Annotated in this window: 50 protein-coding genes and 1 pseudogene (1 of these 51 only partly in view); 26 read left to right on the plus strand and 25 right to left on the minus strand. The window is 63.9% G+C overall.

Annotation, left to right across the window (positions count from 1 at the left end; genetic code table 11):
- Nucleotides 1–246: the beginning of an ABC transporter permease gene (locus OLW90_RS11275; RefSeq protein WP_319650196.1), read on the minus strand. Its footprint begins 807 nt before the window's first position; 246 of the gene's 1,053 nt are visible here — the first part of the coding sequence; the start codon lies at nt 244–246; its stop codon lies off the left edge, out of view.
- A 157-nt stretch (nt 247–403) separates the two neighbouring features.
- Between OLW90_RS11275 and OLW90_RS11280 the strand changes: the two genes are divergently transcribed.
- From OLW90_RS11280 to OLW90_RS11290, 3 genes are read left to right on the plus strand one after another with little or no spacing between them, the layout of a single operon-like run.
- Nucleotides 404–1,852 carry a sensor histidine kinase gene (locus OLW90_RS11280; protein ID WP_319650197.1) on the plus strand — a complete coding sequence of 483 codons (1,449 nt, stop codon included), beginning with the start codon at nt 404–406 and terminating at the stop codon, nt 1,850–1,852.
- Complete coding sequence (locus OLW90_RS11285; RefSeq protein WP_319650198.1) at nt 1,849–2,454, plus strand: response regulator transcription factor; 606 nt, start codon at nt 1,849–1,851, stop codon at nt 2,452–2,454. Before OLW90_RS11280 ends, OLW90_RS11285 begins: the two co-directional genes overlap by 4 nt.
- Before the next feature lie 19 nt (nt 2,455–2,473).
- A complete protein-coding gene (locus OLW90_RS11290) occupies nt 2,474–2,800 on the plus strand; it encodes a hypothetical protein (RefSeq protein WP_319650199.1) in 327 nt (108 codons plus the stop codon).
- On the opposite strand, the gene OLW90_RS11295 is transcribed toward OLW90_RS11290, so the two are convergent.
- From OLW90_RS11295 to OLW90_RS11315, 5 genes are all read right to left on the minus strand, one after another.
- Nucleotides 2,797–3,501: a response regulator gene (locus tag OLW90_RS11295; protein ID WP_413464533.1), complete on the minus strand. Its 705-nt coding sequence runs from the start codon at nt 3,499–3,501 to the stop codon at nt 2,797–2,799. The two genes, OLW90_RS11290 and OLW90_RS11295, sit on opposite strands and share 4 nt — an antisense overlap.
- Complete coding sequence (locus OLW90_RS11300; RefSeq protein ID WP_319650201.1) at nt 3,489–3,695, minus strand: hypothetical protein; 207 nt, start codon at nt 3,693–3,695, stop codon at nt 3,489–3,491. The genes OLW90_RS11295 and OLW90_RS11300 overlap by 13 nt, the downstream gene beginning before the upstream one ends.
- A 172-nt stretch (nt 3,696–3,867) precedes the next feature.
- Complete coding sequence (locus OLW90_RS11305; RefSeq protein ID WP_319650202.1) at nt 3,868–4,986, minus strand: sensor histidine kinase; 1,119 nt, start codon at nt 4,984–4,986, stop codon at nt 3,868–3,870.
- Between the two features lie 282 nt (nt 4,987–5,268).
- Nucleotides 5,269–6,069 carry an alpha/beta hydrolase gene (locus OLW90_RS11310; RefSeq protein ID WP_319650203.1) on the minus strand — a complete coding sequence of 267 codons (801 nt, stop codon included), beginning with the start codon at nt 6,067–6,069 and terminating at the stop codon, nt 5,269–5,271.
- Nucleotides 6,069–6,560, minus strand: a complete 492-nt coding sequence (locus OLW90_RS11315; protein WP_319650204.1) for a hypothetical protein — start codon at nt 6,558–6,560, stop codon at nt 6,069–6,071. Before OLW90_RS11315 ends, OLW90_RS11310 begins: the two co-directional genes overlap by 1 nt.
- Before the next feature lie 123 nt (nt 6,561–6,683).
- Here OLW90_RS11315 and OLW90_RS11320 point away from each other — a divergent pair, with 123 nt between their 5' ends.
- Together OLW90_RS11320 and OLW90_RS11325 are read left to right on the plus strand one after the other, a co-directional pair.
- Nucleotides 6,684–6,869, plus strand: a complete 186-nt coding sequence (locus OLW90_RS11320) for a hypothetical protein (protein WP_319650205.1) — start codon at nt 6,684–6,686, stop codon at nt 6,867–6,869.
- A gap of 33 nt (nt 6,870–6,902) precedes the next feature.
- Nucleotides 6,903–7,229 (plus strand): TetR-like C-terminal domain-containing protein, encoded by a 327-nt coding sequence (locus OLW90_RS11325; protein WP_319650206.1) that lies wholly within the window; start codon nt 6,903–6,905, stop codon nt 7,227–7,229.
- Between the two features lie 49 nt (nt 7,230–7,278).
- Here the strand turns inward: OLW90_RS11325 and OLW90_RS11330 are convergent, their stop codons facing one another.
- Entirely contained in the window at nt 7,279–7,593 is a 315-nt protein-coding gene (locus tag OLW90_RS11330) for a hypothetical protein (RefSeq protein WP_319650207.1), read from the minus strand.
- A gap of 399 nt (nt 7,594–7,992) precedes the next feature.
- Between OLW90_RS11330 and OLW90_RS11335 the strand changes: the two genes are divergently transcribed.
- Complete coding sequence (locus OLW90_RS11335; protein ID WP_319650208.1) at nt 7,993–9,630, plus strand: NAD(P)H-hydrate dehydratase; 1,638 nt, start codon at nt 7,993–7,995, stop codon at nt 9,628–9,630.
- Here OLW90_RS11335 and OLW90_RS11340 read toward each other — a convergent pair.
- A complete protein-coding gene (locus tag OLW90_RS11340; protein ID WP_319650210.1) occupies nt 9,600–10,046 on the minus strand; it encodes a VanZ family protein in 447 nt (148 codons plus the stop codon). The genes OLW90_RS11335 and OLW90_RS11340 overlap by 31 nt on opposite strands.
- A 150-nt stretch (nt 10,047–10,196) precedes the next feature.
- Between OLW90_RS11340 and OLW90_RS11345 the strand changes: the two genes are divergently transcribed.
- Both OLW90_RS11345 and OLW90_RS11350 read left to right on the plus strand, forming a co-directional pair.
- Nucleotides 10,197–10,364, plus strand: a complete 168-nt coding sequence (locus OLW90_RS11345; RefSeq protein WP_319650211.1) for a hypothetical protein — start codon at nt 10,197–10,199, stop codon at nt 10,362–10,364.
- A gap of 105 nt (nt 10,365–10,469) precedes the next feature.
- A complete protein-coding gene (locus tag OLW90_RS11350; protein WP_319650212.1) occupies nt 10,470–10,667 on the plus strand; it encodes a hypothetical protein in 198 nt (65 codons plus the stop codon).
- Nucleotides 10,668–10,680: 13 nt separating this feature from the next.
- Here the strand turns inward: OLW90_RS11350 and leuS are convergent, their stop codons facing one another.
- Nucleotides 10,681–13,551, minus strand: coding sequence for a leucine--tRNA ligase (leuS, locus tag OLW90_RS11355; protein WP_319650213.1), 2,871 nt, complete (start codon nt 13,549–13,551; stop codon nt 10,681–10,683).
- 249 nt (nt 13,552–13,800) lie between these two features.
- Here leuS and OLW90_RS11360 point away from each other — a divergent pair, with 249 nt between their 5' ends.
- Nucleotides 13,801–15,162, plus strand: a complete 1,362-nt coding sequence (locus tag OLW90_RS11360) for an MFS transporter (protein WP_319650214.1) — start codon at nt 13,801–13,803, stop codon at nt 15,160–15,162.
- A 115-nt stretch (nt 15,163–15,277) separates the two neighbouring features.
- Here OLW90_RS11360 and OLW90_RS11365 read toward each other — a convergent pair whose 3' ends face one another.
- From OLW90_RS11365 to OLW90_RS11380, 4 genes are all read right to left on the minus strand, one after another.
- On the minus strand, nt 15,278–16,564 hold the full coding sequence (locus OLW90_RS11365) for a dicarboxylate/amino acid:cation symporter (RefSeq protein WP_319650215.1): 1,287 nt from the start codon (nt 16,562–16,564) through the stop codon (nt 15,278–15,280).
- 248 nt (nt 16,565–16,812) lie between these two features.
- Entirely contained in the window at nt 16,813–17,703 is an 891-nt protein-coding gene (locus OLW90_RS11370; RefSeq protein WP_319650216.1) for a PRC and DUF2382 domain-containing protein, read from the minus strand.
- A gap of 466 nt (nt 17,704–18,169) precedes the next feature.
- Nucleotides 18,170–18,760 (minus strand): NAD(P)H-dependent oxidoreductase, encoded by a 591-nt coding sequence (locus OLW90_RS11375; protein ID WP_319650217.1) that lies wholly within the window; start codon nt 18,758–18,760, stop codon nt 18,170–18,172.
- 109 nt (nt 18,761–18,869) lie between these two features.
- Nucleotides 18,870–20,354 (minus strand): dihydroxyacetone kinase subunit DhaK, encoded by a 1,485-nt coding sequence (locus OLW90_RS11380; protein ID WP_319650218.1) that lies wholly within the window; start codon nt 20,352–20,354, stop codon nt 18,870–18,872.
- A gap of 85 nt (nt 20,355–20,439) precedes the next feature.
- Between OLW90_RS11380 and OLW90_RS11385 the strand changes: the two genes are divergently transcribed.
- The 10 genes and pseudogenes from OLW90_RS11385 (at nt 20,440) to OLW90_RS11430 (ending at nt 30,029) form a co-directional block, all read left to right on the plus strand.
- Complete coding sequence (locus OLW90_RS11385; protein WP_319650219.1) at nt 20,440–20,856, plus strand: SdpI family protein; 417 nt, start codon at nt 20,440–20,442, stop codon at nt 20,854–20,856.
- Between the two features lie 216 nt (nt 20,857–21,072).
- Nucleotides 21,073–22,725 (plus strand): anthranilate synthase component 1, encoded by a 1,653-nt coding sequence (locus OLW90_RS11390; protein WP_319650220.1) that lies wholly within the window; start codon nt 21,073–21,075, stop codon nt 22,723–22,725.
- Nucleotides 22,722–23,366, plus strand: coding sequence for an anthranilate synthase component II (locus OLW90_RS11395; RefSeq protein ID WP_319650221.1), 645 nt, complete (start codon nt 22,722–22,724; stop codon nt 23,364–23,366). Before OLW90_RS11390 ends, OLW90_RS11395 begins: the two co-directional genes overlap by 4 nt.
- Nucleotides 23,363–24,391: an anthranilate phosphoribosyltransferase gene (trpD, locus tag OLW90_RS11400; RefSeq protein ID WP_319650223.1), complete on the plus strand. Its 1,029-nt coding sequence runs from the start codon at nt 23,363–23,365 to the stop codon at nt 24,389–24,391. Before OLW90_RS11395 ends, trpD begins: the two co-directional genes overlap by 4 nt.
- The gene (gene trpCF / locus OLW90_RS11405) at nt 24,381–25,976 is read left to right on the plus strand and encodes a bifunctional indole-3-glycerol-phosphate synthase TrpC/phosphoribosylanthranilate isomerase TrpF (RefSeq protein ID WP_319650224.1); all 1,596 of its coding nucleotides are present in this window, start codon (nt 24,381–24,383) and stop codon (nt 25,974–25,976) included. Before trpD ends, trpCF begins: the two co-directional genes overlap by 11 nt.
- 307 nt (nt 25,977–26,283) lie before the next feature.
- Nucleotides 26,284–27,318: pseudogene (trpB, locus tag OLW90_RS11410) on the plus strand (tryptophan synthase subunit beta); the annotation flags it as partial.
- Complete coding sequence (gene trpA, locus OLW90_RS11415) at nt 27,315–28,196, plus strand: tryptophan synthase subunit alpha (protein WP_319650226.1); 882 nt, start codon at nt 27,315–27,317, stop codon at nt 28,194–28,196. The pseudogene trpB and the gene trpA, both read left to right, overlap by 4 nt.
- Before the next feature lie 62 nt (nt 28,197–28,258).
- On the plus strand, nt 28,259–28,642 hold the full coding sequence (locus OLW90_RS11420; protein ID WP_319650227.1) for a Rieske (2Fe-2S) protein: 384 nt from the start codon (nt 28,259–28,261) through the stop codon (nt 28,640–28,642).
- A gap of 20 nt (nt 28,643–28,662) precedes the next feature.
- Nucleotides 28,663–29,658: a bile acid:sodium symporter family protein gene (locus OLW90_RS11425; RefSeq protein WP_319650228.1), complete on the plus strand. Its 996-nt coding sequence runs from the start codon at nt 28,663–28,665 to the stop codon at nt 29,656–29,658.
- A gap of 53 nt (nt 29,659–29,711) precedes the next feature.
- Entirely contained in the window at nt 29,712–30,029 is a 318-nt protein-coding gene (locus tag OLW90_RS11430; protein ID WP_319650229.1) for a hypothetical protein, read from the plus strand.
- Between the two features lie 124 nt (nt 30,030–30,153).
- Here OLW90_RS11430 and OLW90_RS11435 read toward each other — a convergent pair whose 3' ends face one another.
- From OLW90_RS11435 to OLW90_RS11450, 4 genes are all read right to left on the minus strand, one after another.
- Nucleotides 30,154–30,501, minus strand: a complete 348-nt coding sequence (locus OLW90_RS11435) for a branched-chain amino acid transporter permease (RefSeq protein ID WP_319650230.1) — start codon at nt 30,499–30,501, stop codon at nt 30,154–30,156.
- Nucleotides 30,498–31,241, minus strand: coding sequence for an AzlC family ABC transporter permease (locus tag OLW90_RS11440; protein ID WP_413464514.1), 744 nt, complete (start codon nt 31,239–31,241; stop codon nt 30,498–30,500). Before OLW90_RS11440 ends, OLW90_RS11435 begins: the two co-directional genes overlap by 4 nt.
- A 68-nt stretch (nt 31,242–31,309) precedes the next feature.
- Nucleotides 31,310–31,918: a YqgE/AlgH family protein gene (locus tag OLW90_RS11445; RefSeq protein WP_319650233.1), complete on the minus strand. Its 609-nt coding sequence runs from the start codon at nt 31,916–31,918 to the stop codon at nt 31,310–31,312.
- A 102-nt stretch (nt 31,919–32,020) separates the two neighbouring features.
- Nucleotides 32,021–33,574 (minus strand): CCA tRNA nucleotidyltransferase, encoded by a 1,554-nt coding sequence (locus OLW90_RS11450; protein WP_413464534.1) that lies wholly within the window; start codon nt 33,572–33,574, stop codon nt 32,021–32,023.
- A 95-nt stretch (nt 33,575–33,669) separates the two neighbouring features.
- Between OLW90_RS11450 and OLW90_RS11455 the strand changes: the two genes are divergently transcribed.
- From OLW90_RS11455 to OLW90_RS11485, 7 genes are all read left to right on the plus strand, one after another.
- Nucleotides 33,670–34,713, plus strand: coding sequence for an NUDIX hydrolase (locus OLW90_RS11455; RefSeq protein WP_319650234.1), 1,044 nt, complete (start codon nt 33,670–33,672; stop codon nt 34,711–34,713).
- A complete protein-coding gene (locus OLW90_RS11460; protein WP_319650235.1) occupies nt 34,710–37,352 on the plus strand; it encodes a hypothetical protein in 2,643 nt (880 codons plus the stop codon). The genes OLW90_RS11455 and OLW90_RS11460 overlap by 4 nt, the downstream gene beginning before the upstream one ends.
- A gap of 113 nt (nt 37,353–37,465) precedes the next feature.
- Entirely contained in the window at nt 37,466–41,215 is a 3,750-nt protein-coding gene (gene murJ, locus OLW90_RS11465; protein ID WP_413464476.1) for a murein biosynthesis integral membrane protein MurJ, read from the plus strand.
- A 129-nt stretch (nt 41,216–41,344) separates the two neighbouring features.
- Entirely contained in the window at nt 41,345–41,872 is a 528-nt protein-coding gene (locus OLW90_RS11470; RefSeq protein WP_319650236.1) for a sigma-70 family RNA polymerase sigma factor, read from the plus strand.
- Nucleotides 41,873–41,962: 90 nt separating this feature from the next.
- The gene (trxB, locus tag OLW90_RS11475; protein WP_319650237.1) at nt 41,963–42,904 is read left to right on the plus strand and encodes a thioredoxin-disulfide reductase; all 942 of its coding nucleotides are present in this window, start codon (nt 41,963–41,965) and stop codon (nt 42,902–42,904) included.
- 41 nt (nt 42,905–42,945) lie between these two features.
- Complete coding sequence (trxA, locus tag OLW90_RS11480; RefSeq protein WP_319650238.1) at nt 42,946–43,269, plus strand: thioredoxin; 324 nt, start codon at nt 42,946–42,948, stop codon at nt 43,267–43,269.
- A gap of 48 nt (nt 43,270–43,317) precedes the next feature.
- A complete protein-coding gene (locus OLW90_RS11485; protein ID WP_319650239.1) occupies nt 43,318–44,511 on the plus strand; it encodes an N-acetylmuramoyl-L-alanine amidase in 1,194 nt (397 codons plus the stop codon).
- Nucleotides 44,512–44,538: 27 nt separating this feature from the next.
- Here OLW90_RS11485 and OLW90_RS11490 read toward each other — a convergent pair whose 3' ends face one another.
- The 8 genes from OLW90_RS11490 to rpmH all read right to left on the minus strand — a co-directional run bounded on the left by OLW90_RS11490 (nt 44,539) and on the right by rpmH (nt 50,427).
- Nucleotides 44,539–45,150 carry a hypothetical protein gene (locus OLW90_RS11490; protein ID WP_319650240.1) on the minus strand — a complete coding sequence of 204 codons (612 nt, stop codon included), beginning with the start codon at nt 45,148–45,150 and terminating at the stop codon, nt 44,539–44,541.
- 38 nt (nt 45,151–45,188) lie between these two features.
- Nucleotides 45,189–46,286, minus strand: a complete 1,098-nt coding sequence (locus OLW90_RS11495; RefSeq protein ID WP_319650241.1) for a ParB/RepB/Spo0J family partition protein — start codon at nt 46,284–46,286, stop codon at nt 45,189–45,191.
- 3 nt (nt 46,287–46,289) lie between these two features.
- Nucleotides 46,290–47,297: a ParA family protein gene (locus tag OLW90_RS11500; RefSeq protein ID WP_319650242.1), complete on the minus strand. Its 1,008-nt coding sequence runs from the start codon at nt 47,295–47,297 to the stop codon at nt 46,290–46,292.
- 87 nt (nt 47,298–47,384) lie between these two features.
- Nucleotides 47,385–48,041, minus strand: a complete 657-nt coding sequence (gene rsmG / locus OLW90_RS11505) for a 16S rRNA (guanine(527)-N(7))-methyltransferase RsmG (protein WP_319650243.1) — start codon at nt 48,039–48,041, stop codon at nt 47,385–47,387.
- A gap of 559 nt (nt 48,042–48,600) precedes the next feature.
- On the minus strand, nt 48,601–49,554 hold the full coding sequence (yidC, locus tag OLW90_RS11510; RefSeq protein ID WP_319650244.1) for a membrane protein insertase YidC: 954 nt from the start codon (nt 49,552–49,554) through the stop codon (nt 48,601–48,603).
- A 61-nt stretch (nt 49,555–49,615) separates the two neighbouring features.
- Nucleotides 49,616–49,843, minus strand: coding sequence for a membrane protein insertion efficiency factor YidD (gene yidD, locus OLW90_RS11515; protein WP_319650245.1), 228 nt, complete (start codon nt 49,841–49,843; stop codon nt 49,616–49,618).
- A 64-nt stretch (nt 49,844–49,907) separates the two neighbouring features.
- Nucleotides 49,908–50,273: a ribonuclease P protein component gene (rnpA, locus tag OLW90_RS11520; protein ID WP_319650246.1), complete on the minus strand. Its 366-nt coding sequence runs from the start codon at nt 50,271–50,273 to the stop codon at nt 49,908–49,910.
- 10 nt (nt 50,274–50,283) lie between these two features.
- Nucleotides 50,284–50,427 (minus strand): 50S ribosomal protein L34, encoded by a 144-nt coding sequence (gene rpmH, locus OLW90_RS11525; RefSeq protein WP_082422206.1) that lies wholly within the window; start codon nt 50,425–50,427, stop codon nt 50,284–50,286.
- Nucleotides 50,428–51,302 lie beyond the last annotated feature (875 nt).

Consider the following 51,302-nt stretch of genomic DNA (forward strand, 5'->3'; position numbering starts at 1 on the left):
CACCGTCTCCTCCGGCACGCGGGACTCCACGAAGTCCACCTCCGGGGTCTCACCCGGCACAGCCTGCGCCCCGCTGAACACGTAGCGCTGCGGGTCCAGGGCCTCCAGGGCGGAGGTGTTCTGCTTACCCAGGCCACCCGTGAGGCCGGTGAGCATGACCAGCAACAACACGATGAGCGCCACCACGATTCCCAGGAGGCTAAAGCGCCCCCAGGAACGTCGAATATCCCGCAACGCAAGAAACATGAGTCGATCCTTTCCAATGTGCTTTCTGCCGCTTTTCGTATCTCTGCTCTTTATCCTGCGTGGCGCACCCCCACCCGCACATCGGCTAGCGGCCAGATTCTGGTATCGGCCATTCGGCCGATGTCGCCTCGCCCCCGCGCCCTCTAGGCTGGCGGCCGTGTCTCCCCACTCCGGCCCCGAACGCCCCGCTCCCGATGGGCGCCCCGCTCCCGATCCTTTGCAGCCCGCCCCGGCGCACACGGCCCACGATTCCTCCGCCCTCGACCAAATCCTGGGCGCCATGCGGGTGGGCCTGCACGTGCTCTTTGCCTTCCTGCTCCTCTTCGGGGCCGTCGCCACGCTCGGCGGGCTCGGCAGACTCGGCGGACTGGGCCCCGCCACCGAACGCAGCGGGGCGGCGCTCATGCTGGCGCTGTGCACCACCCTCGCGGCCACCTACCTGGCGGGCACCCTCTGGGAAAAGCGCTTCACCCAGCGCCACACCCCGCGCGATCCCTCGCCCTACCGCCTGCCCTGGCTGGGGCTGGTGCTCGCCCAATGGCTCGGCCTGCTGCTGCTCAGCCATCACTTCCTCTGGCTGCTCTTCCCCCTCGCCTTCCTCATCTGGCATCTCGTACCCACCGACGCCTGGGGCTTTGCCGTGGTGCTGCTCACCTGGGGGCTCGGCGTGAGCCTTCCCCTCGCGCTACCCCGCGCGGGCGGACCGCTGCTGAGCACCGCGCCGGAGTGGGGGCTCGGCGGGGTGCTCGGGCCCTTCCTCGGCGTGGCCTTTGCCTCCGCCTGTTACTTTGCCTACCGCGCCCTGCACCGGGAGGCCGCCCACCACCGCCGCGTGGCCGAGGAACTCGCCGCCACCCAGGAACAACTGCTGTTCGCCGAGAACCAGGCCGGGCGCCTGGCGGAACGCGAGCGGCTTAGCCGCGAGATTCACGACACGCTCGCCCAGGGCTTCAACTCCATCGTGCTGTTTTCCCGCGCCTGCGAGAAAAACCTCCGGGCGGTGGGTGCGGGTACTGGGAGTACTGTCGCTGGGGGTGCTGGAAGTAGAGGGGGCGCTGGAAGTGGGAGGAGCGCTGCCGCTGATGGCGCGCAGGACGCCGCCCGGCTCGACGCTGCTCGGCTCGCTACCGCCCGCGAGCAACTGCGCACCATCGAGGCCGTGGCCACGGAAAACCTCACCGAGGCTCGCCAACTCGTGGCCGGAGGCGCACCCCAAACCCGCAACCTCTCCCGGGCGCTCACCGACCTCGGCGCGCGCCTCACCCAGCGCCACGGCCTGCCCGTGGAGATTATCGCCCCCGAACACACCACCCAGGCCCTGCCGGTGGAGGTGGCCTCGGCGCTGCTGCGCGTGGCCCAGGAGGCGCTGACCAACACCGTGCGCCACGCCCACGCCACCCAGGCGCGCGTGACGCTGAGCGCCTGGGACAAGGACCTCACCCTGGACATCTTCGACGACGGCACCGGCTTCGATCCCACCGCTACCCAGGGATACGGCCTGCCCGGCATCCGCTCCCGCCTCCGCGAGATCGGGGGCACGCTCACCATCGACTCCTCCCCGCACGGCACGGTGGTCACCGCGCGGGTACCGTGGGAGCAATCATGATACGGGTCATGCTTATCGACGATCACCCAGTGGTGCGCGCCGGGCTGCGCGCCATCCTGGACAGCTTCGAGGACATCACCGTGGTGGCCGAGGGAGCCAGCGGGCCCAACCCCGCCGAGATCCCCGAGGACGTAGACGTGCTGGTGATGGACATCCAGATGCCCAGCGTGGACGGAATCCAAGCCACCCGCGCCCTGCGCGAGGCGGGCGGGCCTCCCGTGCTGATCCTGACCACTTACGACGCCCAGGCGGACATCGTGGCCGCCCTCTCCGCCGGGGCCCTGGGCTACCTGCTCAAAGACGCCCCCGAGGAGGAACTCCACCGCGCCGTGGTGGCCACCGCGCAGGGCAAACGCACGCTCTCCCCGGAGGTGGCCACCGCCCTGGCCGAGCGCGTGGGCAGGCCCCAGGAGGCGCTCTCCGCGCGGGAAACCGAGATCCTGCGGGCCCTGGCCACGGGGGCCACTAATCAGCAATTAGCGCGCTCGCTTTTTATTTCCCTGGGCACCGTGAAAACGCATCTGCTGCACATCTATCAGAAACTAGGCGTGGATAACCGCACGGCCGCCATTGCTAAGGCGCGGGAGGAGAGATTGATTTAGGGCGCGTATCATTTTTGCCATGCTTAATCCGCGCAATTTCCGTTACGCAGACGCACTCGGAGCCGGAGCCTTAACTTATGCCTCCGTGATGATTCAATCGGACGGGTGGCGGGACTTTCTGCACGACCCCCTTTATCCCATTATGTATGGCGCATGGTTCCTCATCGCCCTGTTCTTCTCCCTGCGCCGAGGATTCCGGGAAAAATCGCTTTCCCGCGTATTGATCTTCTACGCGGTGACGCTGCTGATCTTCTTCACCCTGCTCAACGGCGTGGGAAGAATCCTCATCACCGCGATCTCCCTGGTGAACCTGCTGAATCTCGCGTTCCCCCGGCGCACCCCCTAAGAGGAGGGGTGCTGCCCCCAGTGGGTGCGCATGGCCGCCACCACCAGGCTCAATCGGGAGTTCACGCCGAAGTGATTAATGAGCTGGGAGACGTGCTTTTTCACCGTGGACTCCGCATACGTGGTCGTAGCCGCGATCTCGGCGTTAGAAAGGCCGTCGCACAGCAAGGAAAGCACACACTGCTCGCCGGGGGAGAGCACGATCTCCTCCTTTTTCTCCTGCGCGTTGTGCTGGGCCAACTCCCTGGCGGGAATGTAATCCACCAGCCGGGAGAGGCACTGCGGGGAGACGGAGGTGCCGCCATTCATGGCGTCACGCACCGAGGAAATGATCTCCTGCGGACGAGCGGACTTAATGATGTAGCCCGCCGCGCCCCCGGTGAGGGTTTTCAGCATGGTCTCATCGGTATCAAAGCCCGTCATAGCCACAAACACGGGAGGGTTGGGCAATTTGCGCGTCTCCTGAAGCAGCGCAATGCCATCCATCTCCGGCATGTGAATATCGGTGAGCACCAGGTCGATCTCATAATCGTCCAGGGCCTTGAGCGCCGATACCCCGTTGGCCGCCTCCGCTACCACATGAATATCAGCGGTGGTGTTGAAATAGGTGCGCAGGGAGGACAGCACCAACGGGTCATCATCTACCAAAAGCAGGCGGATATTTCCGCCCCGTTCCGCGTAAATAGGACTCACGAGCACCACGGGAGGGTCGGGTTCTTACGGCAGCTAAATACCGAAGCCGCGGAATCCTTGACCGCGTGCGCGGCGATGGTTGCGGTGGTGTTCTTCTGCGCAGTGGGGGCCTGAGCGGCCTGAGCCGCCGGGGATACCGCCAGCAGGCCAGCGGTGGCAGCCACGGCACAGGCCGCGCTGCGCAAACGACGTGATCGGTTCATGGGACTGCACCAGCCTTTCTAGGCATGACGTGTAATTTTGGTCAGGGCCATATTATATGATCTCGGCCTACCCTGCGGAAGTGGGGCCGATCCTGGAGAGACAAAGGTCACTCGCGTGGCGGCCCGCCGCGACATAAGCACCGGATATACGGCTAAAAGACTCGCCCCATGCCTAGAACTTGATGGAAAGCGTCCAGGTTTTTCCATCGCTATGGGTAAATAGTTTGCCACCCATACTTGCCACGGAACGGCGCATCATTCGCATACCCAGGCCGGAAGAAAGCACCGAGGAGGAAAGCCTGCCCCGACGCTCCTTCTCCCCAGCAATCTGATTGCTCATTCGGATGTGCAGGCCGCCATCGCTGCCCTCCAGGTGCAGGAGCACCTCGGAGCCGGGGGTGGCGTACTTGATCGCGTTCGTGGCCCCCTCCAGGAGCACCTTGTGCAGAATCTCCAAGGTGGGGTTGGTGATCTGCACGTCCTCGCTCTCATCCACCACCGTCACGCTCAGATTGTGGTTCCGCATCTTGGCCGTAATCTCTTTGACCGTCTCCACCAGAGTGGGAGCCGAGGGCTTCTCCTGCCGATCCTGCGGGGCATTGAGCAGACTGAGCAGGGAACGCACCTGGGACATCGTGATGCGCGCGTCCTCCGCGATTCCGGACAATTCCCCGTGCAGGGTGCTTCCCTCCTTTTCCTGCATGGCCAAGACCTCCGAGCGCATGACGATTGAGGTCAGGGAGGCCGCCACGGAATCGTGCAGCGTGCTGGCCAATTCCTCGCGTCGCTTGCGGTACTCATCGCGCCACTGCTCAGCCAGCTCGATTTTCTGGCGCACCTTGCGGCCCAGCGTCCACCCGGCAAAGGCCGTCACCGCCATGAAACCCTCCCAAATGAGGATCGCGGAAAAATCGGCCTCGATGGTCTTGGAATTACGATCAATCAACCCCAGAATGCCCACGGCCACGCCGGTGAACAGCACCAGGCGCAACTTGCCGTGATAGCCCACCAGGCCCATGACCACGGCGCACAGAAAGACGTTAGAGGGCAAAAAGAGGTGCGCGAAAAAGATGGTCAGGGTGAACATGAGGACAAAGGTGAGCGTTCCCAGCAGGGGATAGCGCACGATCAGCGCCACGCTGGTGGTGAGGATCGCCGCCCACAGGGCGCTCTCCGCATTGACCTCCCAGGGATCGCTCACCCACAGCGAAAAGACCACCCAGCCCATCGCGCAGAGCACCACCCAGCCCTCGCGCGGAACGCGACGCATCCTTTGGGCGAGATTCTCCATCACCACATCACTCTCATTTCCGTGGGCTCACTTCCGTGAGGCAACCGACGCACGGTACCGGTATCAGGTGCCGATGCCCAGAGCAATTGGGGCCGAGGCAGCGACCGGCAGGGGAACTCACAGCATAGCCGACGAAAGAACGAGGTTCACGGGGGAAGCGGGTGGATTCTCGCCCTGGTGAGGAGATAGTGGGAGAAGGGACTCCATAGTAATTCTCCACCAGATAAAATGAGTTTTTAGCTGGTGGGGAATTATATTTATCAGATTATCAGCGTCCCAAAATTAGCCAATACGATTTTCCATGAAAGAAAGTTGGGCCTGGTGCACCTGGTTTGCAAAATGATCTTCAACGTTCAACTCGAATACATGTATAAGAGTAGACTCCGAACGATCAAAGAGCAGCAACTCAGCCTCTACACCCATATCAACAAGCCTTTTATTGAACTCAATAGCCTGTGAGGTAAAAGAGCCAAAGTTTCCATCGCTCGAAAATGTTGGCGGGAAATCCTTGTTAATATTCTCATACATGGAGGCCTGGGAGACATCTGAGCTATCTTCAATATTTACTACATCAAAGTAGGAGCGGAAACAGGCACCGAATAGCCAATCCGTGAGGAAGAATCCGGTATCGTCCCCTGTGGCAGGGTCAAACAATGCACCCACCGCAATATATCCCAACGGCTTCATGTCATTATTTATATTTGCCGGTTTAAAATCAAATTCCGAGGCATAATCCGGGTTGGTCAGTAACGCCGAAAGTTGAGCCGTGGCATGTCCGCCGGCGGAATCGCCACTTAGAAATATCTTGTTAGGATCAATTCCATACTCATCCGCATTATCAAACACATAGGCAAGGGCATTGTTTACCTGCTCCAGACCGCCCGGATAACGCATGTCTGGGCTCAGCTCATAATTAACATTTACTACATTATATCCCTCTGAAACAAAACGATAAAGGTAATCCTCACGATTCGATTTATCATCGAGCACATAGCCTCCGCCATGCACATAGAAGAGGGTGGCCTTTGAATCCGGGGCGGTATAAATATCCAGCAGATTATCCTTGCGGTCAGGATTATACACTAGATTCTTATAATACACAGTGCCATCATCGTTTTCTCTAGGCTCGGCTCAGTGGAATGCTGCCCCTGCAATGAACGGGCAAGCACATCAGGGAAAAAGGCGGTGTAGCTTAATCCGCCAACCAAAATAGAAGAAAGACCCAAACCAACGATCCCAACCCCAGCAAGAATCTTCTTTCCTCGCTTCGGAGATTCCTTGATCGTTCGACCAGCCCCTTGGAAGAGAAGAGCCAAGAAACTTAAACTAGTTATCACGGCAGCCGCCATGATAACCGAGTAGCGATCCGTGAACACCGCCAATACGGTAACCGCAAGGCTAGATAGGACCAGGATCAACGACAGTTCTTTTCTCTGCCCCCGATACTCTATAACGAACCTCAGAACCAACAAAGCCACCAGAGCAAAACCCAAAACTGGATAACTTTGGAAAAATAAGAAACTTGCTGCCGCTAACAGGAATATGAGCAAGTCAAAGATTTTGGCAAATCTCATCGCGCACCTTTACAATCGATCTGGACAGGATCACTCTAGCAGTAAAGGTCGCCACAACCCCTACTAGAGGGAACGGCTGGAACAAAAACTTGAAAATTGTGACATCAGAATGAAGGTATCCCTATGCCCAGCATCGAACACCTAACTAGATCCAATGAAGAAAACCGCCGCTTTGCCAGGGAAAATATTGAAACCGCGATGCTGCAACTCCTGCGAGATCATGACCCAGCAGATATTAGCATCAGCGACATAATACGTCGATCGGGAACTTCTAGAAATTCTTTCTACCGCAACTATGGCACCAAATAAGCACTGCTGAAAGAAATAATCGCCAAGGGACTTATGGCCGTTAAAGCGGAGATAACTCCGCTATTTGAGACAGATCAGGAAAAGTTTTTCCTGAAATTCTTTCAACACTTATGCGAGAATCAAGAACCCTACCGAGTACTATTCAAGAGGGGTCTCGGACCATTAGTAGAAGATTTCTTCTATGGAAATCAGGAAGATGCAGGAGCCGAACGCAGCCCATACCAATATTATCGTAACCAAGCATTTTCCGCTCTCATGATGAAGATTTGCTTCATCTGGATCATGCAAGGATGCAAGGAAACTCCCGAACAGATTACTCAAACCACTTTGAAAATTGCCCAGAATTTCATACAAGAATAGCCGTGCGCCCAAGGATCAAGAATCTAGTCCGCTACGTCCCATTGCTGCATTATTCTAAAACCGAACTTGCCTTCTCTTTATCCAACAATTCTACAGCAACAGAGACGGTCATTATCATCCCGGGAAACGATTCCAAAATAACGATCGCAGCCACGCCTACCAACACCATAGCGGCATATATGAAGAGGGCCGACTTATGATCCCATCGCCGTTCCACCTTGGAGGAAAGGATGACAGCCAATAATAGATCGAGGAAAAGGACGGACGCTAAAAGATATAACATGGGGGTACTCCCCATGAAAATGGCCACCGCGATCAACGCAGAGATATAAAAAGATGCCACCGCCAGTTTCTTGCTCATCATTGCGCCACCTCCCCCATGGACGGAGTCTCGTGCAACCAAGAGGTCACCCTATCAAGGAAGAAACGCCCCCACCATTAGAAAACTCCGGCCTCGGTGCCCGTTTCCATGCACCTCGACCGGAGTTTTCTACACTGCACGACCCTGTTGGACGCACTCACTGTGGTTTCCCGTTCGATCAAGTTCCGAGAACCTCTCCGGCGGCTCCCGTTGTTTGACCTAAGCACAGGGTAACCTTAGATCTGATCCCGGATCAACCCTTTGGTGGAAAATAATTCGCTCTATTTTCATATCCGCAGGTCACAGCCTTATAGAACAGGAAAGGTTACCCTCATATGGGGGTAGGCTTACCTAAACATTACCTACCACCCGAGTGCTCCAAGCCGAGTAATATCCCTCACTATGAGCCGCCTATACCCGGTAGAGTGCGTCCGCCGCGCCGAAGCCACGCTTCTGGCCGCGGAAAGCGAGCCTGATCAACTCATGCGCGAGGCCGCCAAGCATGTGGCCACCACGGCTGTGTCCATGCTCGAACGCACCGGTTCCTCCCACCGCCACGGCTCCCATCACAGCGATTCCACTGGTTCCCGCGTGCTGCTCCTGGTGGGCACGGGCGGCAATGGGGGAGATGCCCTCTATGCTGGCGTGCTGCTACTTAAACGCGGAATACGGGTGGAAGCCCTCACTCTTGGTTCCCGCACTCACGAGGGCGCCACCAGGGCATTCCGGAAGGCGGGCGGCACCTTTCTCATGCAGGACCCCGCCCGCGTAGGCGAGGAATTGACCTGGACGTATCACCTGGTGATCGACGGCATCGTGGGGCTGAGCGGCCGCGCCGGTCTACCCGATACCGCCGCCCGGTTTGCCGATGCTCTCCTCCACTCGGGCGTTCCCGTGCTGGCTATCGACACCCCCTCGGGCCTCCCCGCCGATACCGGCAGCGCACCCGGGGGCTTCATCACCGCGCACGTCACCCTCACCTTTGGCGGCCTGCGTGGTGTCCACGCCGCGCACACCGCCTGCGGCCAGGTTCTCTGCGCGGATCTTTCCCTGGGGAAGGGGCCAAGCCTGGAGCAGGCCCTGGAGGAAACGGCAGAAGGCGCCCATGCCCCCTTCCTCTACCGTGCCGTGCCGCCAACCCATCCGCTTGACCCGGAGCCTGGAACCATTCACCCACTGCGTCCCATTCCGCTCATCGGTGGGGAACTAGAGCCCGCAGGCACGGACGATAAATACAGTTCCGGGGTGGTGGGAATCCTCGCCGGTGGGAGCGTCTACCCGGGGGCGGGCCTGCTCACCACCGGCGCCGCCGTGCGCGCCACCCCCTCGATGGTGCGCTACATCGGCGGCGAGTATCGCTCGGTGGTCACGGCCCTCCCGGAGGTTGTGGGCACCGCCAGCCTCGCGGAGGCAGGTCGGGTACAGGCATGGGTGATCGGCCCCGGGCGCGGCACCGACGAAGAGGCTGAGACGGAGTTAGCCGCCATTTTGCGACGCCCCGAGCCCGTACTCTGCGACGCCGATTCCCTCACCCTGCTCGCCCGAAGCAAAGAACTGCGGGAGTTGCTCCGGGAGCGTACCCCCGGAAGCACCGTGCTCACCCCCCACGCGGGGGAGTTCGCCCGCCTCCGCGAGGGCATGGGGCTAACCGAGCGCACGGATACCGCCACGCCACCGTGGATTCAGGCCCAGGAGATGGCGCGGGAACTCGGGGCGGTGGTGGTGCTCAAGGGGCGCTTTACTAGCGTTGCGCGCGGTGATGTGACCATCATCATTGATGCCGGCCATTCCTGGGCCGCCACACCCGGCTCGGGAGATGTGCTCTCCGGTCTGCTGGGGGCGTGGCTCGCCCGTATGCCCGAGAAGGCACACGAGGCCGCCGTGCTCGCCGTGCACCTGCACGCCGTGGCCGCACGAATCGCCGCCGAGACCCCCGAGGGCCCGGCCCCCACCTCCGCGTCCCGGATCGCGGAGGCGATCTCCCGAGCCACCGCCAGGGAACTACGCGCCTATCGGGCCGCCCGCGATCCCTGGCGGTAAAACACCGCACCCAGCACCGCCCCGAGGGTATTGCACAGCAGATCGTCCACGTCGCTGTATCCCACGGCGGCGATGTACTGCGTAACCTCAATGGTCAGGCTCGTCAACAACCCAATAATCCCGGCCCGCCACAGGGGACGGCGACCCCGCCAGTAATGGGCAACGAGCGCCCCCAGGGGAATGAAGAGGAGAACGTTTCCCACGGTGTTGAGCCAGGGCGCCCACCACACGGAGGGATGCGAGAAGCCGTCGAAAAGCACGAAGTCGAGGCTGCGCTGCTGTTGTGCCTCCACGTCCCACACCGCGTCAATGCTCAGCCACCCCTTGAGGAGGGTGACAGCGAGCAGAATCACGATATAGAGCGCGCAGAGGAGGCCATACATTCCTCGGCGCAGGGGAATAGGGCGGGAAAGCATGACTGACACGGTAAAGGACGGGGCTGTGTCCGGGCTGTACGCCGCCCATGTTTCACGTGAAACATCAGAGGAATCTACCTTTGTACCAAATAGCCCGCGCGGAATGTTTTTCTCCGGTTTTATCGGGGAGATTCCACTACCATTACCCGCATGAGTGACGCACGAGAAGAGACGACCCCACCCCTCTCTCATGCCTCTCACCTGGGAACTTTCTATACTTACCGGCCCACCACCGCCAAGCGCATTCTCTCCGGCCTGAGCCTAGGCGTGGCCGCGCTTTTTCTCTTTGCCGCACTCCACGGCCTGCGCATTTACTAGGGTCAGGACGCTCTGTGGAACCTCTCCGCGGGACTGATTTACACCCTCGCCACGGGGCTCCCCGGCGGATACTGGCTGACGCACACGCTCCGCGACGTTCAGAGGGTGAATCGCTGGGCCGCCGCCCACGAGGCATACAGCACCAACTGGCAGTGGCTGGCGGAAAATGAGGCCCGCAATCCCGCCCATGAACTTCCCCACCTCCCGGCGCTGCCCAAGCGCCGCTGGTGGGTGGTGTGGGTCGTGGCGGTGGCTCTCTTTTTCCTCGCCGCCACCCTGGGCAATAACATGTCCGTGGTCTAGGCCCCGGAGAGCCCTACTTCACCACCAGATTCACCATGCGGCCGGGCACCACGATGGTCTTGACCACGTTCTTGCCCGCCACGTGCTCGGCCACCTTGGGGTCCGCCAGGGCGGCGTCGATAAGCACCTGCTGCTCGGCCTCGGCGGGGACGGTGATCCGCCCGCGCACCTTGCCATTGACCTGAACGGGCAGTTCCACCTCATCGTCCACCAGCCACTTTTCCTCGTGAGTGGGGAAGGGGACGAAGGCGATGGTGCCCTCGTGGCCCAGGCGCGCCCATAGTTCTTCTGCGATGTGCGGGGCCACGGGGGAGAGCATGATCGGCAGCGGCTCCACCAGGTCGCGGGGGACCTCGGTGGGGTAGGCCTTGGTGAGGTAATTGACGTACTCGATGAGCTTGGCCACCACCGTGTTGTTGTGGAGGTGGGCGTAATCCTCGCGCACCCCGGCGATCGTGCGGTGCAGGACCTTGAGGTCATCCTCGGTGGGAGCGGCGGCGGTGACGGTGACCTCGCCAGTCTCCTCCGCCACGATCAACCGCCACAGGCGCTGGAGGAAGCGGTGCGCACCCACCACATCCTTGGTGGCCCAGGGGCGGGAGGTGTCCAGGGGGCCCATCGCCATCTCGTACACGCGCAGGGTGTCCGCGCCAAAGTCTCGGCAAATATCGTCCGGGGCCACGGCGTTCTTGAGGGACTTACCCATCTTGCCGTACTCGCGCTTGACCTTCTCGCCCTGGTAGAAGAACTCGCCATCGCGCTCCTCCACCTCCGCCGCCGGGACGTACACGCCGCGGGCGTCGGTGTAGGCGTAGGCCTGGATATAGCCCTGGTTGAACAGGCGACGGTACGGCTCGGAGGAGGTAACGTAGCCGAGGTCAAAGAGCACCTTGTGCCAGAAGCGGGAGTACAGCAGGTGCAACACCGCGTGCTCCACGCCGCCCACGTACAGATCCACGCCGCCGGGATCCTGGGGGCCGTGCTGCTCGGGGCGCGGGCCCGTCCAATAGCGCTCGTTCTCAAGATCGCAGAATGCCTGGTCATTGGTGGGGTCGATGTAACGCAACTGGTACCAAGAGGAACCCGCCCACTGGGGCATGACGTTGGTGTCCCGGTAGTAGGTCTGAGGGCCATCGCCCAGATCCAGTTCCACCTCCACCCAATCGCGCACCTTGGCCAGGGGCGGGTGCGGCTCGGAATCGGCATCGTTCGGATCGGCCGCCTCCGGCTTATAATCCTCCACCTCGGGCAGGTTCACCGGCAGCATGGACTCCGGCAGGGCGTGGGCCAGGCCCTCGGCGTCATAGACGATGGGGAAGGGCTCTCCCCAGTACCGCTGGCGGGCAAAGAGCCAGTCGCGCAACTTGTACTGGATCGTGCCCCGGCCCGCGCCGCGCTCCTCCAGCCAGGCGATGGCCCGGGCGATGCCCGTGGCTTTATCGGTGCCATTGAGGTCCAGGCCGGAATCATTGGCGGAATTGACGTGGGCGCCATCGCCCTCATAGGCCTCCTGGTCAATCTGCCCGCCCTCGATCACCTCACGGATGGTCAGCCCAAAGGCCTGGGCAAACTCGTAATCGCGGGGATCGTGCGCGGGCACCGCCATGATGGCACCCGTGCCGTAGCCGGTGAGCACGTAATCCGCGATGAAAATGGGCACCTGCTGTCCATTGACGGGATTGGTGCCATAGACGCCCAGGAACACGCCCGTCTTATCCTTATTCTCCTGGCGCTCCAGATCGGACTTGGCCGCGATGTCCGCGCGATACGCCGCCACCGCCTCCTGCGGGGTGGCCTGGCCATACGTCCAGCGCTCGTCCACGCCCTCGTAGGTGCCGGTACCCCCGGCCACCAAGGCGTCCACCAGCTCGTGTTCCGGGGCCAGCACCATGTACGTGGCCCCAAAGAGGGTATCGGGACGGGTGGTAAACACCGTGAGATCGTGCCCCTGAGCGGGGAAGATCACCTCCGCGCCGCGCGAACGCCCGATCCAATTGCGCTGCATAGCCTTGACCTTCTCCGGCCAATCCACGTGCTCCAGATCGTCGCTGAGGCGATCCGCATACGCCGTAATACGCATCATCCACTGGGAAAGCCGCTTGCGGAACACCGGGAAATTGCCCCGCTCCGAGCGCCCGTCCGCCGTGACCTCCTCATTGGCCAAAACGGTACCCAGGCCGGGGCACCAATTCACCATGGAATAGGAGCGGTACACCAGGCGGAACTCATCAATCACCTTTTGCTTATCCAGCGGCGATAATTCCGCATAGGTGCCCGCAAATCCCTCCGGCAGCGGCATTTCTCCACTTTCCAGCAGGGCCACCAATTCCTCAATGCGGCGGGCCTTACCCTGGCGGGAATCAAACCAGGAATTATAAATCTGCAAGAAAATCCACTGCGTCCACCGATAAAACTCCGGGTCCGTGGTGGCCACGCTGCGGCGGCGATCATGGCCCAGGCCCAGCGCCCCGAGCTGGCGCTTCATATTCTCAATATTGGCCATCGTGGTGGTGCGCGGGTGCGTGCCCGTCTGAATGGCGTACTGCTCCGCGGGCAGGCCAAAGGCATCATATCCCAGGGTGTGCAGCACGTTCTTGCCCAGAGAGCGGTGGAAGCGGGCGTACACGTCCGTGGCGATGTACCCCAGCGGGTGCCCCACGTGCAGCCCCGCGCCGGAGGGGTAGGGGAACATGTCCTGCACAAAGAGTTTGTCCTCCGGCAGGGCGGCATTTCCCCCTTCCACGGCCAGTTCGCCCACTGGATTGGGCGCGTTAAACGTGCCGTTATCCGCCCAGTAACGCTGCCAGGATTGCTCGATCTGCGCGGCCAGATCGGCGGTATAGCGGTGCGGCGGGGTAGCGGGGGTATCGCTGGGATTCGTCATGGTTGAACAGTGTAGTAGGTGGATGGGACGGAGCGGAGGTGGAAGCCGTGCTTATCGACGCCCTCCCGCCGCAGGGTGGCAGGGGCGTCGATAAGCACAACCCCCGCGCGGCCGATTTTTTCGAACAAAAACTACCCCTTACCCCACCCCCACCTAGTAGCCTCAGTAACACTCCATGCCACGGCGGCGATTCTGCTACAGATAAAGCCCCCGCGGCAGCTTTAGACCGACCTCAAAAGGAGGCCATCTTTGACCAGCGCAGCTCCCTCTCCGGAACTGGACGCGCAGGCCCGCAGGCGCGTGCTCTTTGCCACCACCATCGGCACCGCCGTGGAGTGGTATGACTACTTCCTCTACGCAGCCTCCGCCAGTTTGGTGTTCAACCACCTCTTTTTCAGTGAGCTTGAGGGCAGCCTCGCCCTCATCCTCAGCTACCTCACCGTGGGCCTCTCCTTCCTCTTTAGGCCCTTCGGCGCCTTCCTGGCCGGGCACTTTGGCGATCGCTACGGCCGCCGCGTGGTGCTCATGGTCACGCTCTTTGGCATGGGCATCGCCACCACCCTCATCGGCGTGCTGCCCACCTACGAGGCCATTGGCATCGCCGCCCCCATCCTGCTGATCCTCCTGCGCATCATCCAGGGCATCTCCGCGGGCGGCGAGTGGGGCGGCGCGGTGCTGCTCTCCGTGGAGCACGCACCCGCCAACAAGCGCGGCCTCTTTGGCGCGTTCCCCCAGATGGGCGTGCCCGCCGGTCTGCTTCTTTCCTCCGGCGTCATGGCCCTGATGAGCAACATCGCCCCCGGCCAGGCCTTCCTGGACTGGGGTTGGCGCATTCCCTTCCTGCTGAGCATCGTGCTGGTGGGCGTGGGCTACCTGGTGCGCATGGGCGTGGAGGAATCGCCCGTGTTTGCCGAGATCGAGGAGCGCAAAAAGACCTCCCAGGCACCCATCGGGGACCTCTTCCGCAAGAGCACGCCCCTGGTGCTGGTGGCGGCCCTGCTCTTTGCCGGCAATAACGCCGTGGGCTACATGACCGCCGGTGGCTACGTGCAGAACTACGCCACCAACCCGGAGGGGCCCATCGCCCTGGAACGCAGCGTGGTGCTGTGGTCCGTCACCGCCTCCGCCGTGGCCTGGCTGGTCACCACCGGGTTCGCGGGCTGGATCTCCGACTTCTGGGGCCGCCGCACCACCTACATCGTGGGCTACCTGTTGCAACTAGTGGGCGCGGTGGCGCTCTTCCCCATCATCAACCTGGGCGGCTCCACCATGCTCACCCTCGGCCTGCTGGTACTCACCGTGGGCCTGGGCCTGACCTACGGGCAGCAATCCGCCACCTACGCGGAACTCTTCCCGGCCTCCATGCGCTTCTCCGGCGTATCCATCAGCTACGCCATCGGTGCAATCTTCGGCGGGGCCTTTGCCCCCATGATCGCCCAGTGGCTCTTTGACACCACCGGCGGCACCGCCGCCATCTCCGCGTACCTCGCCTTTATGACCCTCGTGGGCCTGGGCGCGGCCCTGGTCCTCCGCGACCGCAGCGGAATCCCCCTGGGCCCGGATCACGAGGCCGAGCAGGCCGTTTCCCCCTTGCGCTTCCACAAGGCGTAGCGCGCATGTAACGCGGGTATAGCGCGGCGCGCTCCTCAGACGCACAAACCCCGGATCATGGTGCCTTTCACCGCACCAGATCCGGGGTTCATCTTTCCCCGCTTAGGGGGCCACCTTAGGAGGCCGCCCCCTCGGCAGTCTTGGCCCCATCCGAGTTGTGCGTGCCCTGCTCGCCCTGCGCACTCTGTATGCCCTGCTCATTCTGCGCGTCTTGCCCACCCTGCTCCGGCAGGTCGCCGCGCGCAAACTTGTTGATGATGAGCGCGATCGCGCCGTCGCCCGTCACGTTCGCGGCGGTACCAAAGGAATCAATGGCGATGTAGGCGGCAATCATCAGGGCCACCTGGTCGTCGCTAAAGCCCAACATGCTACTCAGCAGCGCCACCGCCGCCATCACTCCGCCACCCGGCACGCCGGGGGCCGCGATCATCGTGATGCCCAGCATGAAGATGAAGCCCACGGCCAGGCCCACGGACACCTCCATGCCCGCCATGTACACGATGGCAAACGCAAAGAGCGTCAGCTTCATCATCGAGCCAGCCAGGTGAATCATCGCGCACAGCGGCACCACAAAGCCCGCCACGCTGGAGGAAACCCCATTCTTGCGCACCGCGCGATACGTCACCGGAATGGTCGCCGCCGAGGACGCCGTGCCCAGGGCCGTGCCATAGGCGGGCAACATCGTGCGCAGCGCCTTGATCGGATTCGTGCCCGTGAGCACCCCCGCGAGAACGAACTGGAAGAGCAGATACACCAGCGTCATCACCGTGGCCCGCACCAGCACCTTGCCAAAGGCCACCAGGGTATCCACCAGATTGCCGTTCATGCCCAGGTTCAGGAACATGCCGAAGATGAACAGCGGCAGCAGCGGCACGATGAAGGAACTCACCACCTTCATCACAATCTGCTCCAACTCCCGGGTGGCCTGGTAAAGCCGATCCGCCTTCATCGTGGCCATCGCCACGCCCAGGCAGAAGGCCAGCAGCAGGGCGCTCATCAATTCCAGCGGCGGCGGCATCTCCACCGTGAAATAAGGAGCCAGCGCGCCGGCATCAATATCCGCCACCTCCGTGTGCAACTGCTCCCCGGAAAGCATGCGCGGATACGCCCCGCGCGCCACCGCGTAGGCCAGCAGCCCCGAGAGCACCGTGGAGGCGTAGGCCACGCCCGTGGTGATGGCCAGCCACTTGCCCGCGCCCCGGCCCAGGCCCGCGATCGCCGGGGTAATCAGCGCGAAGATCAGCAGGGGTACAAAGAACCCCAGGAAGTTCGCAAACAGCCCATTAAAGGTAATGAAAACCCGCGCCAGAGACTCCGGGAGGAAGAAACTGCACGCGATACCCAGAATGATCGCCACGATCACCCGGAAAAGCAGCGAAGACGCCATGCGCTTGATGTCCATACGGTTCTGCGCTTTCTACTATCGACGACGAGGCTCGGCCACGGCACCCATGCTCCGCGTGGGGAGGGGGCACGTCAGACAACGCCCAGGTGGGGTTAGATTACAAGATCGCAGGGTGGGGGAGGTAGCCCGGTGGGCGGGGCCGAACGCGACCGAACGTGACTGAACGGAGCCAATCGGGGTGAAAGCGAGAAAAGGCCCCCAACCCAGGAGGGTCAGGGGCCGGGGCGCGTGGCGCTTATGTGGTTTTACTTGCGGGCGTCGCGCTCAGCTTGCTCAGCCTCGGTCACATCGCCAGCAGTCTCGATGCGCTCCTTCTTCAGCTCCTCGGACACGCGCTGAGTCTCGGTGACCTGCTCCTTCTCCAGGGCCACCTTCTCCTTGGCCACGGTGTCCTTGGACACGTTCACGCGCTCCTCGTGCAGCACCACGGAGGCCTCGCCCTCGGTCAGCGGCTGGCCGTCCACCTGCTCGTCGCCGGTGATCGGGGTGCGCACCACGCGCACCTCCTCGCGGCTCACGGGCACGTCCACCGTCTCGGTCTCGGTGACCACGAACTTGCGCAGGCGGGCCTCGCCGGTCTGCACGTTCTCCTTGGAGACGTTCAGCTCCTCCTCGGAGCGCACCAGGGAGTTATCGCCAGCGACGTCCGCCTTGGGGGCCGTGGGAGCCTTCTTCTCGGCGGTCTGGTCGGCGGCGACCTCGGTGGTGCCAGCCGTGGTACCGGCGGTAGTACCGGCGAAGCCAGCGGCCTCCTCGCGGGCGGCAGTGCGACCCTGCTCCTGGCGCTCCTGGGCACCGGACTCATAGATGTCCTGGTAGTCCGCAGCGTTCACGCCGTAGTGCTCGTTCAGGCGGTTCTGATCCGTGGTGGTCAGAGCGGTATCCGAACCAAAGTCCGGGGCGTCCTTGATGAGGTCCTTGGCAAAGGCCAGGCGGAGTTCCTCACCATCAAACTGAGCGCCGCGCAGCGGCACCAGGGAGGAATTCAGGCCGAAGAGACCGTGGCTGACCTCCACAAAGGTGGGCTTCCCGGTGTTATCGTCCAGGAAAACCTCCTTAATGCCGCCCAGCTTATCGCCGGTGTTATCGTAGGCGGTAGCGTCAAACAGATCCGCGATGTTCTTCTTCGTGCTCATGACAAAATCCTTTCTGTAAATAAAATCTTGCGGTTGAAAAACCTGCTTTGCCCAAGCAAATCCTTGGCGGAAAACCTCGCCGGTTATTCATTAACCGCTCGGCTGCTCGAACACTATCGACGCTATCAACGCCTCCCGAACCTCGCCAGGGAAATCCGGGCGGGTCACAAAAAGATCAAGGGCGTTTCCCACGCTCCTTAAAGCGTAATCCCGCGACCGCGCACGGCACTGAACAGGGGAAAGACGTGATGGCTCAAAAATGAGCGGGCGCGGCGCTGGGATGCTTTTCCCACCGTCACCACAGGAGAAAGTAACCAAATTGTTACCGGAATCGTGGCCGTCGCGCGCCGTCCGCAGTTCCAGACATGTCGTTTTTAGACCGTCCAGCACCCCACACCCAAGGGCCGGTCGCGCCCCTTGCCCCTCGGCCCCGAGCCCTACAAGTCCCTACAAATCCCTACGGGACCTATAAGCCACAGCGGGTCAGATGCTCCCCATACGAGGCGATGTCCTCCTCGATGGCCGGGTTCTTGTAGATGTCAAAGACGTTGAAACTGGGCAAAACGGTGTATCCACAGAAAAGATAGTTCGCGGAGATATTCACCAGCGCGTCATCGACGCTCTTGCCCCGGAATACCGGATTATCCGCGTTATCAAAGGCATCGCGTGGCGCGTTCCAGGTGGCAGAAATCATAAATTTCTTCCCCGCCATGTTCCCGCCCGAGCCATAGGGGATCGAAAGATCGCTCCGGGTGCGGCCATCACCACTGAGCAGGCTCTTATTTGCCAATGCCACGTTAAACACCTCATCGGTGTACTTCTTCCACGTCCACGGGGCGGAGAACCAATTGATCGGCGTTTGCAGAATCACCACATCCGCCTCCAGGTGCTTCCTTTCCTCCTCCTGAGCATCGTAACCGGCGTCGATGATGGTTTCCGTGACCTCATGGCCCTTGGCCGTAAAATATCCCTTGGCCTCTTCCATCACGGCCCGGTTCAGGGTGCCCTCGGACCACCCCGGATAATTAAGGTGTGCGTTGATCATCAACACATTCATGCGTGCCGTCTCCCTCGAATCCCTTGAAAAATAAACAAACGCCACCTTAATCCACTGCGATCCACGGCGGCGCTCCACGCCCCCGCTCACACGGTCTCCGCGAGCCTTCTTAATTCCCGCCAAAAAGCCAGGTCGCCAGCAGCGCACCCGGATCCATGACCCCGCACGAGGCCTCACCCACGTAGGCCGCGCGCCCCTTCCTTGCCACGATCTCCCGCGTGGATTCCGCCCCCGCCAGGGCTGCCCGGTACGCCTCCCCCAGTGCCTCATCGAGGTTCGCCCCGATCTCTGCCTGCCGCCCGGCCTCCTCGGCGGCGGGAAGGAGGGCGTCGAGAAGCGTGCCGTCACCGCGCTGCGCGCCGCCGAGTTCCGCGATGGCCTCGCACCCGCGCCGCAATCCGAGCGCCAGGCCCCGCGCGGACCCATCGCTGGCGGCCGCGAGTTCCCGGAACAGGGTGCCCAGCACCGCACCGGAGGTGCCGCCGGAGCGAATGAGAAAGCGCCGCGAGAGGCCACCGAGCACCGCCGCGTCCTCGCCGCGCAGGGGGAGGGGGAGGTCGCCCAGGGCGGCGTCCATGTTGGTGCCAAAGTCTCCGTCACCCGCCAGGCGATCGAGGTCGGTGAGTACCCCGGTGCCCTCCTGCACGCGGCGCACGAAGTCGCTGAGCCAGGCGTTGTCCGGGCCGTCGGTGGACAGGGCGTCCTCGGCGCGCAGCACGGCGGGGGAGTAGCGGTCCCCGCTCCCGAGGGATCTGGGCCAAGCGGGGGCGGTGGTAGGGGCGTCGATAAGGTCTACTATCTCCTCCGTGGTGCGAGCGAGGGTGAGCGAGGCCCCAGCCATGTTCAAGGCGGTGACGTAATTGCCCACCAGGCTGCGTCGAATGGTGATTCCGTGCCGCTCCAACCATGCGGCCGCCTGCCCGAAAAGCAGGTGTAGTTCCAGCGATGAGGTGCCGCCCAGGCCATTGACCAGGAAGATCACCTCCTCGCCGCGCTCCAATCCCAGCGAGCACACAATCTCACCCAGCAGCCGATCCACCACCTCCGCAGCGGGAGAAATAGCCTCACGGGAAGTACCGCGCTCGCCGTGAATACCCACGCCCACCTCCATCTGCCCGGAACCAAGATCAAAGGTCTTATTACCGCTGGTGGGCAGGTGGCCAGGAGCAAGCGCCACCGCCATGCTGCGGGAGTGATCCGCCACCCACTGCGCGATCTCCACCACCCGGTCGAGGCTATCCCCACGTTGGGCGGCGGCACCGGCCACCTTTTCCACCAAGATCGTCGCGGCGGTACCACGCCGCCCCGGCCCCTCATCCCCCGCACTCTCCGTGGCCACGTCCTCGGCCACCCGCACCTCACGGGTGCTCACCCCCTCGGCGGCAAGCGCTTGGCGAGCCACCCGGAAGTTCATCACGTCCCCGGTGTAATTCTTCACCACGTGCACCACCCCCGCACCGCGATCCGCCCAGCGCGTGGCCTCGGTGATCTGCACCGCATTGGGCGAGGTGAAGATCAGGCCGGGGCACACCGCGCTCAACATTCCCTCGGGCAGGAAGTCGGCGGGGGAGTTGCGGAAGGAGGGGTTGTTCATGCCGCCCAGGGTAGTGCGGTGATTGGTTGGGCGGCAGGGGGCGGCGCGGTGAAAGGTAGGCGGGGCGAGGCCTACAATGATCCTCATGATCTTCGGCGTGATCCTGCTTATCCTCGGCCTTATCCTCACCGTCATCGGCGGCCTCGCCTGGGCGGCCAAACTCCCCGGCAACGGGGTGGTGGGGATCCGCGTGCCGGAGGTGCGCAAGAGCCAGGAACTGTGGACGCTGGCGCACCGCATTGCCGGGCCCTTCTGGACGCTCGGCGGAATCTCCCTGCTCTTTGGCGCCTGCTTCGCCTTCATCGCCCAGGGCTGGCTGTGGGCGCTACCCATCTTCACCATTCTCATCGCCCTCGCGGCCGTGGGGGCCGGGGCCGGGCAGGCGGCGCACGCCGTGGCGGCTATCGACGCCCGCCGCATGATCGAGGCGGAGAACGGCGGCCCCAAGCCAGCGGTAGACATGGAGGCGCTGCGCCGCGCGGCGCGAGCCTCAGATCGCTAATACCCTTGCTTATTACCCATGCCACTGACTAGGATAGCGGTGTGACGTTGAGCATTTCTCTTTCCCCTCAGTGGTGGTGGCGCGCTTCCTAGCGGGCCGCCACATTCACGCATTATCTCAGGCTCGCGGGCTTCCCCAAGGGAAGCGGCGGGCCTTCCGTGTATCCGGGGTTCGCTTCACCGACAGCCGCAGAAAACAATCAAAGGATGAAGCCATATGACTAAAAGTGACCATACTCAACCCCATATCATCGAACGTAATGTGACGTATCACGAGGACGCCGCCGCGCTCTTCCGGGAACTCGGCGGCACCGATTCCACAGAACTTTACTCCGGGGCAGCGCTGCTGGAAAGCGCCGACATTTCCACTCGTTCCGGCATTAGTTCCCTCGCCGTCCTGGATACCTCCCTGCGGCTCACCTGCCAGGGCCAGAGCGTAGAGGTCATTCCGCTCAGCCCCTCCGGGGAACACCTCGCCGCATTGCTCCGGGCCACGCTCACCGACTACGCCGCCGAGGAGGGTTTTCAGTTTCCCTCCTCAGCAGCCACCGAGGAGGCCGAGCGCCTCACCGCGGTGAGCACCGTGGAGCCCCTGCGACGCCTCCAGTCCCTACCCGGCTTCCCTCCCGGACTTCCTCTGCTGGTGGGCGGTATGGCCTTTGATTACCTGGGCACCTTTGAGGAACTCCCCGAGGTGGCGGATTCCGCCAATACCTACCCCGATTATCAGTTCCACATGGCGGAGATCATGCTGGACATCAATCACCGCGAGCAGAGCGCGGTGCTGCGCGCCGTCGCGGTAGGGGAGCACGAGGCCACCGTGCGACGGCGCGTGGACGATCTCGCGGAGAAAATCTCGATGTTTCACGTGAAACACGAGCCATCCGCCGGTGATTCCTCCGTTTCCGAGGCCCCCGGTGTCTCCGTCATTTCCGGCCCCTCTAGCACCTCCGGCGGTTCCGATTCCACCGAACCGCAAGGCACCCTCCGCGTCACCGCCCAGACCTCCGACGCCGACTTCCGCACCCAGGTAGAAGAGATGAAGCGGCACATCGACTGCGGCGACATTTACCAGGTGGTACCCGCCCGCGCCTTCACCGCGCCCTGCCCGGATGCCTTTTCCGCATACCTGCACCTACGCGATACGAACCCCAGCCCCTACATGTTCTACCTGCGCGGCACCTCCACCGACGGGCGCCCCTACGAACTCTTTGGCGCCTCACCCGAGTCCAACCTCAAGTTCGAGGCCGCTTCCCGCACCCTACAGCTCTATCCCATCGCCGGAACCCGGCCGCGTGGCCTGCACCCGGACGGCTCGGTGAATCACGAGCTGGATATTCGTCAGGAACTCGCCATGCGCACGGACGCCAAGGAACTCTCCGAGCACACCATGCTGGTGGACCTCGCCCGCAATGATCTCGCTCGCGTGGCCGAACCCGGCACTCGCCGCGTGGCCGATCTCCTCCAGGTGGATCGCTATTCCCGCGTCATGCACCTCGTCTCCCGGGTCACCGCCACCCTCGCCCCCGATCTCGATGCCCTGGACGCCTATCGCGCCTGCATGAATATGGGCACCCTCACCGGCGCGCCAAAACTGCGCGCCACGGAACTTCTGCGCGGCGCAGAAAAGCAACGGCGCGGCTCCTACGGCGGGGCCGTGGGCTATCTGCGCGGGGGAGGGGACATGGATACCTGCATCGTGATCCGCTCCGCCTTTGTCCAAGACGGCATCGCCGTGGTGCAGGCCGGAGCCGGGGTGGTGCGGGATTCCGACCCCCAATCCGAGGCCGATGAAACCCTGCACAAGGCCTACGCCGTGCTGCACGCCCTGGCCCTGGCCGCCGATAAGAACCTGGAGGTAGTCCGATGAACTCCGCTCACATCGTTCTCGTGGACAATCACGATTCCTTTGTGTACAACCTCGTCGATGCCCTGCGCACCAGCGGACACCGCTGCACGGTATTCCGCAATACCGTGCCGGTGGCGGAGATCATGGCCGCCGAACCAGACCTACTCGTGCTCTCCCCGGGCCCCGGCCACCCCCGCCAGGCCGGAAACATGATGGATACCCTCGCGCTGGCCCTGGACCGCCAGATCCCGGTGCTGGGAATCTGCCTGGGATTCCAGGCGCTGCTGGAACACTTCGGCGGAAGCGTGGTGCCCTGCGGCCCCGTCCACGGCACCACGGACATCATGCGCCTCACCCCGGCCGCTGTTTCCTTGTTCCAGGGTCTGACTATCGACGCCGAGCCCGATCACCCCGAGGACCCCGGCCGCGCTGTGCCCGTGGCCCGGTATCACTCCCTGGGATGCACCACCGTTCCCACCGGCATGGAGGCCCTGGGGTGGTCCGATTCCCGGATAGGGGAGGTGGTCATGGCCGCCCGCTGCACCGAACACCCCGCCATCGGCCTGCAATTCCACCCGGAATCCGTGCTCAGCCCCAGCGGCCCCATTCTGCTCGATCGCCTCATCGCCCACCTCTTCACCCAACGAAAGGACGCCGCGTGACCACTCCCGAAGCCCTCCGCCTCCTCATCGCCTACCTCGACGAGCCACAACCCACCCCGGAGCAGGCCCAAGAGGTATTCACCCCCCTGACGGTGGGGGATTACGATGACGTCCACATCGCCGCCTTACTCACCGCCATCCGCACCAGGGGGGAGACCCAGGCCGATCTGCTGGGCGCGGCCCGCGCCTTCCTCGCCGCCGGGCGACCCTTTCCCATCACCGGGGCCGGTATCACCGATACCGCCGGAACCGGGGGAGACGGCCTGAACACCATCAACATCACTACCGGCGCCTCCCTCATCGCGGCGGCGGGAGGAGTGCCCATGATTAAATGCGGCAACCGCTCGGTATCCTCGGCCTCCGGCTCCGCCGATGTGCTAGAGGCCATGAATATCCCCCTGGACCTTGACCCCGAGCGCGCCGTGCGACAATTCCAGGCCTCCCGCTTCACGTTCCTCTTCGCCCCGGCCTACCACCCGGCCATCGCCCACGTGCAGCCCGTGCGCCGAGCACTGAAGATTCCCACCATCTTCAATATCCTCGGTCCTGTTCTTTCCCCGGCCCGCCCGGAGTTTCAGATCATGGGAGTGGCCAATCCGCGCCTGGGCAGAATGCTCGCGGAGGTATTCCGCGACCTCGGCCGTACCCGAGCACTGGTGGTGCACGGTTCCGGGGCCGATGAGATCGCGGTATGGGGCCCCACCCAGGTATGGGAACTCACCCCCTCCGGAGAAATCGAGGAGTACACCCTGACCCCGCAGGAGCTGGGCCTGAACACCCACGAACTCAGCTCCCTGGTGGGCGGGAACGCCCAGGAGAACGCCCGCCACCTCTACGCCGCCTTTGACGGCACCGGCCCCACCGCGCACCGGGAGGCTCTGGCCGCCTCCGCCGGGGCGATGTTCTATGTGTCCGGGCACAGCCCCACGATCCGCGAGGGCGTGGAGCGCGCCCTGTCTACGATGGCGGACGGAACCGTAAACCAGTGGCTGCACACGCACGAGGAGGCAAACTATGGCGACTAATCTTCCCACCGTTTTGGAGGGCATTGTCCAGGCTCGGCGCGGACACCTGGAGGAGATCCGCACCCGCATCGCCCACGTCGATCCGAGCACCCTACCGCGTTCCACCCGTTCCCTGTATCGCCACCTCGGCGGTGAGACTACAAGCGGTGTCTCGATAGGCGACGCGGCAACGGGCGCTGCACCGATGAACGTTGAGCGGGGGAGTAGGGCCCGCGCTCCTCGCTTCATCATGGAATGCAAGGCCGCATCCCCCTCTCTGGGCGTGATCCGCGAGCACTACGAGCCGGGTGCCATAGCAGCCATTTACTCCCGCTACGCCTCGGCCATCTCGGTACTATGCGAGCCGGAGCGCTTCGGTGGAGACTACGATCATCTGGCCACCGTGGCCGCCACCACGCATCTCCCGGTGCTCTGCAAGGACTTCATCATCGACCCCGTGCAGATTCACGCGGCACGGTACTTCGGGGCGGACGCCATCCTGCTCATGCTTTCCATCCTCGACGATGTGGATTACACCAACCTCTCCGCCGAGGCTGCTCGGCTGAACATGGATGTGCTCACCGAGGTCATCGACGAGGAAGAGGTAGCCCGCGCGCAGCGCCTGGGTGCGCGGATCGTAGGCATCAATCACCGCAATCTCCATGACCTCTCCATCGACCTCTCTCGCTCCCAGCGCCTCGCCGCGCTGCTGCCTCACGACGTCGTGGTGGTCTCCGAGTCCGGTATCCGCGACCACGCCACCGTCTCCCGCCTCGGTGCGCACTCCCACGCCTTCCTGGTGGGATCACAACTCACCGGCCAATCGGACATCGACCGGGCTGCCCGCCGCCTGGTCTACGGGGAAAACAAAGTCTGCGGCCTCACTCGACCCTCGGCCGCACAGGCGGCCCGGGCGGCCGGGGCAGTGTATGGCGGCCTCATTTTCGAGGAGTCCTCGCCACGCAATGTTTCACGTGAAACAGCGCAGGCGATCATCGCCGCGGAACCCGGCCTGGATTATGTGGCCGTATCTCGGCGCACCTCCGGCTGGGCGGACCTCATCGAGGAGATTGGCGTCACCGCGATTCAGGTACACGCCCCCTACCAAGAATCCCCGGAGGGGGAGCGGGCCATGCTCCAAGAGATTCGTGCCGACCTCGATGCCCACGGGCTCACGGAGGTGGCGATTTGGCGCGCCGTCTCCATGACTAATCCCGTGACTAATCCCATGACGGACCGACTAACGGAACCCCTGACGGAATCCAACGCCATTCAGGCGACACAAAGAGCCCAGGACCTCGCCGCACTCATTGAGGACGGCCCCCTTGAACGCCTAGTGCTGGACTCCGGATCCGGGGGCACCGGAGAGGCCTTCGACTGGGCCCAGATACCCCACGAGGTTCTTTCCGTCTCCCTCCTCGCCGGGGGGATCGACCTCGATAACCTCTCTCAGGCGCTCAACGTGGGCTGCTTGGGCGTGGACCTCAATTCCGGCGTGGAATACGGGCCGGAATCTGGGGAGTGGGCCGGGCACAAGGATGCCGCCGCCCTCCGTCACGCCTTCCAGATCATCCGCTCTCATAGCACTCCTCACGAAGGGAAATAGATTCATGTCCGATACCCACCCCCTGCTCCCGGCATACTTTGGGGAGTTCGGCGGCCAGTTCGTCCCCGAATCCCTCATTCCCGCCCTCGATCAGCTAGAGCGCGCCTTTGTAGACGCCCTCCAGGATGATGCGTTCATGGAGGAATACCGTTCCCTCCTCCGCGATTACCTCGGGCGCCCCACCCCCCTCACAGAGTGCCGCAATGTTCCACGTGAAACATCCCCGGCGGCTTCGGCTTCCTCATCAGCCCTCCCGAACCCATCGGGCCCGGCTTCCTCGGAATCCCCGGAAACTTCGTCCACTTCGGACTCCCCGCGCGTGCGCATCTTCCTCAAGCGCGAGGACCTGGTGCACGGCGGTGCCCACAAGACCAACCAGGTGATCGGACAGATTCTCCTGGCCAAGAAGATGGGCAAGAAGCGCATTATTGCCGAGACCGGCGCGGGCCAACACGGAACCGCCACGGCCCTCGCCTGCGCCCTGCTCGGCATGGAATGTGTGATCTACATGGGTGCCAAGGACGTGGAGAGACAGCAACCTAACGTCTATCGCATGAAGTTGCACGGGGCCACCGTGGTCCCCGTGGATACCGGCTCCGGCACCCTCAAGGACGCCGTGAATGAGGCGCTGCGCGATTGGACGGCCACCTTCCACGAATCGCATTATCTGCTGGGCACCGCCGCCGGCCCGCACCCTTTCCCCACGCTGGTCAAGGAGTTTCACCGCGTGATCTCTCAGGAGGCCAAGGCGCAGATCATCGAGCGCACCGGCTCCCTCCCGGACGTGGTGGTGGCCTGCGTGGGTGGCGGCTCCAACGCCATCGGCATGTTCGCGGAGTTCATCGAGGAACCCTCCGTGGAGTTGGTGGGCACCGAGGCCGCCGGGGAAGGGGTGGACTCCGGCCGCCACGGGGCCACCATCACCAACGGCCAGGTGGGTATCCTCCACGGGGCGCGCTCCTATCTCATGCGCACCTCCGAGGGACAGGTGGAGGAATCCTATTCCATCTCCGCAGGGCTAGATTATCCCGGCGTAGGCCCGGAGCACGCACATCTTTCGGCCACGGGGCGCGCGCACTACGTGGGTATTACGGACGCCGAGGCCCTGGAGGCCTTCCAGATTCTGGCTCGCCGTGAGGGCATTATTCCGGCCCTGGAATCCTCCCACGCCTTCGCCTACGCCCTCAAGCGCGCCCGCACGGCACAGGAAAATAATCAGGATCTCACCATCTTGGTCTCGCTATCGGGTCGCGGCGACAAGGACGTGGATCACGTGCGCCGCACCCTCGACGAGCACCCGGAACTCGTGCTCCCCGAACTCACCCTGGAGGAAAACCGATGAGCCGCTTCACCACCCTCTTTTCCCGCCTGAACAACGAGGGCGCCTTTGTCCCCTTCCTCATGCTGGGCGATCCCTCCCCGGAGGATACCCTCGCCATCGTTCGCACCCTCATCGCCGCCGGGGCCGACGCCCTTGAACTCGGAGTACCCTTCTCTGACCCCGTGGCCGATGGCCCCACCATTCAAGCCTCCCATGTCCGCGCGCTGGCCGGGGGAGTGGGCCTTGCCGACGCCCTCGCCTTAATCCGCACGATCCGCGAGGAGTTTCCGCGCCTTCCCTTGGGGATACTCGTGTACGGTAACGTTCCGTTCTCGCGCGGTCTGGATACGTTCTATCGGGAGTTTGCGGAGGCCGGAGCGGACGCGATTCTCCTCCCCGATATTCCGGTGCGGGAGGGTGCGCCCTTTATCGCCGCCGCCGAACGCGCGGGCATTGATCCCGTGTTCATCGCCCCGGCACAGGCCTCGGAGGCGGTATTGGAGTCGGTGTCCGCGCACTCCAAAGGATACATCTATGCCGTGTCCCGCGATGGTGTCACTGGCACGGAGAAGCAATCGGAGACCACGGGGCTCAAGGAGGCCGTGGAACACGTTGCCCACTTTGGCGGTGCCCCCATTCTCTTGGGCTTTGGTATTTCTCGTCCAGAGCACGTGCGAGCCGCCGTGCAGGCCGGGGCTGCGGGAGCCATCACCGGTTCCGCCATCACGCGGATCGTGGAAAAGCATTGCGTGCCCGACGCCTCGCGTTCCTCTCACCCCGAGTCCCACTCCAGGTCCCACTCCGAACACGATCTCCCGGCCTATCGGGTGGATAACATGGAGGCGCTTCAGGCGGAACTGGGGGAATACGTGCGAGAGATGAAGAAGGCAACACTGTGACTTAAAATCACTTAGGCTCCGCTTGCTTTTCCGCGGGACCTTGGCGGCGCATACTGGGAGGCATGGTCGAATCTCAGCTTCCCCCGTGCAGCCGCCGCCTCTTTCTCCTGGGGAGCGCCACTACCTTCGCCGGAGCGGTACTCGCCGCCTGTGGTTCTGGCCCCTCCGAGGAAATCGCGGCCACCGATGTCCCCGTGGGCAGCGCCGTGATCGTGGGGGACTTCATCATCGCCCAGACACAGCAGGGCCAATACCGCGCCTACTCCACCACCTGCCCACATCAAAGCAGCAAGATCACCGAGGTGGAGGGGGAGACTGTGCGCTGCACCGCCCACAATTCCGTGTTCTCTCTCAGCGATGGCTCGGTGGTGGAGGGCCCGGCTCGTGCGCCACTGACCGAGGGCAGCGTGGAGGAAAAGGGAGCAAACCTGAGCGTGAGCCTCTAGCACCCTCTAAACTCTCCTGAATGAGCCTGCTGAAACGCCAAGACCCCCTCATCTTTCTCATCATCGCCGCCGTGCTGGTGGCCATCGTGGTACCCGCCCGTGGTTCCTTTGCGGAGGCATTTTCCACGGCCACCTCCGTGGCCATCGCGGTGCTCTTTTTCCTCTATGGCGCTCGGCTTTCCACTCAGGAAGCCCTGCGCGGGCTCTATCACTGGCGGCTTCACCTGTTGATCCTCGCATTCACGTTCCTTGTCTTTCCCCTCCTCGGGCTGGCACTCAAGCCCCTCACACTCTTCCTCTCGGAGGATCTTTACCTGGGCATCCTCTTTCTGACTCTGGTGCCCTCCACGGTGCAGTCCTCGGTGGCGTTTACCTCCATCGCCAAGGGCAACGTGGCGGGGGCCCTCGTGGCGGCCTCCGTGAGTAACCTCGCCGGGGTATTCTTCACCCCCTTGCTTGTTTTCGCCTTCATGAACTCTCGTTCGGGTCTGCACATTGATGCCTCCGTGTTCCTGGACATCGCCCTGCAACTCCTCGTTCCCTTTATCCTGGGGCAACTGGCGCACCGCTGGATCAAGGGCTTTGCGGCGCACAAGGCCACCAAGATCGTGGATCGTGGCTCCATCACCATGGTGGTCTACTCCGCCTTTTCCGCTGGCATGGTCAGCGGGGTATGGCAATCCACCTCCGTGGCGGAGATCCTTTTTCTCATCGCACTCTCCATCGCCCTGGTGGCCTTCATGCTGTGGCTCACCCGCGTGAGCGCCCAGCGCCTGGGGTTCGATAGGGGAGACGTGCTAGCGGTGCAATTCTGCGGCACCAAGAAGTCCCTGGCCTCGGGCCTGCCCATAGCCTCAGTGATCTTTGGGGGCGCATCCCTGGGACTATTAATCCTGCCTTTGATGATCTTCCACCAGGTGCAGTTGATGATGTGTTCCTGGTTGGCCTCCCGCTACGCCCGCCAGGCAGAGAACGCCGCGGAGGGTTCCGCGAAGAGTCCAACGGAAAACTCGTAGAACCGCTCGCGGAACTCCGCAGAGAATTTCAGCGCTCTACTACAATGAACCCAATGAGTTCCCCCCTGTTTGTCCGCACCACCCTCACGATCCCCGGGGCCGGTACCGCCACGCACGTGGCGGAGTTGCTCCCCCTCAATCCCGAACAGTGCCGCATGGTGCGCATTGTGGAGGTCGATCCCGCGGGGAATCCGGTGGGTGCGGCGGCGGGGGATCGTCACTACGGCATGGATACCCCACCGCAGGAGATCGTGCCCCATCCCGATACTTATGGGGCCTTCCCCGATATTTCCGCCACCCGCCTGGGAGGAGAGGAGTTCCAGGCCCTGTGGGAAAGCGCGCTTAAAAAGTTTCCCGGCCTCAACACCTAAGCCTCGGCGCTCAAACCCACCCGGCACCCAAGCCCGCTCAGACCCTAGGCCCGAACGCCCCAACACCTCATCCCACCGCACCGCCCACACCCCCGCAACCCACTGTGAACCTGCGAGGAACTACCTAGAACACCACGTTCACCAGGATCATGTACAGGACGGTACCACCCAGAATGGACAGGCCCGCCTGCCGCTTCCAGGCGTGCAAACCCAGCGTGGCCCCGGCCGCCAGCAGGGAGGCCCATAGGCCACCAGGGTTATTTCCCTGCCCGGCCAGGGTGTACACCACCAGCACGACCATCACGCCCACGGGCATGGTCAGCCCCAGGGTCCCCATGAAGCGACTCCGCCGCAATGCCTTCTTGGCGTTATAGGGGAGTTGTCGCAGCAGCACCGTCACCACCGCCACGGGCAGCAACACCGCCGCCACCATGCCCAGGCTCACGCCCTCGGGTAGGCCCAGGTCAGTCATTCTTCCTCCCCGTCGCGCTGTGCAGCCCCTCCATCGGCCGCACCGGGCTTTCCGCGCGTCTCTTTTTCACCCCGCGCATTCCCCGCGCTCTTCCCGTCGGAAGGCACGCCCCGCGATTCCGCCCAGCGGAAGCGCACCACCAGAATCAGGAAGTACGCCACCAGGGCCACCATGAGCATCTGTCCCGGTGCCACCAGAGCGGCCACCACGGCCAGGGCACCAGCCAGGAGCGGCAGGGAAATATCCCGATTATTGTCAAAGGATTCCCAGGCCAGCACGATGAAGAGCGCGGTGAGGGCAAACTCCATTCCTTTGATGTCGGCCGGAATCACCTGCCCCAGGAGTGCCCCGAGGATGCCGGGAACCACCCAGAGCACCTGGCAGAATATCTGAATAGTCAGCACTCGCACGCCGCTGAGCGCCCCCGGCGGATGTGCGGAGGCTACGGCATAGGATTCGTCGGTAAGCGCATAGGTGGAGTACGCCCGCCCTGCCTTGCCCGAAATCGCCTCACGGGGGAAGGTCAGGCCGTAGAAGATGTGCCGGAAGTTCACCATGAAGCCGGTGATCGCGGCGGAGAAGGGGCCGATTCCCGCAGAGACCAGGCTGATGGCCAGAAACTCCATCGAGCCGGCGTATATCACCACGGAGAAAATGGGCGTCCACCACCAGGCGTAGCCGGATTGCACCATGAGCACCCCAAAGGCCAGTCCCAGGGGGATCAATCCCAGGCCCACCATCCACGTATCCGAGAGGCCCGCGCGTATATCCCGCCATGTTTCACGTGAAACATCCCGCGGGCCGCGCATTAGTTCTCTCCCGGATCGACGGGGTAGGTGGAAAAGAGCGGCAACGGCATGGGCTGGCGGCGCATGACCTCCGCCCACAAATCGGAGCGCCCCGGGGCCACCACGTCCGAGGGGAGAGCCGGGGCCACGTACCAGTCCCCGCGCTCGATCTCCTCCTGTAACTGCCCCGGCCCCCATTCCGCATACCCGGCAAAGAGCCGCATACCCTCGATGTCCTCGGTCAGGGTCGAGGGATCGGCCCCCAGGTCCACCATCACCAGGCGGGTGGCCAGGCGATTGAGATGGGGGTGCCCATCCGCCTCCACGCCCTGCGCCGGAACCCCCACGCCCACCACGGACTGCTGTTGCAGGGGGCCGCCAATGTACAGCGCCTGGGGCTTGGCCACCACCTCCAACCACTCCGGCATGACGTTGTACACGGCCAGATCGCTGCGGGAGGCCAGATTCACCCCGAAGGTCAGCACATCGTTGTGCTCGATCACCAGTACCACGGATCGCGCAAAGGCCTCCGATTCCATGCCCGGGGCCGCCACCAGGAGCATTCCCGGTGCGGGGTCGTTGCGCTCTAGGGCATTAAATAATCTATCCGCGTAGTATTCCTCGGCCACGGCAGCCTCATCCTTCCTTTTCGCGCCACTCGGGCACGGTCACCCCGAGCAACGGGTCCAACGATCACGGTCACACAGTCGCGCAGTCACGCGCCCACACAATCACTCAGCCCGCTCGGTCTGCCCAGCCCACCACTCTTGCAGAACCTCGATGGCCTCCGAGCGTTCCATCGGCCCGCGCTCCAGGCGCACCTCCTTGAGGTAAGCCCAGGCACGCCCCACCTCGGGGCCGGGTTTGAGGCCCAGGATCTCCATGATCTCGTTGCCATCGAGGTCCGGGCGCACCCGAGCCAGATCCTCCTTGGCCTGAATCTCCTCGATCCGCTCTTCCAGGTGATCGTAGTTGGCCTGCAAGCGGGCCGCTTTCTTTTTATTCCGGGTGGTGCAGTCCGCTCGCACCAGTTTGTGCAGGCGGGGGAGCAGCGGCCCGGCGTCGGTCACGTACCGCCGCACCGCCGAGTCCGTCCACTGCCCCTCGCTAAACCCGTGAAAGCGCATGTGTAGGAACACCAACTGGCCCACGTCGCTCACCATCTGCTTGGAGTACTTCAGCGCGCGCATGCGCTTGCGCACCATCTTCGCCCCCACCACCTCGTGATGGTGGAAGGTCACCCCACCGCCCGGCTTGGCGGCCCGGGTGGCGGGCTTTCCGACGTCGTGAAGCAGCGCCGCCCAGCGCAGCACCAGGTCCGGGCTTTCCCCCGGCTCCTCCTGGTCGATGGCCTGGCGCAGTACCGTCATGGAGTGGGCGTAGACGTCCTTGTGCTGGAGGTGCTCGTCCGGGGTGAGGTGCAGGCCCGCCACCTCGGGGAAGATGAGGTCCGCTATGCCGGTGCGCACGAGCAGTTCCCAGCCTGCCTCGGGGCGTCGGCCGCCCATGAGTTTGTCCAGTTCCGCGCGCACCCGCTCCACGGTGATCCGGCTGATCTCCCCGGCCATCTGCCGCATGGCTTCCTCCACGCGCTCGGCCACGCGGATTTCTAACTGGGAGACAAAGCGCGCGGCGCGCAACATGCGCAGGGGATCGTCCGCAAAGGATTGCTCCGGGGTGGCGGGGGTGTCTAGTATTCCGGCGCGCAGGGCGGCAAAGCCGTTCATGGGGTCGTGGAAACGCCCGCGCACCTCACCGCCGGAGCCATCGGAGCTAGCAGAGCCACCGGAACCACCAGCATCACCGGAATCCACCGAGAGTTCCACCGCCATCGCGTTGAGGGTGAAGTCCCGCCGCACCAGGTCGCCGTCAAGGGTATCGCCAAACTGCACCTCAGGATTGCGGGTCACACCGTCGTAGGAATCGGAGCGGAAGGTGGTGATCTCTATTTGTTGGCCGCCCTTTTCCGCGGAGACGGTGCCAAACTCGATGCCGGTATCCCATACCGCCGGGGCGTATCCCTCCAGAATCTCCTGGATCACCTGCGGCCTGGCGGAGGTGGTGAAGTCCAGGTCGTGCCCCAGGCGGCCCAGCAGGGCGTCGCGCACGGAACCCCCCACTAGATAGAGCGATTCTCCGCGCTGAGTGAAGCCCCGCACCAGGTCGCTGAGCACCGGGCTTAACGCGCGCACCGCATGTTCGGCTCGCATGAGCATTTCCGCTTCCGCGAGTTCCGGTCGTGCTTCGGGCTGTGGTTCCTGGCTCTCCTGGTTTTTCACCCGCATTATTCTACCTCCCCGCCGCGTGCCCACCCCGTGAAATACCGGGGGAGGGCGCAGCGGAATACCGCAGCCCGCCCCAAGGGGATACCATCTAAGTGATGAATGACAAGGACGAGCGCACGCACCAGGCCCGCCAGGCCGCAGAGGGCTCAAAAACCTCCGCCGCCCAGGCAACCGGCGGTTCCGGTGCCTCCGGGACGTCCGGCGCTCGCCGTAAACGACGCCGCCGCGGTGGCCGGGGCCGCAATAATCGCGGGCGCGCGCAGGCCGCCAATAACGCCACCGGCGCCACCGGCGCACAAGGGGGCCAAGGGGCACGAGGAACACAAGGCTCGGAAGGCTCGGCAAACCCCGCAGCCCCCTCGCGGCCCTCCCAACCGCACAAGCCCGCCGCGCAAACCGGACACCCCGGCGAGGACCAATCCGGCAAGGACTCCGCCTCCCAGCCCCGCCGCAGGCGACGTCGTCAGGGCGGCAAAGGAGCGAGCAAGGGAACGGGCAAGAACTCCCAGCGCTCCGGGAATCGTCGCGGCCAGCGCGGCGGGCATTCCCAGCGGCGTTCCTCCGCGCGCGGCGGCCGCAACGGCCATCTCCGCCGGGGCCCGCACCCTCGCCGGGGCGCGGCCGCCGTCTCGAACTTTGACACGCGGCGGGAAACCTCCGCCGGCGGCCTGGTGGTTTCCGGCCTAGCCGAGGCGGTGGCCGCCGATGGCAGCGTGGATCTTTCGCGGCTGTACGTGGCACTGATCGGACGCCTAGATCGGCGGCGGCGCCTGCTGTGGTCCATGCCCAAGGGACACGTGGAACCGGGGGAGGATCAACGGGCCACCGCGCAGCGCGAGGTCTGGGAGGAAACGGGAATCAGCGGCGAGGTCTTTGCGGAACTCGGCGTGATTGATTACTGGTTTGTGTCCGAGGGCGTGCGGATTCATAAGACGGTGCACCACCACCTGCTGCGCTACGTGGATGGCTACCTCAACGATGAGGACCCGGAGGTCACCGAGGTTTCCTGGATCCCGGTGCACCAACTCATCGAGCACCTGGCCTACGCCGACGAGCGCAAATTGGCCCGGGTGGCGCACGATATTCTCCCGGATCTGGCCCGCGCGGAAAAGCGAGCAGGGAGGCGCACCCCTCGATGATATTGCCGGGGTTTCCCTCCCGCCGCGCGCTGCTGCGCCCCCTGAGCCTCGCGGCCGTCACCACCACGGCCGCTCTGTGCAGCGCGTTTCCGCTTATGCCCTCCGCTCAGGCCGATGTACTGCCACTTTCACCCACCTCGGAAACCTCCCGCGAGGCCTGGATCAACCCGCTCGTGCGACCAAACGAGGAGGACAGCCCCGTTCGGGTGGAACTGCTCCACATCAACGGCGGCACCCAGGCACACCTGGAATCCGGCCAGGAGCTGCGGCTTAGTGTGCGCGTGCGCAATACTTCCGACGCCCCCGTGGAGCAACTCACCCTGCAACTGCGCCGCGCGGCGGCGGTGTCCACCGTGGCGGAGGCCCGCCAGGCGATCGCCCAGGATCTCAGCGCCTATTCTCAGATCCTCAGTCCGGTAGTGCTGCCGGATTCACTGGATCCGGGTGAGGAGCGCGAGGTGGAATTGCGCGCCTCCACCACCCCCGGGGTGGGGGAGAGCCTGGCCTTGGAGCCGGGTTCCACGTATCCGGTGGCGGTGGCGGCCTCCGGGGTGGTGGGCACCAACTCAAGCCCCACCACCAACACCACCCAGGCCAGCGCCGTACAACCCCTGAGCACGGAGCGCTTTGTGGTGGACACTAATCCGCGCCCCGCCTCCTCCAACAACACCCCCGCCCCAGAAGCAGAAGCAAACGCAAACACAGAAACAAACCCAGACAACCCCCAGGGCCTTTCCCTCCTTTACCCGCTCTCCGAGCCCACCCACATCGTTCCGGGGGAGACGGGGGAGGCCCCGGAGGCCGCCCCCCTGATCCTCAGCGAGGATTCCCTGGCCCATTCGCTGGCCTCGGGGGGCCGCCTCCATTCCCTCCTGAGTGCCTACGAGCGCGCCCTGGCCTCCTCCCAGGTGGCGGAGTCCACCTGCCTTGCCCTCGACCCCGCCCTGCTCAGCACCGTGAACCGCATGCAGGGGGGCTATACCGTGGCAAAGACGCGGCACAGCCTGGGCCAGCCCACGCGCCGTCTGCGCGATAGTTGGGGCTCGCGCTCGGAGGATCAGACCGGTACCCCCGGCACGGGTTCCCAGGCCGCCCAGGCGTGGTTGGAGCGGCTGAGCCACGTGGCCGCCCAGCAGTGCGTGGTCGCCCTGCCCTGGGCCAATGCGGATCTCGATGCCGTGCAGCGCACCGCGAATCCCTGGCTCATGCGCGAGGCCCTGCAACGCGGCCAGGAGGTCATTTCCCAGGTTTTGGGCGTGCAGCCCCAGCGCGGGGTGGTGGTGCCCGGCTCGGGTTATGTCTCCGAGGCCACGGTGCCGTCCTTGGCCTGGGCCGATCAGGAGGGGGATCTCACCCAGGCGTGGGAGGCCCACGCCACCCAAGAGGAGCAGCGGGCCGAGCACTCCCCGGACACCGAGCGCGGTTCCGATTCCACCCTGGATTCCCCGGCGCTTCCCGACGCCACCTCGGCCACCCACCCCCAGGCCCCGCAACAGCCGGTGTCCGTGGTGGTGGCCAATAACACCGTGTGGGCGGCCCCCGAGGTGGATCGCTTCGCCCAGATCGCCCCGGGTATCCGGGCCGTGACCTACCCGGCCTCCCTGGCGGCCACGCTCGCGGCCACGGGGGAGGAGCCGGCCACGGCGGGGTATTCCAATCCCGAGGGCCGCTTTGATCCCACCCTGGATTCCGCCACCGCCCGGCACATCACGGCTGCGGCGGCGCTGCGGCGCTCGGTGGAGGAGTCCCGCCTGGCGGAGCAACCCATGCTAGTGACCCCGCCTGCGGCACTGAGCGCGGAGACGGGGGCCATGCTCCTAACGGAGGTGGATTCCGCCCTGAGTTCGCAGCGCGCCCGCCCCATGTCCCTGAGCGCCTATCTCACCCCGGAGGCCTCGCAGGCGGAGGACCTGGCCGCCCTGGTGGCCGCCACGCCCGCCCCCGGGGAGAACCCGCGTCTGGGCGCACCCTTCCTCGATCCCTCCGTGTACAGCGACGCCGAGGTGCTGCGCACCACCCAGCAGGCCAATTACACCGATGACCTCACCGGCCTGATGATGAACGATCCCAGCATCGCGCTCACCCGCTATGCCTTCACCGCCCCGCTGCGCCAGGATTTGCTCGCCGCGTTGAGCGTCACGCGGCGGCGCAGCGTGGTGAGCTTTAACGACGCCGTCTCGGCCGCCTCGCGTCGGCTCAGCGGCAACCGCGAGGTATTGCAGGGTTTGCGCGGTTCGGTCACCCTCCTTCCGCCCGGCAACGTGTACACCCGCACCTCGGAGTCCTCGCCGTTGCTCATCGTGGCCAAGAATGGCCTGCCGCTGCCGGTGGACGCCACCATGCGCTATCACACGGCGCAACAGGCCCGGATCACGGTGCCCACCCACCTGCGTATTCCCGCCCGTGGTTCCATCACCGTGAACATGACGGCGGACATCGCCAAGGAGGATGAGCAGGCGCAGATGGATCTGTGGCTGGCCTCCTCGGACGGCTCCACCATCTCCGATCCGGTGCGCATCGCGGTGCAGACCAGGGCGAGCCTGGTGGGGGCCTCGGCGCTGATCGTGGGGTTGGGCGGTCTGCTGCTGGCGGTGACGCTGTTCCGGGTGGGGCGGAGCAGGCGGCGGCAGCGGCGATAGCGGCCCTCCTCATTCCATTAATAGCGTGCGCTTAATTAAGAATTAATTACATCCCGCGCCACAGGGCCGTGTCAGTTTCCTTTCATGCGTTTCAGCCATAACAATGGTCACTCGTGAACGCCACAGATCCGCAATTCAGGCAATCGGGTCGCGGTAGCGGGCCAAGCCGCCAAGGCTTGCGCTCGCGGATCGTGCCCCCCACGCCGCCTGCTCCGGTGCCCGAGGTGAAAAAGAAACCTCGGCCCGCCCCGCAGGGCGAGGTTGATCGCTCCGATCTGCGCCACGCCCCCCGGCAGGCCCTCCACGCCAGCGCGCCGCCGGGGGCGTCGGAAGCCGCAGGAGCTCCGACGGCGGAGGCCGCAACCGGCACGCTCACCCGTCCCGCCCCGGAACCACGGGAGCCAGCGGAGCAGGCCCCGCAGGCGCGGGACACCAGCGATGGCGACGTGGTGCGCTCCACCGGCTCGATGGCGGTAGCCACCCTCATCTCCCGCATCACGGGATTCCTGCGCACCGTGCTCATCGGTTCCACTGTGGGCACCGCGGTGGGTTCGGCCTTCAACACCGCGAACACCCTGCCCAACCTCATCACGGAGATCGTGCTGGGCGCGGTGCTCACCTCCCTGGTGGTGCCGGTGCTGGTGCGGGCGGAAAAGGAGGACCCGGATAGGGGAGCGGCCTTCATCAGGCGGCTTTTCACCCTGGCCTTTAGCCTCCTGGCGGTGATCACCCTGGCAGCCGTGGTGGGGGCTCCCTTCCTCACCAGGGTCATGCTGCGGCAGGACGGCGAGGTGAATATCACCCAATCCACCTCCTTTGCCTATTGGCTCTTGCCGCAGATCTTCTTCTACGGCCTCTTTGCCCTGTTCATGGCGGTGCTCAACACCAAGGGGGTGTTCCGCCCGGGGGCCTGGGCCCCGGTGGCCAATAACATCATCAGTATCGCGGTGCTGCTGATCTATCAGTTCGTCCCCGGTCGCCTTTCTCCCTCGGCCCCCTCGGGCCCCTTCGATCCGCACGTCATGCTGCTGGGTGCGGGCACCACCCTGGGCGTGGTTGTGCAGTTGCTCATCATGCTGCCGGCGCTGAAAAAGGCGGGCGTGGATCTGCGTCCCCTGTGGGGGATTGATGCCCGCCTCAAGGAGTTCGGCGGCATGGCGCTGGCCATCATCGTGTACGTGGCCATCTCGCAGGTGGGCTTCACCCTCACCATTCGCATTGCCTCCACGGCTAGCGACGCCGCCCCCCTGCTCTACCAAAACCACTGGCTGCTGCTCCAGGTGCCCTATGGCATCATCGGCGTCGCCTTGCTCACGGCGATCATGCCGCGCCTGTCCCGCAAGGCCGCCGAGGGCGATGATCGCGGCGTGGTCGATGATCTCACCCTGGCCACCAAGCTCACCTTCATCGCGCTGATTCCCATCGTGGTGTTCTTCACCGTCTTTGGCCGGGACATTTCCTTTGGCCTGTTCCATTACGGCCAGTTTGACCCGGAATCGGCCGATGTCCTGGGCCTCACGCTGAGTTTCTCCGCGTTTACCCTCATTCCCTACGCCCTGGTGCTGCTGCACCTGCGCGTGTTCTATGCCCGCGAGGAGGCGTGGACGCCCACGTTCATCATCGCGGGTATCACCGTCACCAAGATCGTTCTCTCCCTCCTGGCGCCCCTGGTGGCCTCCTCCCCGGGCCGGGTGGTGGTGCTCCTGGGCGCGGCCAATGGCTTTGGTTTTGTGGCCGGTGCGGTCATCGGCGCGATGTTGCTGCGCCGCAAGTTGGGTTCCCTGGGATTCTCCACGGTCATGCGCACCTCGCTGTGGGCCACCGGGGCGTCGATAGTGGGTGCCGTGGTCGCGGCGGGGGCGAGCATCCTGCTGGGTCGCCTGGTGGAGCCGGGTTCCCTGGGCCCGGTGGAATCGCTGTGGATTCTGCTGCGCCTGTGCGTGATCGGCGTGGTGTTCCTGGTGGTCACGGGCGTGGTGCTCTCCTTCTCCCGCCTGCCGGAGGTGCAGAACCTCGGCGCGGCGGCGCAGCGCATCCCGGGTCTAAACCGCCTCATCCGCACAGACCCGGATCGGCAGATCCAGGTGGAGGCCCCCACGCAGCAGGAGTTGTCCACGCAGTTCATCGGCTCGGACACATTCAATGCCTCCCCGGTGCCGCCGCCGATGTCCGCGGGCGTGGTGCGCGGCCCGCGCCTGGTGCCGGGCGCGCCGGTGTCCGACGGCCGCTTCCGCCTCCTGGTGGATCACGGCTCGGTCACCGGGGCGCGATTCTGGCAGGCCAAGGAGCAGGCCACGGGCAGGCTCGTGGCGCTGGTGTTCGTGGATACCAGCGGCACCTCCCCGATGGCCCCGGCCAGCCCGGCCGCTGCGGCGGGCGCGGCCTCCGAGGTCACCCGCCGTACCCGCGCGCTGGCGGCGCTGAATCACCCGGCGATCGCGCCGAATATCGAGGTTTCCGCGTACCGCTCCGGTTGCCTGGTGGTGGCCGATTGGGTGGAGGGCACCTCGCTCAAGGAGCTATCCCGCTCCGAGCGTGTGCACCCCCGCGCCGCCGCCTATGCGCTGTCCCCGCTGGCGCACGCCACCGCGGCCGCCGATGAGGTTCACACGCCCCTGGGCCTGGATAACTGGGCCCGTATCCGCGTTACCACCTCCGGCACGGCGGTGCTGGCCTTCCCGGCAGTGCTCTCCACCGCGTCTACCGCGCAGGACCTGGACGCGATCGCCTGGGCGCTGAACCTGTTGGTGGGGGAGGACGCCCCGGAGGATGTGCAGCGGGTCAAGCAGCGCGTGGAGGCGGCCGCCACCGCCGCCGCTCCTGCGGATTCCACCAAGGCGGATTCCACTAAGGCCGAGATCGATCCCGAGGATCTGCGCAACCTCAGCGAGGAGTTGCGCCGCGTGGGCCTGGCCGAGGACGCGGCTTCCCACGACACCCCCAGCCCCGAGGAGGACGCTCCGGGCACCGCCTCCGAAACCCCGGAAGCCACCACAGCAACCACAACCACCACAGCAACCGGCACAGCAAGCCCGGCCGCACCGGCCGTGCCCGCCTCACCCACCTCGCCCACCGAGCAGGCCCGTCGCCGCGCCCAGGCCCTGCACGTCACGGCGGAGGCCACCCCGCAGGTGGAGGATCGCCCCGGCTTCGGCGCGAAGTCGATGACCCGCCGCGGCACCGCCGGCTTGGGCCTCATCGTCTTTGTCGCCGTGATCGCCGCGGCGGTGGCCGCCACGTACATCGCGGCGTTCGTCGGTAAGCAGAACGATTCCTCCCCGGTGAATCCCGGTTCCGTGCACAGCAGCGAGGCCGCCACGCCCCCGCAGATGCAGCCGCTGAGCGGCATCAATGTCTGGGAGGCCACGGGTGGTGCCGAGGGTTCCGGGGAAGATCAGGGCGATCACCCGGAGGGGGCCACGCACGCCGTGGACGGCAATCCGGCCACCTCCTGGGAGTCCGCGGAGTATCCCCAGGGGTTCCAGAGCAAGCCGGGCGTGGGCCTGCTGGTGCGCTTGCAGAATCCGGTGCAGGTGGCGCAATTGCAGGTGCTCACCTCCGCCCCGGGCAGCCACGCGGTAATTTACGCGGTGCCCAGCAGCCTGGATTCTGCCCAGGTGCAGGAAACTCTTGACTTAAGCACGGTGCCGATGGTGGCGGAGACCACGTTGAACGAGGAGGACAACACCATCGCCCTGGCCCCCACGCAGGAGCCCACGCAGGCGCTGGTGGTGTGGTTCGACTCCGTCTCCCCGCAGACGCACACGGTGAGCGTTTCCAATATCTCGGTGTGGGGCACCAGGGCCACGGGGGCGGCTCCCACCACGCCGAATATCGTCGGGGGCACCCGCCCAACGCAGTAGGCGATGATGCGGCCCGGCCGGTGGCGGGCCGGGCTGTAATGGAATGAGGACCCCTCGGGGGAGGGGCCGCATTTCATCGAGGGGGAATCCGTAACGCTCACGCATCAGCATCTATCCGATAGCCAACTCGTGGGGGAGTACCTGGCGGGAGAGGCCTCCGCCTTTACGGAGATCGTGGCTCGCCACGGTGCCCGACTGCTGCGGGTGGCGCGCCGTTACGGCCGCAACGAATACGACGCCCACGATATTGTGCAGGAGGCCCTGCTGCGCGCCTCGCAAAACCTGCACACGTTCCGCCGGGAGTCGGCGCTGGGCACGTGGCTGCACCGGCTGGTGGCTAACTCCGGCTACGACTTCGCCCATCACCGTCACCAGCGCGAGGTGGCGGCGCTCGACGATGATTCCCACGCGCCCCAGGACATGGACGTGCGCCTGGCCTACGAGCCGCTCAGTGGCATTGATACCCGCCTCACCCTGCAATCCGCGCTGGCCCGCGTCCACCCCGATCAGGCCGCCGCGCTGGTGCTTATCGACGCCGCCGGGTACAGCGTGGCGCACGTGGCAGAGTTGGCCGGGGTGCAGCCCGGCACCGTGAAATCGCGCCGCGCCAGGGCCAAGGCCGCGTTGCGCGATCTGATGGGGTCCGCGGAGGAATGAATGGGGCCGCTTTTCCGTTGAGCGCCATGAGGGGTGCCCCGCGATACACTTGGGCACGGCATAAACGGCTTTTGTAGGAAGGCATGAATCATGGCGAGCAACGATACGATCCACGACGTAGCCATCATCGGCTCCGGTCCCGCCGGGTACACCGCGGCCTTGTACGCGGCGCGGGCGGAACTCAAGCCCCTGGTTTTTGAGGGCTACGAGTACGGCGGCTCCCTCATGCAGACCACGGAGGTGGAGAACTACCCCGGCTTCCAGCAGGGCATTATGGGCCCCGAGCTGATGGAGCAGATGCGCGCCCAGGCGGAGCGCTTTGGCGCGGATCTGCGCATGGAGCTGGTGGATCGCGTGGAGTTGGAGGGCGAGGTCAAGCGCCTCTTCGTGGGGGAGGAGGAGTACCTGGCCCGCACGGTGATCCTGGCCACGGGTGCCGCCCCGCGCCTGCTGGGCGTGGACGGCGAGCAGCAGTTGATGGGCCGGGGTGTGTCCACCTGCGCCACCTGCGATGGTTTCTTTTTCAAGGGTCACCACATCGCGGTGATCGGCGGCGGCGATTCCGCGATGGAGGAGGCAACCTTCCTCACCAAGTTTGCCGATAAGGTCACCCTGGTACACCGCCGCGAGGAGTTTAGGGCCTCGCCCATCATGGTGGAGCGTGCCCGCGCCAATGAGAAGATCGAGTTCCTCACCAACAAGGTGGTGGAGCGCGTGCAGGGTACCGAGGGAAAGGTCTCCGGCCTGGTGCTGCGCGATACCGTCACCGGGGAAACCTCCGATCTGGGCGTGACCGCCATGTTCGTAGCCATCGGGCACGATCCCCGCTCCGAGTTCCTGCAAGGCCAGGTGGAACTCAAGGAGGGCGGCTACGTGGCCACCCGCGAGCCCTCCACCCAGACCTCCATCCCCGGGGTATTCGCCGCCGGTGACCTGGTGGACGATCACTACCAGCAGGCCATTACCGCCGCGGGCTCCGGGTGCCGGGCCGCCCTGGATGCGCAGAATTACCTGGCGGAGTCCCTGGTTTAGACTAGGGGGAACGCGGTTTTCCCAAGGAGGAGAGTAATCTTATGTCCAGCCTCATCAGCGTGACTCAGGAGTCTTTTCGCTCCACCGTCATCGAGTCCGAGGTACCCGTCCTGGTGGACTTCTGGGCCCAATGGTGCGGTCCCTGTACCAAACTCACCCCGGTGCTGGAGGAACTCGCCCAGGAGTACGGGGATCGCCTCAAGATCGTCAAGGTCGATGTGGATTCCGAGCGCGCGCTCGGGGCCATGTTCCAGATCATGTCTATCCCTTCCATGCTGCTTTTTAAGGACGGCAAGAAGGTGGATCAGATCGTGGGCGCCCGCCCCAAGGCGGATATTGCGGAAAAGCTCAATTCGGTGCTCTAGCTGCTAACCTGGTTGAGTTGTAAACATTTATTTCTAGGAAGGACTCACGTGGCGGACGTACTCCGGGTCGGTGACCGCAGCCCGCGCGTCGCTGAGGCTCGCGTCACCCTCGCGCGCCTCGGTCTGCTCCAGAGCTACTCGGGAGACGTTCGCCCCACCACGGGCGATTCCCAGCAGTTCAACGATGCCGACACTTACTTCGATGCTCCCCTGGCTGAGGTGATCAAAGCCTTCCAGCAATCGCGGGGCATTCTGCCCACCGGAGCTATCGACGACACCACGCTGCGCGAGATGCGCGGCGCCTCCTACACCCTTGGCGCGCGCCCCCTCGCCTACCAGGAGGACAACCCCCTGGTGGGCGACGACGTGGTGCAACTCCAGGAACACCTCCAGGAACTGGGCTTCTATTCCAGCCGCCTGGACGGCCACTTTGGTGCCGATACCAACTACGCCCTGCGGAGTTACCAGATCAACGGCGGCCTGGATCCCGATGGCGTATGCGGCCCGGATACCATTCGCGCCCTCAACCTGCTGGGTCGGCGTATCCGCGGCGGCTCGGCCCAGGCCATTCGGGAGCGCGAGGACATGCGCCAGGCCGGGCCGCACCTGGCCGGCAAGCGCGTGGTGATTGACCCCGCCCTGGGCGGCAAGACCACCGGCCAGGTGGTGCAGGGGCGCTACGGCCAGATCACCGAGGAGGAAATCCTCTGGGATCTGGCCACTCGCGTGCAGGATCGCATGCGCGCCATCGGCATGGAGACCATCATCTCCCGCCCGCGCATGGATAACCCCTCCACCAAGGATCGCGCCGATATGGCCAATGCCTTTGGCGCAGACATGGTCATCTCCTTGCAGTGCGATAGTTACCCCAATGAGAAGGCCTCCGGCGTGGCCACCTTTTACTTCGGCTCCGAGGTGGGTTCTAGTTCCCTGACGGGGGAAACCCTCTCCGGGTTCATTCAGCGCGAGATCGTGGCCCGCACGGCGCTGCAAAACTGCGGCAATCACGCCCGCACCTGGGAGATCCTGCGCTTCACCAAGGCCCCCACGGTGGAGGTGGTGGCCGGATACCTCAGTAACCCCGAGGACGTGGCCGTGATGACCAACCCCACCAGCCGCGACGCCATCGCTGAGGCCATCGTGGTGGCCGTCAAGAGGCTCTATCTGCTGGAGGACGATAACCAGCCCACCGGCACCTATCGCTTTGCCGAGTTGCTGGAGGCCGAGCAGCGGGCCTTCTAGGCCGCTTCCGCTCTTTTAAGCACCCTTTTAGGCGTGAGCCCGTAGCGGCTGCGCCTCCCAGGCCACCAGCAGCTCTCTTTCGGGGGGAAGTTCCAGGCGCAGGCGGGGGAAAACCGGGTGATCGCTCACCACGTGGAAACCCGCCGCCTCCAGGGCCTCGGCACCGATGATCCCCATTTCCTCCACCTGACTCAGCAGCGGGTCCGCCGCCTCCTCGGCGCGTAAGCCAAAGGCTTCCACGGCCGGGGCGGTATCCTCGGTCACCATGTCCATGATCGCGGCGTCAATCAGCACCGCCTCCATTCCCATGCCCTCCCAACCGGGTGCCACGTGCAGCGAGGTAATCAGCATGGCGTCCGCGCTCACGGGCGCGGTGGGAAGTTGTGCCGCCCCCGGGGCCTGGGCTGGGGCACAGTAAAAGAGCGTGGCCAGAGGACGCTCTTCCCACATGTAGAACCCGCAGCCGGGGGAGTCGAGGAGCACCGAGGAAAGCCAGGCCTCCTTTTCAAAGCGCTCCTCACCCCGCTGCCGCACCCGCGCGGCGCTATCCGGTTCTAACTCCCAGAACACGCTACTCACGGCCCTGGGAAGCAATGAGCCAAAGGAATCCTGCGTGATGCGGCGTAACCCTGCGCTCATCGCCCTCGCCCCCTTTTATTCCCTATATCTCGGTGCGACTAACCGCGTCCCTCAATGAGCGCGAGAATACGCTCAAAGTCCTCTTGGTCGCCAAACTCCACCACCATCTTGCCCTTGCGCTTGCCCATCGTCACGGTCACCTTGGTGTCCCAACGGTCACCCAGGCGCTCCGCCGTACGGGTGAAGTGCTCGGGCTGGGGGAGGGGCTCGCGCTTGGGTTTGGCCGCCGGGGCGTGACCGTTATTGAGCAGGGTCACGGCCTCCTCCGTGGCACGCACGGAAAGGCCCTCAGCCACGATCCTCTCCGCCAACCGTGCCTGATCCTCCTCTCCCGTTTTCAGGCCCATGAGGGCTCGTGCATGGCCCGCAGAGAGCACTCCGGCGGCCACCTTGGTCTGCACGGCTAACGGCAGGGAGAGCAACCGAATGGTGTTGGTGATGGTGGGGCGGCTGCGCCCCAGGCGCTGCGCCAGTTGCTCCTGGGTCACCCCGAACTCGTCCAGGAGTTGCTTGTAGGCGGCTCCCTCCTCCAGGGGATTGAGCTGCACGCGGTGGATATTCTCCAGCAAGGCGTCGCGCAGCATATCGCCGTCATCGGTTTCGCGCACGATGGCCGGGATAACACCCAGACCCGCCTTGCTGGCCGCCCGCCAGCGGCGCTCGCCCATAATGATCTCGTAGCCGCTATCATCGGCGGCCCGGCGCACCACGATGGGTTGGAGAAGCCCAAACTCCTTGACGGAGTGGACCAGTTCCTCCAAGGCCTCCTCATCAAAGACGCGCCGAGGCTGCTTCTCATTCGGCATGATCTCCCCGATGGGGATCTCCCGGTAGGAGGCGCCAAACTCATTGCTCGGCGGGGGAGTGGCCGCCTCTCGACGCCCCGCCTGAGCGATCAGGGGAGGAATACCCGGCCGCCCCGATGTTTCACGTGAAACTTCCGCCCGCCTGTTCGCCGAGGAGGCACCGGAATCCTGCGGACGGCCCGGCCCTCCCGGGCCCTGCCGACGCGGAAGGCCGGTTCCAATGATCGCATCCGCTGCGGAATCGGAAAGTCTGGGCTTGGAGGGCCCCTGGGGGATCAGGGCACCTAGTCCCCGCCCCAAACCACCCTTGCGAGTTTCCTGCGATGACAACGTTTACTCCCTTTCTTCCTGTGCGGACCCGAGTGGCCCCTCGGCCTGCTCCGCGCCTTCGGCGGCCATACCACCCACGCGATCCTCCTCAGCCAAACCCGCCAGACGCTGCGCGGTCTGCGGGCTCACCCCAATAGGCCCCGTTCCCTCCGCCGGGACGTAATCCCCGCGCGTGGCAAACTCCTCTGAGGCCGCCACGTAGGCCATCGCCCCGCGCGAGGAGGGATCGTAGGCCAGCACTGGCATGCCATAACCGGGTGCCTCCGATACCTTGACGGAGCGTGGAATCACGGTGCGCAGGGTGACGTCCCCAAAGTGTTCCTTCACCTCGCCCACCACCTGCTCCGAGAGTTTCGTGCGGGCGTCGTACATGGTGAGCAAGATCGCGGAGATGTGGAGTTGCGGATTGAGGTGCTGGCGGATCATGGAGATGTTGTTGAGCAACTGTCCCACTCCCTCCAGCGCGTAGTACTCGCACTGAATCGGGATGAGCACCTCCTCCACAAAGGTCATGGCATTGATCGTTAGCAGCCCCAGAGAGGGGGGGCAGTCGATGAACACAAAGTCAAAGCCCCACTGGTCCAGGAACTGCCCCTTGAGGGCGTCATAAAGCCGATACTCGCGGCGCACCATGGAGACCAGCTCGATCTCCGCCCCGGCGAGGTCGATGGTGGCAGGAATACAAAAGAGGTTCTCGCTGTGCGGGGAGGCCTGCATAGCCTCCTCCGGGGTGGCCTCTCCGATGAGTACTTCATAGCTCGATACGGTGCCCGCGCGGTGCTCCACACCCATCGCGGTGGAGGCATTGCCCTGGGGATCGAGGTCAATCACCAGGACCCTCAGCCCACAGGCCGCCAGACCCGCCGCCAGGTTCACCGAGGAGGTAGTTTTTCCCACGCCGCCCTTCTGATTAGCGATGGTGATGAGCCTCGGTTTCTCCGGCCTCGGCAGCGGCGACCGCAGCGGGATTCCCGAGGCACCGCCGCGATAGTGCTGTTCATTATCGGCCATTACGCGCGCACGCCTCTTTTCCTTAGTTGATCCTGCATTATCTTTTGGCTTCCTCGCAGCTCAATCACGTCCCGGAGACCATGAGCCCTAACGTACCTTCGGAATCCGCACCACGGTGGAGGGCTCCGGCAATAGATCGGCCCCCACCTGGATAACCTCACCCTTGCCCCCGCCGGCCGCGCGAATCTGCCGCTCGTCTCGTTCTAATTCCTCATGCACTGAGGCCCCCTTCATCGCTATCATTGCCCCCGCCTTGCCCACCAGGGGCATCGACCACTGACACAGTTTACCCAGAGGAGCCACGGCGCGGGAGGTCACTACCCCCGCCTTACCCACCTCGGCACGCAGGGCCTTCTCCTCCGCCCGGCCGCGCAGCACTTGAACATTGTTTAACTGCAACTGTTCAATAACCTCACCCAGATACACCGAGCGCTTCAACAGCGGCTCCACCAAGGTGATACGCAGGTCGGGGCGAGCAAGGGCCAGGGGAATGCCCGGCAGGCCAGCTCCCGATCCCACATCGATCACGGAGGCTTCCTGCGGCATGACCTCACCGATCACCGCACAATTGAGCACGTGTCGATCCCACAACCGCGGAACCTCGCGCGGACCGATAAAACCCCTCTGCGATCCCACCGTGGCCAGAGACAGGTGGTAGGCCACCGCCTTTTCCAGATTCTCACCGAAGATCCGCTCGGCGGCCGGTGGGGGTGCGGGTATATCGCTTGGTTTCACGTGAAACATCCTCGCTCTCGTGCAGGTTCGTTCAAGGACGGCTAGGCCCACCAATGGCCAACAAAGCGCTCCCGGCCGAACCGGAAAACACTCGTCGCAGACGGCTAAGTGGAATCATGCGGACACCACGACACCGCGGGACACCACGGCGCTACGACACCATTGCATCGCAGCCTTAGCACCACGGCAAACCACAACGCACCAGGGTTCGAGAGCACACCAGCCTCGCTAGACACCTCGACCCATCGGCCGCCGCCAACCAAGCATCGGCCATTGGTCAGGCCATTGGTCAATGAGGAAAGCCTATCAGCCGCATGAGCCAACGCCCTCCATCTCAGTGAGATCACGGGTGCTGGGGGAGGGATCTCATTCTGGTTCTCGCTATCGAGGGTGTTTTCCCTTTTGTTTTCTTCTCTGTTCCCCCGTTCCCAGCGATAAGCAAACCCGGACACAGGTCCGCACAGATCCAGAGGTACAAGCCCGCGCATAAACCCGCGCATAAATAAACGGCCGGTAGCCTTGTCTCGGGATCAAGGTTACCGGCCGTAAAAGGCTACACCCTCAAGGTCTAGCCTCGCTTACCGCGCTTCTTCGGGTTATTCGGCTTCACGCCGGGCTTGGGGGCCGTCGCACGCTTGGCCTCCCGGATGGCGGCCTCCTCAGCCTCCTCCTCCCGGTCGAGCTTGCTAAAGATGTAGCGGTTTTGGAAGAAGGTCCACAGGTTGTTAGCCACCATGTAGAACAGCAAACCGATGTGCCAGATAAAGCCAGTGAACAAGATGGTGGCGGGCATGACCCACAGCATCATGCGGTTCATCATGTTCATCTGCATGGCCGCCTGCTCGGAGGCCGGGGCCTGCTGCTTGCCGGAGGCGCGTCGTGCCTCCTGGCGCTCCACGGAAAGGCGGGCATTGAAGTGCGTGCCCAGCACAATCATGATGATGAGCGGCGCCGCCACGGCGATGATCGTTCCGCGGCTCAATCCTTCCGCGTTGGGGAAGGCGGCAAACATCTCGGTGGGCATACTGATGTATGCGGAAAGCGGCACGCCGAAGAGGTTGGAGTCCAGGAAGGACTGCACATCATCGGCGCTAAAGATGTAGTTGGGGGTGAGGCGATTCTGCTCCACCGTCAGACCGACGTCGCTACCCGTGCGGTTGAAGGAGCGCAGCACGTGAAACAAACCGATGAACACGGGGAACTGCGCCAGCACCGGCAGGCAGCCGGCTAGAGGATTCACACCCATCTCCTTTTGGAGCTTGCGGGTTTCCTCCATCATCTTTTGCTGGTCATTCTTATATTTTTCTCGAATGGCCTGCATCTGCGGGGCGAACTTCTGCATCTTTACCGTGGACCGCATTTGGTTCACCATCGGCTTAAACAGCAAAAGACGCAGCGTAAAGGTCAGGAACATGATCGCCAGAATCCACGCCGCCGCGGAATCCGCCCCAAAGGGGTACGCGAAAATCTTGTGCCAAAACCACAGGACCGCAGAAATCGGCCAGTAGATGAAGTCGAGCACTGTACGTCCAAACTCCTGGTGTGGTTGGTAATTGTAGGAAAACAGGCGCTCCGTGCCCGGATTATCCCCGCGTGGCATGCCCCCACGCACGGGAGGGCACGGGATCGTACCCCCCGGGATGCCAGGGACCACACTTGGACAACCGAGCGCAACTCAAAAGAACGCCGCGCCATGCCCCGTGACTCCTGCAAGCCTCCAGGGCATAAGCGCTGCAACTCGGTTCGAAGCGGCAGGTTGAACCCATTTTAAGGGGTGAAAGATAGATTTGGTAAAAGCGCACCGCACCCATAAGGCCCCGAGCGGCTAAGGATCTTTGCTTATCGACGCCCCCGTGGTCCCTCTTTGCCTTCCCCTCAGCGCACATCGGCCCGCGCTATTTTCCCCCACGCCTTGCGAATATCCCGTTCCAGCATCACCGAACTCGCTTCCCCGGCAGCGGGCAGGGCACGTACCACTACCTGAACATAGGGACTCATTTCCGGCGCAAGACTCAGGCAGATATGCCGAAGCCGCCGGGAAACACGGTGGCGAGCCACAGCGTTCCCGACGGCCTTGGAAACCACAAGCCCAAAGCGGGGACCACCCACATGAGAAAGTTCCGCATCAGGCTCCCCCTCCCAAACGTGGAGAACCACGGTACGAGAACCCGCGCGGCGCCCCCGGCTCATGGTGAGCCGAAATTGACTGGGCGCGGTCAGCTTGTGCTGCGCGGGAAGCACCTAGTGCGCCTTAAGCGGTGAGCTTAGCGCGGCCCTTACGGCGACGGGCCGCCACGATGGCACGGCCGGCACGGGTGCGCATGCGGGTGCGGAAGCCGTGCTTGCGCGAACGACGACGGTTATTGGGCTGGAAAGTGCGCTTGCCTTTTGCCACTGTTCATTCTCCTCAAGTATTCGCATGTCGGCCGACGGCTTCACGCCACCCACCGGGGTTCATCGGCCAACCGTTGGTTGGTTCCTGAGAGGCAGCAACCGGAAGTGTTGTCCCAGGGAACACAATCCCTGTTCCGGCTACCGTGCACAGCGCTATACCAGCGCTCACAGCGCGCAGCCGTGTTCGGTTGCGCGCGCGAACGTGATCCGCGCGAGCCGCTCTCACTCAAGTACATGCGCAGGGCTAGGTAGTGCCTCTACGGATGTAACAGACGAATAAAGGATACGCGAGTGCTCGAGCCCGGAACAAATCGACGCACCACCGTTCAACAGGGGTGTACGGGTACCCCCGAAATTACATCTTTCGTATTCCTTTCTCATCTTCCCCGTCCACCCGGACTCACCAGCAGAAAAAGTTGTCATTCCACGCCGCTCCCCAGACGCCTCAGAGGTCTGACCTTTTGGACCTAGACAATTCCACAGGAGAACGAGTAGAAGTTGATCAGCAATCACAATTTTCACACCCGTGAGAACCCCATGCCTGTGGATAACTCTCAACCTCACCTTGAGGAAACTTCCCAGTGAAGATAAAACAGCTGGTCAGAAGGATTTAATCCCAGGGTGTCACTATTCACAGGCATGGGGATAGGCTGTGGATAACCCCGTGACGTAGAGTTATCCACAGGTGTGAGTAACTTTGTGGAAGACCAGGGCATAGCCCTATTAGGCCTGTGGAGGAAACGGTGAATGACATTTTCACTCCATCAACAGCCCCACCCCTCTTATGTCCACTTTTTAAGGCGTAGGTAGGCGCTTCCACCCGCTTACTCACAAGAATTTCGACCAGATCCGAAGCACCAAAGGACAAGAACACCA

The organism is Corynebacterium sp. 21KM1197 (assembly GCF_033783015.1).
Classification (GTDB): Bacteria; Actinomycetota; Actinomycetes; order Mycobacteriales; family Mycobacteriaceae; genus Corynebacterium.

Excerpts from the sequence above, each read along its gene's own strand:
- OLW90_RS11305 (WP_319650202.1), bottom strand. The coding sequence starts at position 4,986 with ATGGAGAATCTCGCCCAAAGGATGCGTCGCGTTCCGCGCGAGGGCTGG.
- OLW90_RS11330 (WP_319650207.1), bottom strand. The coding sequence starts at position 7,593 with ATGATGAGCAAGAAACTGGCGGTGGCATCTTTTTATATCTCTGCGTTG.
- OLW90_RS11335 (WP_319650208.1), top strand. The coding sequence starts at position 7,993 with ATGAGCCGCCTATACCCGGTAGAGTGCGTCCGCCGCGCCGAAGCCACG.
- yidD (WP_319650245.1), bottom strand. The coding sequence starts at position 49,843 with ATGGGTGCGGTGCGCTTTTACCAAATCTATCTTTCACCCCTTAAAATG.
- OLW90_RS11380 (WP_319650218.1), bottom strand. The coding sequence starts at position 20,354 with ATGAACAACCCCTCCTTCCGCAACTCCCCCGCCGACTTCCTGCCCGAG.
- OLW90_RS11285 (WP_319650198.1), top strand. The coding sequence starts at position 1,849 with ATGATACGGGTCATGCTTATCGACGATCACCCAGTGGTGCGCGCCGGG.
- OLW90_RS11425 (WP_319650228.1), top strand. The coding sequence starts at position 28,663 with ATGAGCCTGCTGAAACGCCAAGACCCCCTCATCTTTCTCATCATCGCC.
- OLW90_RS11490 (WP_319650240.1), bottom strand. The coding sequence starts at position 45,150 with ATGAGCGCAGGGTTACGCCGCATCACGCAGGATTCCTTTGGCTCATTG.
- OLW90_RS11460 (WP_319650235.1), top strand. The coding sequence starts at position 34,710 with ATGATATTGCCGGGGTTTCCCTCCCGCCGCGCGCTGCTGCGCCCCCTG.
- OLW90_RS11345 (WP_319650211.1), top strand. The coding sequence starts at position 10,197 with ATGAGTGACGCACGAGAAGAGACGACCCCACCCCTCTCTCATGCCTCT.
- OLW90_RS11370 (WP_319650216.1), bottom strand. The coding sequence starts at position 17,703 with ATGAGCACGAAGAAGAACATCGCGGATCTGTTTGACGCTACCGCCTAC.
- OLW90_RS11340 (WP_319650210.1), bottom strand. The coding sequence starts at position 10,046 with ATGCTTTCCCGCCCTATTCCCCTGCGCCGAGGAATGTATGGCCTCCTC.
- rsmG (WP_319650243.1), bottom strand. The coding sequence starts at position 48,041 with ATGTTTCACGTGAAACCAAGCGATATACCCGCACCCCCACCGGCCGCC.
- OLW90_RS11315 (WP_319650204.1), bottom strand. The coding sequence starts at position 6,560 with ATGAGATTTGCCAAAATCTTTGACTTGCTCATATTCCTGTTAGCGGCA.
- OLW90_RS11455 (WP_319650234.1), top strand. The coding sequence starts at position 33,670 with ATGAATGACAAGGACGAGCGCACGCACCAGGCCCGCCAGGCCGCAGAG.
- OLW90_RS11375 (WP_319650217.1), bottom strand. The coding sequence starts at position 18,760 with ATGAATGTGTTGATGATCAACGCACACCTTAATTATCCGGGGTGGTCC.
- OLW90_RS11320 (WP_319650205.1), top strand. The coding sequence starts at position 6,684 with ATGCCCAGCATCGAACACCTAACTAGATCCAATGAAGAAAACCGCCGC.
- OLW90_RS11450 (WP_413464534.1), bottom strand. The coding sequence starts at position 33,574 with ATGCGGGTGAAAAACCAGGAGAGCCAGGAACCACAGCCCGAAGCACGA.
- OLW90_RS11500 (WP_319650242.1), bottom strand. The coding sequence starts at position 47,297 with ATGGCCGATAATGAACAGCACTATCGCGGCGGTGCCTCGGGAATCCCG.
- trxA (WP_319650238.1), top strand. The coding sequence starts at position 42,946 with ATGTCCAGCCTCATCAGCGTGACTCAGGAGTCTTTTCGCTCCACCGTC.
- OLW90_RS11390 (WP_319650220.1), top strand. The coding sequence starts at position 21,073 with ATGACTAAAAGTGACCATACTCAACCCCATATCATCGAACGTAATGTG.
- OLW90_RS11440 (WP_413464514.1), bottom strand. The coding sequence starts at position 31,241 with ATGGTGGGCCTGGGATTGATCCCCCTGGGACTGGCCTTTGGGGTGCTC.
- OLW90_RS11300 (WP_319650201.1), bottom strand. The coding sequence starts at position 3,695 with ATGAACCGATCACGTCGTTTGCGCAGCGCGGCCTGTGCCGTGGCTGCC.
- OLW90_RS11325 (WP_319650206.1), top strand. The coding sequence starts at position 6,903 with ATGGCCGTTAAAGCGGAGATAACTCCGCTATTTGAGACAGATCAGGAA.
- trxB (WP_319650237.1), top strand. The coding sequence starts at position 41,963 with ATGGCGAGCAACGATACGATCCACGACGTAGCCATCATCGGCTCCGGT.
- OLW90_RS11395 (WP_319650221.1), top strand. The coding sequence starts at position 22,722 with ATGAACTCCGCTCACATCGTTCTCGTGGACAATCACGATTCCTTTGTG.
- OLW90_RS11435 (WP_319650230.1), bottom strand. The coding sequence starts at position 30,501 with ATGACTGACCTGGGCCTACCCGAGGGCGTGAGCCTGGGCATGGTGGCG.
- OLW90_RS11420 (WP_319650227.1), top strand. The coding sequence starts at position 28,259 with ATGGTCGAATCTCAGCTTCCCCCGTGCAGCCGCCGCCTCTTTCTCCTG.
- OLW90_RS11365 (WP_319650215.1), bottom strand. The coding sequence starts at position 16,564 with ATGGACATCAAGCGCATGGCGTCTTCGCTGCTTTTCCGGGTGATCGTG.
- trpA (WP_319650226.1), top strand. The coding sequence starts at position 27,315 with ATGAGCCGCTTCACCACCCTCTTTTCCCGCCTGAACAACGAGGGCGCC.
- leuS (WP_319650213.1), bottom strand. The coding sequence starts at position 13,551 with ATGACGAATCCCAGCGATACCCCCGCTACCCCGCCGCACCGCTATACC.
- OLW90_RS11430 (WP_319650229.1), top strand. The coding sequence starts at position 29,712 with ATGAGTTCCCCCCTGTTTGTCCGCACCACCCTCACGATCCCCGGGGCC.
- OLW90_RS11385 (WP_319650219.1), top strand. The coding sequence starts at position 20,440 with ATGATCTTCGGCGTGATCCTGCTTATCCTCGGCCTTATCCTCACCGTC.
- trpCF (WP_319650224.1), top strand. The coding sequence starts at position 24,381 with ATGGCGACTAATCTTCCCACCGTTTTGGAGGGCATTGTCCAGGCTCGG.
- OLW90_RS11290 (WP_319650199.1), top strand. The coding sequence starts at position 2,474 with ATGCTTAATCCGCGCAATTTCCGTTACGCAGACGCACTCGGAGCCGGA.